Here is a 56918-nt window from a genome sequence, read left to right on the forward strand (position 1 = left end):
CGGCGGTGACCTTGGGAGGTCACCGCCGCGCGACGCGCCGTACCGGAGGATGCACCGTGCCGGAAGCGGGGTGTCAGGCCTCCGCGTTGGGAGGCAGGGTGCTGGCCGCCACCAGGGTGCGGATCGCGCGCAGCGCGACCGACAGGGTGGCCAGGTCGAAGGTGTCGCTCTCCCAGATCTCCGACAGCGTCTGCCGCGAGCGCCCGACGGCGGCCGCGTTGCCCTCGGTCCAGTGGGCCAGGCGATCCTCCGGTGACAGGCCGGGCGTGCTGTGGGTCAGCACGTCACGCGTGAGCGAGGCGTGCGCCGCGTAGAGGTCGTCACGCAGGGACGAGCGGGCCATCGCGTTCCACCGGTTGTCGCGGGGCAGCGCGATGACGCGTTCCCTGAGGCGGGCCAGTTGCAGGCGCTCAGCGAGGTCGAAGTAGACCTCCGCCACCTCGTTGACCGGACGGCTCGTCAGCGACGAGATCTCCACCAGGTCGAACGTGGAGTAGGCGGGCACCATGGCCGCCACCCGCTCGGCCAGCTCGACCGGCACTCCCCTGGCGACGAACGAGTCGCGGCGCTCCTCGTAGGCCGCCAGGTCGGGGCCGGCCAGCAGCTTGGGGATGTGCGCGAGCAGGCCGTCCACCCCCTTGACGAAGAAGCCGACCGAGCCCGCCAGGTCGAGCGGCGGACGCCGGTTGATGAGCAGCCAGCGGGTGCCGCGCTCGGCCAGCTTGCGGCCCTCCAGCAGCATGGCGATCTGGGTGTCGGTGTCGATCTGGTTGTCCAGGGCCTCGACCTGACGGTAGAAGCTGGGCAGGTCGAACACCTCGCGGGTGACCAGGTAGGCGCGGACGATGTCGGGCGCCGAGGCGCCGGTCTCCTCGGCGAAGCGGAACATGAACGTGGTGCCCATGGAGTTGACCAGCTCGTTGACCACGCCGGTGGTGATGATCTCGCGGCGCAGCGGGTGGGCGTCCATGTACGTCCTGAACCGGTCGCGCAGCGCCGACGGGAAGTACGACACCAGCCAGGAGGCCAGGTAGGGGTCGTCGGGCAGGTCGGACCCGAGCAGGTCGGCGTCGAGCACCAGCTTGGTGTAGGCCAGCAGCACGGCGAACTCGGGCTGGGTCAGGCCGAGCCTGGCCTGGCGCCGCTCGGCCAGCGCCTTGTCGGACGGCAGGAACTCCAGGTCGCGGTTGAGCAGTTCGTCGCGTTCCAGCTTGCGCAGGTAGCGGGCGTGGATGTGGAGCATGTCCACGGCCTGGGTACGGGTCGCGGCCAGCACCACGTTCTGCGCGTAGTTGTCACGCAGCACCAGGTCGGCGACCTCGCCGGTCATCGAGGTGAAGAGCTGGTTGCGCTGCTTGTCGGTCAGCTCGCCGTCGCGCAGGACCTGGTCGAGCAGGATCTTGATGTTCACCTCGTGGTCGGAGGTGTCGACGCCGGCCGAGTTGTCGATGAAGTCGGTGTTGTTCAGCCCGCCGTTCAGCGCGAACTCGATCCGGGCCAGCTGGGTGAAGCCCAGGTTGCCGCCCTCGCCGACGACCTTGCAGCGCAGCTCTCCGGCGTTGACCCGGACCCCGTCGTTGCCCTTGTCGCCCACGTCGGAGTTGGACTCGACGCCGGACTTGACGTAGGTGCCGATGCCGCCGTTCCACAGCAGGTCGACGGGGGCCCGCAGGATGGCGCTGATCAGGTCGCCCGGCGCCATCGAGGCGAGGCCCGCCGGCAGGTCGAGCACCTCGCGCATCTGCGGCGTGATGGCGACGGACTTGGCCGTGCGCGGGAAGACGCCGCCGCCCGCCGAGATGAGCTTGTCGGAGTAGTCGGCCCAGGAGCTGCGGGGCAGCTCGAACAGCCGCCGCCGCTCGGCGTAGGAGCGGGCCGCGTCGGGCGAGGGGTCGACGAAGATGTGGCGGTGGTCGAAGGCGGCCACCAGCCGGATGTGCTGCGACAGCAGCATGCCGTTGCCGAACACGTCGCCCGACATGTCGCCGATGCCGGCCACGGTGAAGTCGGTGTTCTGCACGTCGACGCCCATCGTGCGGAAGTGGTACTTGACCGACTCCCAGGCGCCGCGGGCGGTGATGCCCATGGCCTTGTGGTCGTAGCCGATCGAGCCGCCGGAGGCGAAGGCGTCGCCGAGCCAGAAGCCGTACTCCTTGGCCACGCCGTTGGCGATGTCGGAGAACGTCGCGGTGCCCTTGTCCGCGGCGACCACCAGATAGGGATCGTCGCCGTCGTGCCGTACGACGTCGGGCGGCGGCGAGACCTTGCCGTCGACCAGGTTGTCGGTGATGTCGAGCAGGCCGGAGATGAACATCCGGTAGCAGGCCACGCCCTCGGCCAGCAGGTCCTCCCGCGAACCAGACTTAGGCGGGCGCTTGACGACAAATCCACCCTTGGACCCAGTCGGCACGATAACGGTATTTTTCACCATCTGTGCCTTGACCAGGCCGAGGATCTCCGTCCGGAAGTCCTCCATCCGGTCCGACCACCGCAGCCCGCCCCGGGCCACCTTGCCGAAGCGCAGGTGCACGCCCTCGACCCGCGGCGAGTACACGAAGATCTCGTACGTCGGCCGCGGCAGCGGCAGCACGCTGATCGCCTGTGGATCGACCTTCAGGGATATGTACGGCTTGCGGCGAGAAGCCCCGCTCCGGGCGTCATCCGGCACGTCCCGCGAAGCGGATCCGAACCGCTGCCCCTGGGGAGCGCCCAGGGGGTGAGCCCCGTCGAGGGTCTGGAAGTAGTTGGTGCGCAGCGTCGCCTGGATCATCTCGAGGTACGCCCGCAGGATCCGGTCCTCGTCCAGCGAGGCGACCGCGTCGAGCGCGCCCAGGATCTCCTCGTTGAGCGCCTCGACCAGGTCGGTCCGGACGTCGTCGGAGCGCCTGGGGTCCAGCCTCGCCTCGAAGAGGCGCACGAGCAGCCGGGCCAGCCGCACGTTGCCGAGCAGCACGCGTTCCATGTAGCGCTGCGAGAACGCGGTGCCCGCCTGGCGCAGATACTTGGCGTAGACCCGCAGGATCTCGGCCTGCTCCCAGGTGAGCCCGGCGCGCAGGATCAGCGCGTTGAAGTTGTCGGCCTCGACCTCGCCCTTCCACAGCGCGATGAGCCCGTCCTGGAAGAGCCGCTTGAAGTCGTTTCTGTCGACCTCGTCCGACGGAGTGAACCGCAGCCCGAAGTCGTAGATCCAGGCGTTCCTGGTGCCGGGAGCCTGCTCATGGTCGCGCTCCCTCGGGCCTCCGCCGGCTTCGTTCCTCGCTGTCTCCGACCCGGCTCGCCGCTCATAGTCGGTGTCGATCTCGTAGGGCCGCTCGTCCACGACCTCCACGCCGAGCCGCTGGATCAGCGGCAGCGCCTTCGACAGCGAGATGGGCGAGCCGATCTTGTAGATCTTCAGCCGCCGCTCCCCCTCCGTGGCGTCGTACGGCTCGTACAGGTTGAGCTCGATCTCGTCGTCGGGGGCGCCGGACAGGCGCTCCAGGCGGCGCAGGTCGGCCACGGCCACCTTGGGCGGGAAGTCGGCCTTGTAGCCCTCGGGGAAGGCCGACTGGTAGCGCTTGGTGAGCACCGGGGCCTCCTCCTCGGAGACCATCTCGGTCAGCGCCGTGGCCAGGTCGTCGCCCCACGAGCGGGTGATCGCGGCCAGCCGCGCCTCCAGCTCCTCAACGTCGACCTTGGGCTGGGGCAGTTGCCTGCCCCGCTCGCCCCGGACGACCACGTGCAGCCGGGCCAGCGCGGACTCGCCGATCATCGCGCTGTAGTCGAGCGACGTGCCGCCCAGCGCCTTGAGCAGCACCTCCTGCATCCTCAGCCGGACCTGCGTGGTGTAGCGGTCGCGCGGCAGGTAGATCAGGCAGGAGATGGAGCGGCCGTAGTCGTCGCGGCGCAGGAACAGCTTGACCTGCTTGCGCTCGCGCAACCGGAGCACGCCGAGCGCGATCGGCAGCAGATGGTCGACCGAGGTCTGGAACAGCTCGTCACGCGGGAACGTCTCCAGGATCTCGATCAGGTCCTTGCCGTCGTGGCTCTCGGCCGTCAGCCCGGCCATCTCCAGCACATCGGCCAGCTTGCGCCGCAGCACCGGGATCCGGGAGATCGACTCGCTGTAGGCCACGTGCGTGAACAGGCCGAGGAAGCGGCGCTCGCCGATCACCTCCCCCTCGGGGGAGAACATCTTCACCCCGATGTAGTCGAGGTAGGCGGCGCGGTGCACGGTGGCCCGGGAGTTGGCCTTGGTGATGATCAGCAGCTGCTTCTCGCGGGCCTTGGCCCGCACCTCCGGAGGAAGCACGGAGAAGCTCGACGAGCCGATCCTGTCGTCGCGCAGGATGCCGAGCGCCGCGCCGGGCAGCGCCCGCAGCGCGTCGCCCTGGTCGGTGGACTCCAGGCGGTATTCGCGGTAGCCGAGGAAGGTGAAGTGCCCGTCGGCGAGCCAGCGCAGCAGGTCGAGGCTGTCCTCCACCTCGGCGGGCTCCAGCGGCGGCGGATTGATCGAAAGGTCCTCGGCCGTCTGCACGGCCAGGGTGCGCATCTTGGCGAAGTCCTCGACCGCGTGCCGCACGTCGGACAGGACCCGCTCCAGGTCGGCCTCGAGCGCCTTGAGCACCTCGGGGTCGGACTGCTTGTCGATCTCGATGTGTATCCACGACTCGACCTGCATCTGGCCGGTGACGTCCTCCTGACCGCGGCCGAGCATCCGGCCCGTCATGTCACGGCGGACCCGCATCTGGGGGTGCACCACGAGATAGGTGCCGATGCCCTGCCGGTCGAGCTCCATCGTCACCGAGTCGACGAGGAAGGACATGTCGTCGGTGACGACCTCCACCACCGAGTGCCCGGGATCCCAGCCGTTCTCCTCGAGGGTGGGAGTGAAGGCCCTGATCACCGCCCTGCCCTGTGGGCGCACCTCGGCCAGCTGTCTCTGCGACATCGCGGGGCCGTACACGTCGACCGGGTCGCGGTCGAACAGGTCGTCGGGGGCGACGTGCCGGTAGTAGATCCGCAAGAAGGACAGCGCTTCCTCGGGGCTCACATGGTCGCTGCCGGCCGCGCACTGCAGCGCGACCCGCTGGAGCAGCTCATCCTTGGCCTCGTCGAGCGGCATTTCGCTCTCACTCCTTTGTGAGGGTTTGCCAACATGTTCACAGGCAGGCTCTTAGTTCCCACAGCAGTGGGAAGTAGTGCAAAGTGGTCCTACCGCGCAGGTAGGGGGCGCCCGTCGAGCCGCCGGTGCCGGATTTGGTGCCGATCTGCCGTTCGACCATCTGGACGTGTCGCTTCCGCCACTGAGCCGCGGTCTCGTCGTGCGTCAGCAGGTCTTCGGCCAGTTGCCACAGGTCGTCGTATGACCTGCGGTCCCTCGCCACGGACAGCAGCGAGCCCATGATCTCGTCGTCGGAGACCGGCAGGCCACGCTGGGAGAGGGCGGTGAGATAAGCATCCCACAACGTGGGCTCGTCCAGCCGACGGCGCAACCTGGCGAGTTCGTCACCGGTGGCGTCCTTGAGCCGTCCGAGATAGCGGGGATCCTTCAGGCCGGACAGGAACTCCAGCTCCCGGAACTGCACCGACTGGAACCCGCTGGCCGGGGCCAGCTGCGCGCGGAACTCCAGGAAGTCCTGCGGGGTCATCGTCTCCAGGACGTCGACCTGCTCGATCAGCACCCTCTCCACCGCGTGCACCCGGCGGAACAGGTGCCTGGCCTGCCAGAGCTCCTCGCCGGACATGGCGTCGCGGGCGGCCTCCAGCTCGTGCAGGAGGAGTTTGAACCAGAGCTCGTAGACCTGGTGGATGGTGATGAAGAGCAGCTCGTCCGGCGCCTCCGACTGGGGCCGCTGCTGGGAGAGCAGGCCGGGGAGGCAGAGGTAGGCGCCATAGGAGAGGCGACCGCCTTCCTCACCGAACCGCCTGTCAGAGGGGATGGCCGCATCAGGGTTGGACCCCACCGAACACCTCCCCCAGATCGTCCGGTCATCGTTGACCGGACGAACGCGCCGCATTACCGATACCACCCGAAAAGGGCAGATACGTCAACGTGACATGGACATCGGGGGGTCGTCTTCGGAGGCGGAGGGGAGATGTTTGAGCTCGTCGAGCCGACCGGGAACATCGGCCAGCTCCTTGAGCTCGGCCTGGCATGACGGGCACGTGTCGAGGTGGCGCTCGAACGCCTCGTGTTCGTCCTCGTCGAGGACGCCGAGAACGTAGGCCGCCACCCCTTCGTGCATTACCCGGCTACCCCCTTGTCCCGCAGAAGCACACGGAGAGCCCGGATCCCGTAATACAACCTGGACTTTACCGTGCCGGGCGGGATCCCCAGAATCTCCGCCGCCTCACTTATCGTACGGTCCCGAAGGTAGGTCTGTTCAATGACTTCGCGGTGTTCTTCTGACAGATTGCGCAGTGCGTCGGCGACAACTATCGCCGATAACGCCCGTTCCGACCCGTCAGGGACCGCGAGCATGTCGACCTCCGGTGGCTCGACCTCGTGAGGCCGAACGCTCTTGCGTCGACGTCCGTCGATCACAATACGGCGGGCCACTGTCAGTAGCCACGCCCAGATGAGGCCCGGTTCCCATTGCAGTCTTGCCGAGTTACGCCAGGCTCTGACGATCGTCTCCTGCACGACGTCTTCGGCCCATTGAAGATCGTTTCCGGTCGACTTGCGTACGTGGCGCAGCAGGGGGCCGCCAAACTCCTGGTAGAGCGCCGCGATGCGATGCTCAGCCTCGGCATCCGCACTCTCGAACCTGCCGTCGAGGTGACTTAGCACGGGGCACATCTTTACACCTTCGTTATCAGTCCGGTAGCCACTCCGATAACTCCAGTCATTTCTGACTATTCCGGTTGATGAGTGAACCGGCCCGGAGAAGTCCGCGTACCTCCGATCATGCACAGGCTTTTGCGTGGTGAGGTCCTCATGTTCGGCGCCTTCGCCGTGGCCGCCGCCGTCGCGATCCTGCTGATCATGCCGCCCATGACCACGCCGGTATCCGCGCAGTGGACGGTGCCGCCCTCCGGCCCGCTCGGGCCGGCGGACCGTGACCTCCTGGTCAAGGTACGTCAGGCGGGCCTGTGGGAGATTCCCACCGGCCGGTGGACCGCGGAGCGCGCCGAGTCCCAGCGGATCAAAGAGGTGGGGGCGCATCTGGTGGAGGACCACACCAAACTGGACGCGGTCACCCGCCAGTACGCGGCCCGGCTCGGCGTCGCGCTCCCCAACGAGCCCAGTCCCGAGCAGCAGAGCTGGATGGCCCAGCTGGCCGCCGAGAGCGGCCCCGCCTTTGACCGGGACTTCGCGAACCTCCTGCGCGCCGCCCACGGCAAGGTCTTCTCCGTCGTCGCGGGCGTACGGGCAGGCACCCGCAACAGCGAGATCAGGAAGTTCAGCCAGCACGCGGTGAACGTCGTCATGAAACACATGACGCTGCTCGAGTCGACCGGGCTGGTCGACTACGACCAGCTTCCCGAGCCCCCGACTCCATCGGCCACTCCACCCGCCCCCGCGGCGGTCGATCCTAGGAGACAACCATGAGCAGTTCCAGACGCATGGCCGCGGCCGTGTCCGCCTTGGCCGTCGTGGCCGGCGGGCTGGTGTCCGCGGCCGTCATCAGCGTCGGTCCAGCGCTTGCGGATCACTGCGACCCGGCTGAGGCCACCGCCTCGCCCTCACAGTCCCAGCAGCAACAGCAGCAGCGGCGCGGACAGGAAACGCAGGCTCCGGACGGCCAGGACGACCCTGCCGGCCAAGCCCCCGACGGCCAGGACGGCGGCGACCAGCAGCAGCGGGACGAGCAACAGCAGGACACGGGCCAGCAGGGCACGGAGCAGCAGGGGTCGGGCGGCGGCGCCCTCGAACCCGCCCCGCAGCCCGAGCAGCAGCCCGACGATCAGGCCCTGGAGCAGGCGCCGGCCGAGTCCGCACAGCCGCTCTCCCGCCGGCGGAGCACGCGCACGCCCACCCCGACGGTCGGCCCGACCGACAGCGGGCAGCCGACCGGAGGGCCCAGCGGCCAGCCGTCGCGGACCGCCACCTCGTCGCCGTCTCCGACCGGCTCCGGCGAGGACGAGGACCACAACGAGTGCGCCGACCTCGGCCCGTTCGTGACCGACTTCATCGACATCCGCCAGGTCCCGCCGTCCAACCAGCTCGACTCGCGGCGCGGCGGGAACGGCTCGCGCGGCACGTTCGTCTCCGCCTGCGGCACCAACCGCAACGGGCACAACAACCCGGACAACTTCATCGTCGCCCCCGGCGTGAGCAACGGGGCGCACCACCTGCACGACTACGTGGGCAACCTGTCGACGGACGCGTTCTCGACCGACGAGAGCCTGGCCGCCGCCGGCACCACCTGCCGGCTCGGCGACAGGTCGACCTACTTCTGGCCGGTCATCCGCGACCGCAAGGTGGACGTCAACACCGAGGACCCGGACGGCAACGTCGGCCGGGTGCTCCGGCCCCGCTCCGTGACGCTCCAGTTCAGGGGCAACGCGACCAGCCGGGTGACCGCGATGCCGAGGTTCCTGCGGATCATCACCGGTGACGCCAAGGCCGCCACGAACGGCGGGGCCAACGCCCGCGCCGCGTGGACGTGCACCGGCTTCACCAACCGGATTACTACCAAATATCCACTCTGCCCGCGTGGTAGCCAGGTCACCCGTATTCTGGACTTCCCCAGTTGCTGGGACGGTCAGAACACCGACAGCGCCAACCACCGCACGCACATCGTCTTCCCAGGCGAGGGTGGGGCCTGCCCGCAGGGCACCCGAGCGGTTCCGCAACTCCGGATGACGCTCACCTACACGGTGCCCCAGGGTCCGTCGTACGCCCTGGACGCCTTCCCCGAACAACTCCACAACCCCGTCACCGACCACGCGGACTTCGCCAACGTCATGCCCGATCGGCTGATGTCCTTCGTGGTCAACTGCATCAACAGGGGCCGCCGCTGCTGATCTGGCCAGGCCCTTCCCCGAACCGCCCCGGTCCCGCCGGCCCACACCACCCTCCCGCCGCACCGGCGTCCAGAGCCCGCCTCCGCGGGCTCGGCCGAGACGGCCGGCCCCCGTCCCGAGGGGCCGGTCCGACGGCTCGCCGGAGGCGGCGGTCCGGGCCGGCGGGACCGGACGGGCGAAGCCGGTCGGGCGGCGGCGCGAGACAAGCCCGACCCTCCCGAGTCGCACCCTCAACCGACCTTGGAGGGAAACGAAACCGATGCTCCACAGACGACACCCCCTGCACGCCCCGACGAAGCTGGACTCGCGCAACGTCCGGCTCGGGGCGAGCGCCTCGATCGCGGCCTTGCTGCTGTCGGCGTTCGCGCTGACCTTGACCAACAGCGGCATGGCGCTGCTCGGTCGCGGGGTGGGTTTCCTTGAGTTCTACGCGGGCGTCTTCGCCCTCGTGCTGCTGACCGCGACCGTCGCGCTCGGCCTGCTCACCACCGAGAAAGTCTTCCTCTCCCCCGCCAACCGGGTCCGGGCGCAACTCGCGCACCGGGCCACCGCCGCGATCGGCCTGGCCTACCTCGCCACGCACGTGACACTCATGATCACGCTCGGGCACGTGCCGCCGGCCGCGGCGGTGATCCCGGTGGCGGGGATCTGGATCGGGTTCGGCGCGCTGGCCTCCGACATGATGATCCTCATCATCGTCACGGGGATCATCCGCGGGCGGTTCGCCGTGACGGGCAGGCCCTGGGTATGGCGGATCCTGCACGCCGGGTCGTATCTGGCCTGGCCGGTGGCGATCCTGCACGGCCTGACCGCCGGCCGGTCCGCCGAGCGCTGGGTGACCTGGTCGTACGTGGCCTGCCTGGTGGCGGTCGGCTCCGCCCTGCTGGTACGCGTGCTGGCCACGCTCCGCAGGCCGCCCGCCATGCCGGAGCCCGTGGGCCTGCTCGAGGTCGACGACTCGCCGATCGAGCGCCCCGAGGAGATCAACGCTCCAGTGAGCCTCGACGCCGCCCGGCGTAAGTACCGGGAGGCGGGATGACACCCCCCATCGACCGCCAGGAGCAGCCGTGATCCCGCACAAGGCACCGAACGTTTTACGCGTGGGCCCCGCCCGGCTGACCGCCGGGCTGGACCACACGAGGCGGCTGGACCTGCCGGCCCACCGCACCCTGCACGGCCAGCCCGTCGCCCAGGACGTGGGAACTCTCATCGCCCAGGTCAACGAGGTGGACATGCGCGGCAGGGGCGGGGCGGCGTTCCCGTTCGGCCGCAAGCTCCGGGCGGTCGCCGACGCGGCCGGCGCCAAGGAGAGCGTGGTGCTGGTCAACGGCGCCGAAGGCGAGCCGGCCAGCTCGAAGGACGCCATGCTGCTCGTCCGCACGCCGCACCAGGTGCTCGACGGCGCGATCCTCGCCGCCGAAGCGCTGAACGCCCGCGAGGTGGTCGTCGCCACGGTCGCGGGCGAGCTGGCCGAGGCGTCGATCTCCGCCGCCGTGGCCGAGCGGCGCGCCGCCAACGTGGCGGGCGCCAAGGAGAGCCACATCCGGATCCGGGTGGTCGGCCTGCAGGAGAGGTTCATCTCCGGCGAGGGCGGCGCGCTCGTCCGCGGCGTGAACGGCGAGGAGGCAGTGCCTCCCGGTCGCAAGCGCCGCGCCAGCACGAGTGGTGTGGACGGGCTGCCGACGCTCCTGTCCAACACCGAGACGTACGCGCAGCTCGCCCTGCTCGCCGAGCTGGGACCACAGAAGTACGCCGAGGTCGGCACGAGCAGAGAGCCCGGCACCGTGCTGCTCAGCGTGAGCGGCGGCGCCGCGACCAACGCGGTCGTGGAGGTCCCTGCCGGCACCATGCTGGCCGACGTGCTCGACCTGTGCGACGCGGAGCCCGGCGACGGGGTGCTGATCGGCGGCTACCACGGCGCGTTCCTGAGCCCCGAGATGGCCGTCTCCGCGGTGATCTCGCGCGAGGGCATGAAGAAGGCCGGAGGCGAGCTGGGCGCCGGCATCGTGGTGCCGCTCGGGGCGAACACCTGCCCGCTGGGCGAGGCGGCCAGGGTCACCGCCTACCTGGCCGCCCAGTCGTCCGGCCAGTGCGGCCCGTGCCGGCTCGGCCTGCCGGACATCGCCCGGCAGATGCTCGCGCTGACCGACGGCAGCGGCTCGCAGGACGCCATCAGGCGCTCCGTACGGGCGGTCGAACGTCGCGGCGCCTGCTTCCACCCGGACGGCACGGCCAGGTTCGTGCTGTCGGCGCTGGAGGCGTTCGAGGCCGACATCGCGCTGCACCGCGACTACGGGTCGTGCGGCCGGCCGGTGCGCGGCGTGCTGCCGCTGCCCGAGCCCGAGAACGAGCCGGAGTATCGCCTGGACGTGGACTGGACCCGGTGCCAGGGCCACGGCCTGTGCGCGCACCTCCTGCCGGAGTTCGTCAACCTGGACGACTACGGCTTCCCGTCGTTCAGGACCGTGCCCGGCTGGATGGCCAAGGAGGCGCGACGGGCGGTCGACATGTGCCCCGCGCTGGCCCTGCGCCTGGCCGAGACCGCGATGGTGAGGACGGGCTGACCGGGCCCGGCCCGCCCGGGCGGCCGGGCGATCTCGCGGCCACCGCGTACAGCCCGGTGCCGGCCGGGCGGCCGGTGGATCTCGTGGCCACCGCGGACAGCCCGGTGCCGGCCTGGGGCGCCCCCGGGAGGGCCGGGCCGTCTCACTCGGCCCGCTGAAGTTTCTCCAGGCCGAACAGCGGCAGGCATGCCTCCAGCCCGTGGATCCGGACGCCCTCCATGGGTGTCCAGTTCGTACGGGCGAGGCGGAAGCGCCGGGTGACCGCCACCTCGCCCCGGCGCACGTGGCGTGTGACGCCGTCGTCGCGGTAGCCGGACTTCTCGGTGACCGCGAGGGAGGCGGGGTTGTCCTCGAACGCCTCCGTCGTCGCGTACTCGGCGCCCAGCCCCGCGAAGGCAAGGTGCAGCATGGCCGCGCGCATCTCGGTGCCGAGGCCGCGCCCCTGGAAGCGCTGCCCCACCCAGGACCCCGACTTGACCTCGCGCAGGACGGGGAAGTCGGCCGCGCTGACCCCCTGAGTGCCCACGACCTGGCCCGCGAGGACGGCCACGAAGTCGACGGACCACCTCGCCGGGCCGAACTCGGCCCACTGCCGGAAGTGGTATTGGACGGTGCTCCTGGCCCGCTCCTCCGGCTCGGCGTCGGTCCAGGGGACCAGGAAGGGCATCGTCCCCGTCTCGTGCACGCCCTCGGCCGCCCGCTCTGCCAGCTCGTCGAGGTCGGCGAGCGAGGGGTAGCGCAGCTCCAGCCGCGGCGTGGTCACGGACAGGTCGAACAGTGGCCAGTGACGCATGCGCCACATCGTTTCACCACTGCTCAGCGGGGCGCCTCTCCTTTTCCCCTCGACGACGCGGACCGGCTTCCAGTCGATGACTGGCTTCCGGTAGACGACTGGCTTCCAGTAGACGACTGGCTTCCAGTAGACGACTGGCTTCCAGTCGATGACTGGCTTCCGGTGGACGACTGGCTTCCGGTGGACGACTGGCTTCCGGTGGACGACGCCGGCCGGCGATGCGGGTCGGCGATGCGGTTCAGCCACTCGGTGAGCAGGCCGCGCTCGGCGGCCGACAGCGGCAGGCCGGCGTCCGGCGGCGCGGACGGCCCGAGCCCGGACAGCCCCGGCGGCCCCGGCGGCCCCGGCGGCTCGAACGGCCCGGACGGCCCCGGCGGCCCCGGCGGCTCGAACGGCCCGGACGGCCCGGATGGCCCGGACGGGCCGTCCGGCCCGGACGGGCCGGGCGGGCCCGGCGGCGCGGACAGCGCGGCCAGCAGGGCGATCGCGCCGCGCGCCAGCGGATCGGCGGTCTCGGGCGGGCCCGGCTCGCCCGGAGCGGGGGTCGTCACGGCGGCCAGCACGGCTTCGCGGGTGAGCTCCGACAGCTCGGGATCGCGGTGCCGCGGCTCGGTGGCGATCAGGGTGAGCGTGACGCCGCAACCGGCCGAGTGGATCATCTGGGCCGCGCGTTCCACGGGAACCCGCAGGCGGCCCGCCTCGGCGACGCGGTGGACGAGCCCGCGCAGGATGGCGGCCGCCTCACGCGCCGCCGGCGGCTCGGCTCCGGGGCGCGACCTGCCGTACATCAGCGTGTAGTAGGCGGGGTTGGCGACGCCGAACTCGACGTGCAGGTCCCAGCCGTGGCGCAGGTCGCGCACGGGGTCGTCGCTCGGCCGCCGCGCGGTCTTGGCCGTCAGGTAGGTGGCGAAGCCGTGGCTCGCGACGGCGTCGAGCAGCCCCTGCTTGTCGCCGAAGAGCCGGTAGATGGTCGGCGCCTGGACGCCGGCGGCGGCGCACACCGAGCGGGTGGACACGGCGTCCATGCCGCCCTCGGTCAGCAGACCGGCGGCCGCCGCCACGATCCGCTCCCTGGCCGTCCGTTCACTCGCCGCCCGTTCATTCATGGTATCGACGATAACAGAGACTTGTTAGCGTCGTTTACGTTAGCGTTGCTAATGTGGAACTGTTAGCGGTCTGAGCACCATCGACCGGGGAGCGGGCACCATGAGCACTCAGAGCAGCGAGCAGGACCGCCGCGTGGCGATCGTCACCGGCGGATCGGGCGGCATCGGCCGGGCGGTCGCCGAGCGTCTGGCGGCCGACGGCCAGTCCGTGGTCATAGTCTACGCGGGCAACAAGGCAACGGCCGGTGACGTGGTCGACTCGATCTCCGCATCAGGCGGCTCGGCGATCGCCGTCCAGGCCGATGTGGCCGACGAGCAGGCGGTCGAGCAGGCCTTCGACGCGGCCGAGCGGGAGTTCGGCGGGGTCGACGTGGTCGTCAACGCGGCCGGCATCATGATCCTCGCCCTGGTGGCCGAGCTGGATCTCGCCGACCTCGACCGCATGCACCGCACCAACGTCCGCGGCACCTTCGTCGTCGCCCAGCAGGCCGCCCGCCGGATGCGCCGGGGCGGGGCGATCATCAACTTCTCCACCTCGGTGACGAAGCTCGCCCTGCCCACCTACTCCGCCTACGCGGCGAGCAAGGCGGCGGTCGACGCGATCAGCCTGGTGCTCGCCAAGGAGCTGCGCGGCCGTGACATCACGGTCAACGCCGTGGCGCCCGGGCCCACGGCGACGCCTCTCTTCCTGCGCGGCAAGGACGAGGGGACCATCGACCAGATGGCCCACATGACCCCGCTGGAGCGCCTCGGCAGGCCCGAGGACGCCGCCGAGATCGTCTCCTTCCTGGCCGGCCCGGCCCGCTGGATCAACGGCCAGACCGTCTACGCCAACGGCGGCCTGGCCTGACGCCGCCGGTTCAGCCCACCGCCACGACCTCTCCGCCGTCCACCGGCCCCGGAGGCCGCGGGCAGCCTTCGCGACGGTATCTGCCGGGAGCGACGCCGTAGTGACGTTTGAAGGCGTTGGCGAAGGCGAACTCCGAGCCGTAGCCGACGCGCGTCGCCACCTCGGCCTGCGGGGCGTCCGACTCACGCAGCAGGCGGCCGGCGGTCGCCAGCCGCCACCAGGTGAGGTAGGCCATCGGCGACTGCCCGACCAGGGTCGTGAAGCGGCGCGAGAAGGCCGCCCGGGACAGGCCCGCCAGGTCGGCCAGCGACGGCAGCGTCCACGGGTGCGCGGGGTCGTCGTGGACGGCGTCGAGGACGGCGCTGATCGCCGGGTCGGCCAGGGCCGCGGCCCATCCGCTGACCTGGCACCGGCCGGGGCCCGTGTCATACCAGGCCCGCAGGATGTAGAGCAGCAGCGTGTCGAGCAGTGACGCCACGACGGTGTCGGCGCCCAGGCGAGGGTTGGCGATCTCGCCGCCCAGCAGCTCGACTGCGGCGCGGAGCTCGGGGCGGTGGCCGAGGTGGGCCGGCAGGTGGATCAGCTCCGGCAGCTCACGCAGGATCGGGTGGCTCCGGCTGGGATCGAGCTGGTAGCCGCCGCAGAGCATGACCGTGGCCGCGCCGGGGCCCGGGAAGGACGCCGAGCCGAACAGGCACGCCTCGTCGCCGGGGTCGCAGGCCGACTCGGCGAGCGGCGTCGCCGGGCTGTCGGCCAGCGCGTAGCCGTGCCCGTGGGGGAAGAACATCACGTCGCCGACGCCGAGCGCTATCGGGTCGCCCGTGGGCGGGATCAGCCAAGGGGAGCCCTGGAGGATCACCTGGAAGCCCGCCGAACCGGGCGACGAGGGGAACCGCTGGCCCCAGGGGGCATGCCACTCGACCCGCGCGGAGCGGGGCCGTCCGGTGCGCACGATGGCCATCACGTCACTGAGCACGTCCACATCGAGAGTCTACCCGGCGAGACGAACACGTATAAAGAGCAGACTTCAGCGCATTGGTTATCTCACCTGAGCCTCCTACGGTTTACCAGCGAAGGAGGTTCCCATGAGCGTGGTCCTGGTGACAGGGGCGACAGGCAGGGTCGGTCGTCACGTGGTCGCTCGGTTGAGAGAGGCGGGAGTCGAGGTCGGAGCACTGACCCGCGATCCCGGGATATCTGGATTCACAGGTGATTTGAGAGATCCGAAATCCCTGGTGGACGCACTCGACGGCGTGGAGGCGGTGTTCCTGGTCTGGCCCTTCGGCACGGCGGAGGGCGCCGGAGCGGTGCTGGAGGTGGTCGCCCAACGGGCCCGGCGCGTCGTCTACCTCTCCTCCGCCGCCGTACGCAACCACGAGCGCGAGATCGAGCGGCTGGTCGGACGGTCGGGGCTGGAGTGGCCGATCCTGCGGCCGCACGCCTTCGCGGCCAACACCCTGCGGTGGGCCGACCAGGTGCGGGCGGGGGTCGTCCGCGAGTCGTACGGGAATGCCGCCATGTCGCCGGTGGACGAGCGGGACATCGCGGCCGTCGCGGTGCGCGCGCTCCTCGACGACGGTCACCACGGTGCCACCCACGTCCTCACCGGCCCCGAGTCACTCACCCAGGCCGGCCAGGCCGGGACTGGGCGCGGGACCACGCGCACGCCTTCCGCGAAGCGGACAACATGATGCGCGCGGCGCGGATCCACGAGTACGGCGAGGCGTCGGTGATCCGCTATGACGAGGTGCCGAGGCCCCGGCCGGGCCCCGGCGAGGTGCTCATCGAGGTGGCGGCCACCTCGTTCAACCCGTCGGAGGTCGGCCTGCGGGCCGGGCTGCTCCACGGCGTGCTGCCCGTCACCCTGCCGCACACGCTGGGCTGGGACGTCTCGGGCACGGTCGTCGAGACCGGCGCGGGCGTCACGGAGTTCGCCCCGGGTGACCGGGTGATCGGCCTGGTGAACGGCACCGCGGCGGAGTACACGGTGGCCCCGGCGAGCGAGCTGGCCAGGGCGCCCGAAACGATCTCCGCGCAGGACGCCGCGGCCATCCCCGTCGCCGGGCTCACCGCCTGGCAGGCCGTCTTCGAGCATGCCCGCGTCACTCCCGGCCAGCGGGTGCTGGTCAACGGCGCGGGTGGCGGGATCGGCCTCTTCGCCGTCCAGCTGGCGAAGCGGGCGGGCGCCACGGTGATCGCCACCGCCTCGCCCCGCAGCCGGGCCGCGGTGCGCGGGCTGGGCGCGGACGAGGTGGTCGACTACACCGCGAGCCCGTTACCCGGCGAGATGGACGTGGTCCTGAACCTCGCCGGCATCACCCCGGAGGCCGCCGGCCAGCTGGCCTCCCTGGTGCGGCCGGACGGGGTGATCGTCACCGTCGCCACCCCGATCGACTCTCCCCTGGCCACCCACTTCGTGAGCCGCAACGATCCTGGGCAGCTCGCCGAGCTCGTGGCCCTGATCGACGCGGGGCGGCTGGTCGTCGAGATCGCCGAGTCGCACCCGCTGACCAGCCTGCACGACATCCACCGCCGAGCGGAGTCCGGCCGGACCCGCGGCAAGATCATCATCATTCCGAAAGGCACGCGATGACCCGGATCGGCATCATCATCGGCAGCACCCGACCCGTCCGCAACGGCGAGAACGTCGCCGCCTGGGTGCACGATCTGGCCACCAAGCGAGGTGACGCGGAGTACGAGGTGGTCGACCTGAGGGACTTCAAGCTGCCTCACCTGGACGAGAGCTGGCCGGCCGCGATGGGCGTGTACGAGCACGCGCACACCAGGGCATGGGCGGAGCGGATCGACTCGTTCGACGGCTACGTGTTCGTCACGCCGGAGTACAACTCCTCGACCTCGGGCGCGCTGAAGGACGCGATCGACTACCTCTACTTCGAGTGGGCCGACAAGGCCGCCGGGTTCGTCGGCTACGGCGTGGACGGCGGGGTGCGGGCGGCCGAGCACCTCAGGCAGGTGCTCGGCCGGGTCAAGGTCGCCGACGTGCCCGCCCAGGTCGCGCTGTCGCTGTACACCGACTTCGAGCAGATGACCGTGTTCAAGCCGGCGGCCCGCCATGAGGACGCGGTCACCACGATGCTGGACCAGGTCGTGGCCTGGAGCGAGGCGCTGCGACCGCTCAGGGTCTGAAGTGCCGCAGCACCTCGGGATTGGCCATGGCGTCGGGGTTGGCCGCCTGCTCGACGGGGGTGCCGAGGAGGATCCTGCGGACCGGCACCTCGAGCTTCTTGCCCGACAGGGTGCGCGGGATGCCGGGCACCGCGTGGATCTCGTTGGGCACGTGCCGGGGTGACAGCTCCTGGCGCAGCGCCGCGCACAGGGCGCCGGTCAGCGTGTCGGTGAGCTCGGCGCCCTCGGCGAGCGTCACGTAGAGCAGCAGCCGCCCCTCCTGGCCGAGTTGCCCGGTGTCGATCACCAGGCTGTCGGCGATCTCCTCGAACCGCTCGACGACCCGGTAGAACTCGCTGGTGCCCATCCGGACGCCGCCCCGGTTGAGCGTGGAGTCGGAGCGGCCGTAGATCACGCAGCTGCCGTCTTCGTCGATCTTGATCCAGTCGCCGTGCCGCCACACCCCGGGGTAGACGTCGAAGTAGCTCTCGCGATAGCGCTCGCCGGACGCGTCGTTCCAGAACATCACCGGCATCGAGGGCATCGGCGAGGTGATCACCAGCTCGCCGACCTCCCCCACGACCGGCCTGCCGTCGGGGTCGTACGACTCCACCCTGGCCCCCAGCGAACGGCACGGGATGATCCCCGCCCGGATCGGGTGCAGCATGGTCGCGCCGACGAACCCGGTGCACACGTCGGTGCCGCCGGAGAACGACCCGAGCGGGATCCCGGGCAGCTCCGCGGCCACCCACGAGAACCCCTCCGGCGGCAGCGGCGACCCGGTGGAGCCGATGCCCCGGAGCCGCTCCAGGCCCTCGGGGTGGATGCCGGCCTTCTGCGAGGCCATGATGTACGGCGCCCCGACCCCGAAGTAGGTCACCTGCTCGGAGGCGGCGATCCGCCACAGCACGGCAGCCGAGGGGTAGGCGGCCGAGCCGTCGTAGAGCACGGGAGTGGCCCCCACCAGCAGGGCTCCGATGAGGTAGTTCCACATCATCCAGCCCGTGGTGGTGTACCAGAAGAACACGTCCCCCTCACCGAGATCCTGGTGGAAGGAGAGCGACTTGAGGTGCTCCAGCACGATGCCGCCGTGCCCGTGCACGATCGGCTTGGGCAGCCCGGTCGTCCCGCTGGAGTAGAGGATCCACAGGGGGTGGTCGAACGGCACCCGCTCGAACTCCAGCGGCCCCGGCTCGGCCCGCAGCCCCTCCCAGCCGATCACCTCGCCGTGCGGCACGGTGATGGTGTGGGCCGGGGCCGGCTCGGCCCGCTGCGGCGGCCGCCCCTCCCCGGCCGCGGCCAGGTAGGGGATCCACACGGTGGCGCGGAGCGAGGGCAGCTCCGCGGCGATCTCGTTGACCGCCGCCGAGCGGTCGTAGCCCTTGCCGTTGTAGTGGTAGCCGTCGACCGCGATCAGCACCTTGGGCTCGATCTGCCTGAACCGGTCCACGATGCTCGGCACGCCGAAGTCGGGCGATCCGGCCGACCAGATCGCGCCGAGGGACGCGGTGGCCAGGAAGGCGATCAGGGCCTGCGGGATGTTCGGCAGGTAGCCGGCCACCCGGTCGCCGCGCCGGACGCCGAGCCGCACCAGGCCGGCTCTGACGCGCGCCACCTCCTCGCGCAGCTCGGCGCGGGACATCTCCTGGCGGGCGCCGTCCTCGGAGACGAACACCAGCGCGGTGCCGTCCTCGTGGCGCAGCGCGTTCTCCGCGTAGTTGAGGCTGCTTCCGGTGAACCATCCGGCGCCGGGCATCGTCCCAGTGATGACGGGCCCGTCACCACGTTCGCCGATCACCCCGAAGTAGTCCCAGATCGACGCCCAGAACTCCGCAGGACTGTCGACGGACCACTGCCACAGTTCCTCATAGCTTGTCCCCGACCGTCCCAGCGACTCCATGTAATGGGTCAGCCTGGCGCGCGTGACGATGTCATCGGTCGGTTCCCAGAGGAGTGCACCTTCAACAACCATGTTTCCTATCCTGTCGCTGGTCCTGGCGAAATTCATAGCCGCTGCCCCACATAACGCGCTACCTGCGTAGGTGGTCCACCGCCATACGCGCGGCCGTGCCGATCACCGCGTCGGCGCGCGGCTGGTTGACCGCCGGGCTGAGCGATCGGGTGAAGACGGCGACGGCGTAACGGCCTCCGTCGGGATATTCGACCACGCCGGCCTCGTTGCGCAGCGTCGGCAGCGTGCCGGTCTTGCCGCTGACCTCGACGTCGTCGTACGGGAAGCCGGAGGCCAGCCGGTGCGGCCAGACCTGCAGGTTGAGCACGGTCCGCATCCAGGAGCACGACGCGGCGGAGGCGGCCTCGTCGCGCCAGATCAGCCCGAACAGCGCGGCTGTCTCGCGCGGCGTGCTGCGGTTGGTGTGTCGCGGGTCGAGCACGCGCAGCCGGGCGATCTCCTCCACGTCGAGGTACGGCCAGCCGTGCCCGGTGTCGTCGGCCATGCTCTGGTAGAGGTCCCTGACCGTGTGCGCCACGTGCGTGCCGCGCAGCCCGAAGCCGGTCAGCATCGCGTTGACCGCGTCGAGCCCGACCAGGGCGGACAGCACGTCGGCCGCGGTGTTGTCGCTCACCGCGATCATCAGGTAGGCCAGGTCGCGCAGCGACAGGGTGACGTCGTCGAGCATCGCCGAGACCCCGGTGGGCCCGAAGGTGCGCTCGGCGGCCCCCACGGTCACCGGCGAGGCGGGGTCGAGCAGCCCGGCGTCGGCCTGCCTGCAGAACTCGACCAGCAGCGGCACCTTGAACACCGACGCGGTCGGCACCGGATCGTCGGACCCGTGCCCCACTTCCCGGCCCGTGTCGAGGTCGGCGGCGTGCAGCCAGCCCGTCACGCCCGCCGCGCGGAACAGGCCGCCGAAGTCGCTCATGCCAGCGCCCCCGGCCGCCGGCTGACCCGCCGCACGGGCGCCGCGCCATCGTCCGCCATCCCGGCGCGCTCCTTCAGAGTTCGTACGGCCACCGCCGAGAAGCCGGTGACCGCGTCGGTCGCGACCTGCCAGGCCGTGGAGAACCGGCAGGCGATCGGCGAGCCTAGCAGCGGCCGCCAGGCCAGCCCCGGCAGCTCCTCCCGGGGACCGAAGGCGACCGCTGCCCCCGCGAGCACCAGCCCCAGGCCGGCGCCCTCGTGCACCCGGGCGGGCACGTACCCGTGGCGGCGGCATTCGACCAGCACCTCGGCGTGCAGGCCCGGCTCCCCTTCGCGAGGTGGCAGCAGCAGCTCCTGCCCTGTCAGGTCGGCCAGGTGCAGCTCGCTCGCGCGGCTGAGGGGGTGGTCGCCGGCCAGCAGCACTCCCTGCGACTGCACCAGCATCTGGCCGAAGTGCAGGCCGGGCGCGGTGATCGGGTGGCGGACGACGCCGACGTCGATCGTGCCGTCCGTGAGCGCGGTCACCTGGTCGGCCGTCCAGATCTCGGCGGGCGCGAGCCGCACCTGTGGCCTGGTCTCGCGGAAGCCGGCGACCAGCTCGGCGATCACGGCGGCGGCCAGGTCGGGCGGGACACCGATCTTCAGCACCGCGCCCTCGCCGTGGCGGGCGAGCTCGTGCAGCCGGTCGACGCGGGCCACGATCTCGCGGGACTCGCCGAGCAACCGCCGGCCCGCCTCGGTCAGCCGGACCTGGCGGGCGGAGCGGTCGAAGAGCCGCACGCCGAGCTCCTGCTCCAGCCGCTTGATCCGCTGGCTGAGCGGCGGCTGGGCGATGCCGAGCCGGATCGCCGCGTTGCCGAAGTGGAGCTCCTCCGCCACCACGACGAAGTAGCGGAGGTGCCGGACGAGATCCACGACCAGCAACTATAGCCAGATTTATATCGCCGAAGTGCCCATATCAATATTGGACACGCATAAGCGACCTCTGCTGTCCTCTCTCCCATGGCACCACAAACGGGGACAATGTACGCACACCTTAGAGAGGAGCGCCCTCCGCGGAGAAGGCGGCGCAGGGGGCTCTGGATCACGGCCGCGATTTTCGTGCCCGTGCTGGCGGCCGGGGGGACGTTCTGGGCGCTGCGCACGACGGGCACGCCCGAGGAGACCGCCGACCGGTACCTCACGGCCTGGTCCGCGGAGGACTACCTGGCGATGCGCGAGCTGGTGGCCGATCCGCCCGCCGACTTCGAACGATGGCACCGGCTCTTCCGCAAGGACCTCAAGCTCACCCAGGCCACCTTCCACCGGCCCAGGCCCAACGGGATCTTCCCGGCGAGCGCCGAGGACCGGGGCGGCGAGGTGAGCTTCCACGCCAAGCTGATCGGCCCCAAGGACTGGGAGTACGACGGGCGGCTCAAGCTCGTCGAACGCGACGGCGGCTGGAAGGTCGCCTGGACCCCGGCCGCCATCAACCCGTCGCTCAAGCAGGGCAGGTCACTGCGCCTGGTCACCCAGAAGGCCGTCGCGATGCCGGTGCTGGCCGCCGACGGCAGCCGCGTCGACACCCCCGACGCGCCCGGCTCCGTGCAGCAGCTCGTCGAGGGGCTCAGACAGACCTATCCCGACAGGTTCGCCATGAGAGACGAGCCACGGATCGACCTCTACCAGGGCGAGGAGCGGGTCAAGACCGTGGTCGAGGTGAGCGAGAAGAAGCCGCTGCCCACCACGATCGACCTCAAGGTGCACCGCGCCGGAGCCACCGCCCTGGAGGACTCCGGCAAACCCGCCTCGCTGGTCGCGCTGCGCCCGTCCACCGGCGAGATCCTGTCGGTGGTCAACAAGCCCGGCGGGTTCAACCGGGCGCTGCTCGGCAAGTACCCGCCCGGCTCGACGTTCAAGGTCGTCACGGCCTCCGCCCTGGTCGCCGGCGGGGTCGAGCCGGACCAGCGGGTCAACTGCCCCGCCGAGCAGAACATCGGCGGCTTCCCGTTCCACAACGCCGGCTTCAAGGACTACGGCACGCTGGCCTTCCGCGACGCGTTCGCGCACTCGTGCAACACCACATTCGGCGCGATGGCGGTGAAGGACCTGGGCGAGGGACGCCTCGCCGAGGTGGCCGGGAGCTTCGGCTTCGGCGCCGCGATCACACCGGGCGTGCCCGCCGTGCGGGCCGAGTTTCCGGCGCCGAAGGACGCCACCGACCTGGCCTCCGCCTCGATCGGGCAGGGCAGGGTGCTGGCCAGCCCGCTGAACATGGCCTCGGTCGCGGCCGCCATCGCCGACGGCGCCTGGCGCCCGCCCCGGCTGGTCGCCGAGGAGATGATGCCCGACCACACGCTGCGCCCGCGACCGCTGGAGGACGGCGTGGTGCGCGCGCTGCGCCGGCTCATGCCCGCCGTCGTCACCGACGGCACCGCCCACGCCGTGAGCTTCCCCGCCGGTACGGCGGGCAAGACCGGCACGGCGGAGTACGGCTCGGGCAAGGAGCCGCCCGCGCACTCGTGGTTCATCGGCTACCGGGGCGACCTGGCGTTCGCGGTCGTCGTGGAGGGCGGCGGCGCGGGGTCGGCCGTGGCGGCCCCGATCGCGGCCCGCTTCCTCAAGGCGCTGAGCTGACCTGCCCGCGGGCCACCACCTTCGAGGTGAGGCCCGCGACGGCGGCCACCACCTCCGAGGAGTTGGACAGGTCGGGCAGCACGATGTCGGCCCCCGCCGCGCGCAGCTCGGCCTCCATCGACCGGCCCGAGGCCACCCCGATCATCGCGGCGCCGCCGATCCTGGCGGCCTGCGCGTCACGCGCCGAGTCGCCGATGACGACGGTGTTGGCCGCGGTGAACGGGGTGCCGAGGCGCGCCTTGGCCCGGCCCTGGGCGACCTGCAGCAGCGTCGCCTTGGGGTAGACCTCCTCGCCGTAGCCGCCGAGCTCGAAGTCGATGTGCTTGTCGAGCCCGAACGCCTGGAGCTTGAGCACGGCGTTGCCCTTGATGGTGCCGGTGAGCACCGTCTGGACCACGCCGTCGAGCCGGGCCACGGCCTTGAGCGCGTCCTTGGCCCCTGGCATGACCCGGCCCTCCTTGGGCAGCCTCCTGCGCCGGTCGGCGAAGGCCGAGGTCAGCGCGGAGATGAACGCGGGCAGGTGACCGTCCTCGGCCACGATGCCGTTGACGGCGAGGGTCTCGAAGATGATCTCGGAATCCGGCCGGCCCAGCGCCGGAGCCAGCTTGACCAGCGGGCGCCCGGTCACGGCGCGGAACGCCTCGGCGTAGGCGTCTCTGGTGACGATGGCGACGTCGACCAGGGTCAGGTCGATGTTCCAGAGCACTAGACGGTTGATGGCTGCCTCCTGAGGGGTTGCGGCAAGAGTACGGCCAACCCGGGGCTAGAGCTCCCGGCCGAGCGATTCAGGCATGGTCGAGCGCTTGGGCCAGCGTGTCGACGACCGGCAGGCCGGTGCTTTCCAGCTCGGCCCGCGCGGTCATGCCGCCCGTGTAGAGGACGGCCTTGGCGCCCACGTGCCGGGCCGCCAGCCCGTCGTCCACGCTGTCGCCGATCACCAGGACCTCGTCCGGCTCGACCTCCAGCGCCTGGATGTGGACGGTCATGTGGGCGGCCTTCTCGCCGCCGGTCACCCCGATCAGCCCGTCGATCCTGGTGAAGTGACCGGTGATGCCGAAGGAGTCGACCATCGGGACCAGGTGGGCGTGGGGGGCCATGGAGCAGAGCGACTGGGTGCCTGTCCAGCTCGTGAGCGTGAGCTCGGCGTCGGCGGCCAGCCGGCAGGCGACGCTCAGCCGGAAGTAGTGGTCGTGGAACCCGGTGTCGAGCAGCTCCCACTCGCCCTCGTCCAGCGGGCGGCCCAGCAGCCGTTCGTAGGCGAGCCAGATGGGCCGCGTGTAGACCGCGCGGAACCCGTCGGCATCGAGCAGGGGCAGCTCGTAGGACCTGAAGACTTCGTTGGTGGCTCCCACCACGGCGTCGATGTCGTGGAAGAGGGTGCCGTTCCAATCCCAGATGATGTGCTTTGTCATATCCCATTCAGCCTAGCCGCCGGGCCCGGCATTCCGCGGGACGCGCGCTGAACGCCGCCCCACGCGCACATGGCGTTCGCCCGGTCCCGCTAAGAGCCGAGGAGGTCGGGGATCTCCTGCGTGGCGTACCACATGAGCTCGTGCGCCTCGGCGCCGTCGACCGTGAAGCGCGCGTCGTCGTCGCCCCGGTCGGCGGCGGGCAGCGCGGCGATCGCGGCCTCGACGTCAGCGGTCGCCTGGAGGTCGTCGATGTGCACCGAGGCGACCTTGGCCAGCGGCACGACCTCCGCGACGCGTACCCTGCCGCGTTCCTCCAGCTCGGCGCCGACCGACAGGGCGGCGTCGGGCACCTCGGCGACGACCACCACCCGGCGGGGAGCGGCGGCGAGGCCGTCGGCGCGGTCGGCGGCCAGCATGCGCAGCGAGGCGCGGGCGGCCTCGGTGAGGGCGACGTACTCGAGCTCCTCGGTGTCACCCGAGGCGTACCACTCGGTCAGCGCGGGCGTCACCGCGTAGCCGGTCAGCGGAGCCGGGCCCAGCTCCCCGGCCTCGACCGCTCGGGCCAGCGCGGGGAGCGTGCACGGCAGGTAGACGCGCATCAGGAGCCTTTCGCAGCGTGCGGAGGAACCATCATGCCCGTCGCAGGGAGAGTTGGAGGAGTGTCTCGAGTCGCGTGATGGTCGTGTCGGCGTCGAGGTGGTGGATCCCCTCGATGCCGAGCGCCTGGGCGGCCACGATGTTGGCCTCGATGTCGTCGATGAACACGCACGCGTCGCCGGGCAGCCCCACCAGGTCGAGCGCGTGCTGGAAGATGCGCGGCTCCGGCTTGCGCATGCCGACCTCGCCCGAGATCACCACGGCGTCGAAGATCTCGTCCCACCCCTCGCGGGGATAGGTGTTGGACCACGAGTTGGACAGCAGGCACGTCCTGACGCCGACCTCCTTGACGTCGCGCAGCATGTCGTACATCGCGTCGACCCGCTCGAACCCGGCGAACATCCGCTCCAGCAGCCCGTCGGCCACGGGCGGCCCGCCGTCGACGGTCCGCAGCCGGGCGGCCAGGTCGCGCTCGAACGTGGCGCCGTCGATCTCGCCGCGCTCGAGCGCGTGCACGAGGGTCTCGCCGTCACCGTTGTAGGCGTGGAAGACGAGCTCGCCCATCACGTCGCGGTAGTGGGCGTCGTCGATGCGATCTGCCACGATCCAGCGCCTGATGGAGTCGGACATGCTGGTCGTCAGCACCCCACCCCAGTCGATCAGAACACCTGTGACCACGCTGCCTCCTCGATCGGACACCCGCTCTAGATTAGAGCGTCGCACGGCCCTCGCCGACCGCTGAAAACCGGGATAAAGGATCACCGATTCACCCGGTTAGGGTGATGATCCGTTCTCGTCCGACAGAGAGGACCGCCGTGCGAACGACGATCCTGATCACCTCCCCAGACGAGTTCAAGGCCCCCGGCCTTGAGCTGTTCGACCTCCCGCCGATCTTCGCCGGCGGACCGGAATGGTTCACCAAACCCGTCCTGATCGCCCTGCTCAGCTCCGTGGTCGTCATCGCGCTGTGCTGGGCCGCCTTCGCCAGGCCGAAGCTCGTGCCGCGCGGCTGGCAGAACCTCGGCGAGTACGCCTACGTGTTCGTCCGCGACCAGGTCGCCCGGCCCAGCCTCGGCAAGGACGCCGACCGGTGGATGGGCCTGCTGTTCACGATCTTCCTGACCGTGCTGATCTGGAACCTGATGGGCGTCATCCCCCTCATCCAGTTCCCCGTCGCCGCGCACATCGCCTTCCCGCTGGTGGTGGCCGTCAGCGTGTACGTGCTCAAGCTCTACCTGGGCGTGAGGCACCACGGGGTGCTCGGCTACCTGAAGGGCATCGTGTACCTGCCCGGCCTGCCGTGGTGGGCGTATTCGATCTACGCGCCGCTGATCCTCGCCGAGGTGCTGGTCACCTCGCTGTTCACGCACTTCATCCGGCTCTTCGCGAACATGTTCGCCGGGCACATCCTGCTGGCGTTCTTCAGCGCGGTCGGCTTCTGGTTCGTGTTCGAACGGCTCACGCCGCTCGGCGCCGGGCTCGGGCTGCTCGGCGTGGCGATGACCATCCTGCTGACCGCGTTCGAGATGTTCATCCAGTTTCTGCAGGCGTATCTGTTCGCCATGCTGGCCGCGATGTACGTGGCCAGCGGGTTACACGGCGAGCACTAACGCGCCGCGTGGGCGGCGCGGGTGACGCGGGCGGCCAGCTTGCGGTGCTCGGCCGAGCGCAGCACCTTGGCCGCCCGCTCCGCCGACGCGACGGGCGCCTCGTGCAGGATGCCGCGGGCCTTCTTGAGCGTGAGCAGCCGGGTGACCGACTCGTCGAGCCGCCGCTCGCTGATCTTGCCCGACCTCACCGCGGCCAGCACCGCGTTGTACGCCTTCGGGAAGTCGTACGGCATGAGCAGCAGGTCGGCCCCGGCCTGGACGGCCCGCACGGCCACCTCGCCGTCGCCGTACTTCTTGCGCACTCCGTCCATGTTGAGGGCGTCGGTCGAGATCACGCCCTTGAAGCCGAGCTTGCCGCGGAGCAGCCCGGTCAGGATGGGCTTGGACAGGGTCGCGGGGTCGCCCGACGGGTCGAGCTTGGGGAAGACGATGTGGGCGCTCATCACGGCGTCGACACCCGCGGCGATCGCGGCCTTGAACGGCGGCGCGTCGATCTTCTCCCACTCGGCCCGGGTGTGCTTGATCACGGGCAGCCCGGTGTGGCTGTCGACGCTGGTGTCGCCGTGGCCCGGGAAGTGCTTGGCGGTGGCCGCGATCCCGGCGTCGCCGAAGCCCTTGACCGCGGCGGAGACCATGGTGGCGACCTGGACCGGGTCGTCGCCGAAGGCCCGCTTGCCGATGACCGGGTTGCGCGGGTTGACGTTCACGTCGGCGACCGGCGCGAAGTCGAGGTTGACGCCGACGGCGCGCAGCTCCTTGCCGGTGGCCCTGGCGACGGCCCGCGACATGGCGGCGTCGCGGGTGGCCCCGACCTGCGAGGCGCCGGGGAAGGGCGTCATCACCGCGGACATCCTGGACACCAGGCCGTTCTCCTGGTCGGTGCCGATGAGCAGCGGCACCTTCGGCGAGGCCCGCTGCATCCCGTTGGTCAGCCTGACCACCTGGCCGACGCTCTGGACGTTGGCGGGGAAGAGGATGACGCCGCCGAGGTGGTATCGGGCGATCACCTTGGCCGGGGTCTGGGCGCCGTATCTGGCTTGGTTCTCGCCCGAGACGGTGTCGGCCGACGTGCCGTACAGGACCGGCATGAACAGCTGGCCGACCTTCTCCTCGACGCTCATCCGGGACAGCACCCGGCGCACCTCGTCGCCCTGCGCGGGAGCCCGGCCGGCCGGGGGCGTGGAGGGGGCGGCGGTCGTGGGCGCTGCCGGTTTCGCCGTCGGCGCCGCATCGGCCGAACCACCGCCTCCGGCGCACGCCGAGAGAGCGATCACCAGCAGGCCCGCCGCGCCGATCCGTCCAACCATGTTCCCAACCGTATCGACGCGACGCCGTGCGCGGGCCGCGCACGGCGTCGAAATCGCCCTTGGTGAAATCCCGCCGGTGAAATCTCCCCAGTGGAATCCCGCCGGTGGAATCCCGCCGGCGAAATCTCCCCAGTGGAATCCCGCCGGTGGAATCCCGCCGGTGGAATCCCCCCAGTGGAATCCCCCCAGTGGAATCCCCCCGGTGGAATCCCCCCAGTGGAATCCCCCCGGTGGAATCCCCCCGGTGGAATCCCCCCGGTGGAATCCCCCCGGTGGAATTCCTACAGTCCCAGCCGGGCGAGCCCCGGCAGCTGGGAGCGGGCCGCGGCGCGGGCGTGCGCGGGCGTCTCCATCCCCCGGGCGCCCTGCGCGGCGAGCTGACACTGGTCGAGCGTGTGCTCCGCCAGCGCGGCCCGTACGGCGGGCAGCGCGGTGGCCGTCATCGACAGCGAGGTCGCCCCGAGCCCGACGAGCACGCAGGCCAGCAGCGGATCGGCGGCCGACTCGCCGCAGATCCCGCACGGCTTGCCGTTGTCGGAGGCCGCGGTCGCGGTGCGGTGGATGAGGTCGAGCAGCGCGGGCTGCCACGGATCCTGCAGCGCGCCCAGCGTGCCGAGCTGCCGGTCGGCGGCGAAGGTGTACTGGGCGAGGTCGTTGGTGCCGATCGAGACGAAGTCGACCACGGTGACCAGGCTCTCCGCGCGCAGCGCCGCCGCCGGGATCTCGATCATCACACCCGCGGGCGCGTCGCCTCTGATGTGGCACATGCCCGCGAACCAGGAGGCCTCCTCGGCGGTGGTGACCATCGGGGCCATGATCATGAGCTTGGCCGAGGTGCCCTCGGCGGCGGCGGTGAGCGCGTCGAGCTGCGCCTCCATCACCTCCGGATGGCCGCGCAACAGCCGTAGTCCCCGCTCGCCCAGCGCGGGGTTCGGCTCCTCGTCGGGAGGCGGCAGGAAGGCGAGCGGCTTGTCGGCCCCGGCGTCCAGGACCCGCACCACGACCGCCCGGCCGGGGAACGCCTCCAGGGCGGCCCGGTAGGCCCGCTTCTGCTCGTCGGCCGACGGCTCCTGGTCCCTGCCGAGGAAGAGGAACTCGGTCCGGTACAGCCCGATGCCCTCGGCGCCGTGGGCGAGCGCCGCGTCGAGGTCGGCCGGGCCGCCGATGTTGGCCAGCAGCGGCACCGCGTGCCCGTCGCTGGTCCGGCCGGGGCCGCCGCTCTGCTGGACGGCCGCCCGGCCGGACCGCGCGGCCCGCTCGGTCACCTCGGACTCCGGCGGCTCGACGCGTACCTCGCCGGAGGTCCCGTCGACCAGCACGCGCGTGCCGGGCCGGATGCCGGTCGCCCCCCGGCAGCCGACGACGGCGGGCACGCCCATCGCCCGGGCCAGGATCGCGGTGTGGCTGGTGGGCCCGCCCTTCTCCGTGACGAACGCGGCGACCAGGTCCTTCGTCAGCAGCGCCGTGTCGGCCGGGGCCAGGTCATGCGCGATCAGCACGTACGGCTGGGGCGCGCCGCCCGGCTCGTCGGGCGGCGCGGGCTGCGACGGTATGCCCGGCATGGGTATGCCGGTGAGCAGCCCGATCACCCGATCTCTGACGTCGTCGAGGTCCGCGGCCCGCTCGCCGAGGTAGCCGCCGGCTCCCGCCAGCGTGTCCCGGAATCGGGCGAAGGCCTGGTAGACGGCGCGGGGTGCGGCGATGCCGTGGTCGATGAACCCTCTGACGGCCACGGCCAGCCCGGGATCCTCGGCCATCATGGCCTGCGCCTTGAGGATCTCCCCGGCCTGGCCGCCGACCCGGTCGCCGCGCAGCTCCAGCACTCCGGCCACCTGCTGGAGCGCGTTGGCCGCGCGCTGTTTCTCCTGATCCGCCTCGCCGGTGTAGGTGGCGCCCTCGGGGGGTTCGGGCACGGAGACGGTCACAGTGAACGCGGGGCCGTGCCCGATGCCCGGACTGGCCCCCACCCCCGTCAAGTTCATGGCGATCCGGCGATCTTCGCTAGTTCGTCCAGCACCTCGTCCGCTCCCTTGCCCTCGGCCTTGATCACGATCGTCTCCTCCTGCCTGACGTCGAGCGCCAGGATCTGCAGAATGCTCTTGCCGTTGACCGGCTCCCCACCCGGCACCTTGGCGACGGTGACGTCCATCGGCGCCTGGGCCGCGGCCCGGACGAACGTGGCCGCCGGACGGGCGTGCAGCCCCACCTCCGCCACCACGGTCACCTTGCGTTCAGGCATGTAGTCCTCCTCCAGTGCCGGTCCGGACCAGCCGGTGTCATCGCTAAATCCATCGGAACAACTCATCCCCCACGTGTACGGCTCCTGCCGCCACACTTCGTACGGATCCCGCCACCGCGTCGAGCGCCACGACCGGGCAGACGGGCGAGCGGCCCCCCGCCTCGACGATCGACGGATCCCAGGCCACGACGGGCTGGCCCGCGCTCACCCGGTCGCCCTCGGAGGCCAGCAACTGGAACCCCTCCCCCTTGAGCTGGACCGTGTCGATGCCAAGGTGTACCAGCACCCCCCTGCCGTCGTCTCCCACGATGACGTACGCATGTGGATGCAGTTTCATGATTTTTCCGGCGATCGGGGCCACGGCCTTACCGGGCTCCCTCAGTGGGTCGATCGCCGTCCCGGGCCCCACCATGCCCGCGGAGAACACCGGATCCGGCACGGCCGCCAACCCCACAGCCGCCCCCTCCACCGGAGCGAGAACAATCGTCATGGTCTCGCCCTCTAGCCGATGATGTCCTCGATGTCGCCGGCGATCGTGTCGGCCTCGGGACCCACGACGACCTGCACCACGTTGCCCGCGGCCATCACCCCGTGAGCCCCGGCCCTCCTGAGGGCGCCCTGGTCGACCTTGGACGCGTCACGCACCTCGGTGCGCAATCGGGTGATGCAGGGCTCGATGTCGATGATGTTGTCGGCACCTCCGAGCCCGGCGATGATCGCGTTGACATCCGCCGCCATCCGATCCTCCTCGTCCTCGCGCTTCGACCAGGCTAAACGACGGTCCGTGATCAGTCGGTCTGCGTGACCTTGTTCAGCCCGCGCGGCGAGTCCGGGTCGATGCCGAGCCTCCTGGCCAGCGCCTCGGTGAGCAGTTGCCCGGGCACGATCAGGCCCATCGGCGCGACCCACTCGGGCAGGTCGGGGCCGTTGAGCGCGGCCGTGCCCGCCCGGGCCAGCTCGGCTCCCCCGCCGATCGTGTAGGCCGCCGCGCCGGCCGCGACGACCCGCTCGGCCAGGGCCACCGTGCCGGGCAGGGTCGGGCTGTGCTCCGCGGCGACCAGCAGCGCCGGGGTCTCGGCGTCGACCACCGCGATCGGGCCGTGCAGCAGGTCGGCGTAGGACAGGCCCATGGCGTGCAGGTAGCAGGCCTCCTTGAGCTTGAGCGCGGTCTCGAGGGCCGTGGAGAAGGCCAGCCCGCGGGCGGAGACGACGGCGCCGTGCTTGTCGGCCAGCCCTTCGATGACCGCGTCGAGGTCGCCGGGGTCGTCGACGAGCTTCTCGACCGCCTCGGGGACCCGCTGGAGGTCCGTCTCGTCCACGTCGGCGCCCAGCCCGAGCGCGAGCACGGCGAGCGCGGCGAGTTGCGTCGTGTAGGTCTTGGTGGCGGGGACCGCCTTCTCCTCGCCGGCGACCGTGCACAGCGCCACGTCGGCGGCCTGCGCGAGCGGGCTGTCGGGGCCGCCGTTGGTGATGCCGACGGTCTTGGCGCCGCAGTCTCTCGCCCAGATCAGCGTCTCCACGATCTCCTCGGTCCGGCCCGACTGGGAGATCGCCACGGCCAGCACGCCGTCGAGGTCGAGCTTGCGCCGGTAGGTCGTCGCGATGGACGGCGCGGCGAGCCCGGCCAGCCGCCCGGCTCGCGACTCGGCCAGATAACGTCCGTAGACTGCGGCGTTGTCGGAGGTGCCACGCGCGATGAACAACAGTTGGCGGGTCCGCTCGGCCAGCTCCCTCACCTCACCGACCCGGGGAAGCAGGGAGTCGAGGGTGGCGCGCAGCGCCGCGGGCTGCTCGGCGATCTCGCTGCGCATCTTGGTGGTCATGTGGCGCTCATCCTTCAATCGTTACCGTTCGGACTTGACCCTGTTTTCCCAGTTATGGTGGTCTAGTCCGGACTAGACCAGTACGAACGATAGCCCATTGCCCAGGTCAGATCGAGGGGAGGATCTGTGGCGCACATCGATCCGGACAGCCCGGTGCCCAAGTACTTCCAGCTCCGCGAGATCCTGTTGGATCTCATCGACAGCGACGAGCTCAGCATCGGCGCGGCGATCCCGTCCGAGCGCGAGCTCTGCCAGCGGTTCGGCCTGTCCCGGATGACCGTACGTCAGGCGGTCGACCATCTGGTGTCCGAGGGCCGCCTGCACCGGGTGCCCGGCAAGGGCACCTTCGTCGCCCGCCCCAAGATCGAGCTCTCGCTCCAGCTGACCTCGTTCACCGACGACATGCGGGCCCGCGGCATGGAGCCCGGCTCGCGCGACCTCGACCGCAGGATCGTGCGCGCCAGCGCCCACCTGGCCAAGGAGCTGGGCATCCAGCCCGGCGAGGAAGTGCACTTCATCGAGCGGCTGCGCACCGCCGACGGCGAGCCGTTGTCGATCGAGCGGGCGCACATCCCGGTCAAGCTGGCCCCCGACCTGGCCGAGCACGACCTGTCCGGCAGATCGCTCTACTCACTGCTGGAGACCCGCTACGGCCTGGTCATGGACGCGGGAGAGCTCACCATCGACGGGGGCATCGCCGACCCGAGCGACGCCGACCTGCTGAAGCTGCCGCGCGGCGGAGCCGTGCTCCTGCTCCAGCGCAGGTCCTTCTCCGGCGGCGCCTGCGCGGAGCTCGGCGTGTCCACCTACCGCGCCGACCGCTACCAACTGCGCACCATCCTGGAAATGCCCGCTCGACGGGGCTGAGGGCCCGACCCCATCCCCCGGAGGAACGCCCGGTGAACGAGACCACCGCCAGGCCTTCGCCGTTCGCACGCGTGATGAACGTGCTCCAGCGGCTGGGCCGCTCCCTCATGCTGCCCATCGCCGCCCTGCCCGCCGCGGCGCTGCTGCTCCGCTTCGGCCAGCCGGACATGCTCGGCTCCAACGGCGCCGAGCCCGGCGGCCTGGCCGACGTGGCCGGATTCGGCTGGATGAACCAGGTGGCCGAGGTGCTGGCCGCCGCGGGCGCCGCGCTGTTCGAAAACCTGCCCCTGCTGTTCGCCGTGGGCGTGGCGATCGGGTTCGCGCGCAAGTCCGACGGCACGACGGCGCTCGCCGCGGTGGTCGGCTACCTGGTCTTCGACCGGGTGACCAAGGTGATGTTCTTCGGCTCCGCCATCAGGGAGACGGTCCTGCTCAAGCAGGTCCAGGACCAGGGCATCGTGGAGATCGTCAACTACGGCATGCAGAACCCCACCAAGGTGCTCGGCGGCATCCTGATGGGCCTGGTGACCGCCCTGCTCTGGCAGCGGTTCCACCGGATCAAGCTGCCGTCCTGGCTGGCGTTCTTCGGCGGGCGGCGCTTCGTCCCCATCGTCACCGCGATCGTGGCGCTGCTCCTCGGCGTGCTCATCGGCTGGGTCTGGCCGATCCTCGGCGAGTGGATCGGTCACGCGGGCGAGGCTCTGACCACCCTCGGCCCCCTCGGCACCGGCATCTACGGCCTGATCAACCGGCTGCTGATCCCGCTCGGGCTGCACCACTTCGTCAACTCGATCGTCTGGCACGTCGTGCCGCAGTGCGAGGTCGGCGGGCGCATCCTCGGCGGCGACTGGAACTGCTATTTCGGCGGCGCCGAGCACGCCGGGCAGTTCATGGCCGGCTTCTTCCCGGTCATGATGTTCGCGCTGCCGGCCGCCGCGCTCGCGATGTGGCGGGCGGCTCCCCGGCACCGGCGGCCGGCCGTGGGCGGCATCATGCTCTCGGCCGCCCTGGCCTCGCTCGTCACCGGCATCACCGAGCCGATCGAGTTCGCCTTCATCTTCGTGGCGCCCCTGCTGCTGGTCGTGCACGCCGTGCTGACCGGCCTCGCGATGGCGCTCACCACGCTGATCGGCGGCCAGCTCGGCTTCGGCTTCTCCGCGGGCCTGCTCGACATGCTGCTCAACGCCAGCAAGTCCAACACCCAGAACCTCCCCGGCATCCTCCTGCTCGGCGTGGTCTACGGAGTCGTCTACTACGTGGTGTTCAGCTTCCTGATCCGCAGGCTGAACATCATGACCCCGGGCCGCGAACCGGAACCCGACGTCGACTCGGGCGAGGCCCGCACCCGCGAGACCTAAGTCGTTGTCTCCACGCTCGCCCGTGGCAGGAACCCACAGGCCACAAGGTCCGTGAACGGACCGGCCGGCCCGGTTGGGGACAGGCCGGATCGGCGGCGTGGCGGACCGAAACGGAGCGGGCGGCGTGGGTGACCCGATCCAGGTCGAGGTGATCTTCTTCGCCTATACGGCCAGTACGGCGGCGAAACGGGGAAAGTTGGCGGCCGAGGTATCTGACGGCCGGGCCGGAAACTCCTTGTATCGCTTTCCCATCCCCCCGGATGCCCTTGGAGGGTCCATGTCAGCGTTGCCCCGCGTCAGCCCCGTCCCCGAGCCTCCCGGCCGGCACCCCGAGCACGTCCCCCAGGTGCGGGGAGCCCTCGCCCTGGAGCCGCGCCCCCTGGTGTGGGGCCCGCCCGGGTCGATCCCCGACGAGCGGCGGCTGCGGCTGCTCGGACAGGCGCTGGCCGAGGTGCTCACCGGCAGGCGCCCACCCGAGACCATCGCCGAACGGCTCACCGACCAGGCCTACCGGGAGCTCGTCAGGGCGGGCCGGATGATCGAGGCCCGGCGGCCTCCGTTCGCCGGGGTCCCGCACGTGAAGGAACCCAGGGACGGGGCCGTGGAAATGTGCCTGCTGGTGCACTGCGGCGTCCGCAGCCATGTCCTCGCCGTCCGTCTCGAACGGCGTGGTGTCCAGTGGCTGGTGACCGACTTCGAAACCGCCTGAGCTCCCCACGGCCTTCGGACAGGCGCCGGAGGGCGCCAGGTGGACCGGTCGTGGACGCGGAACGGCCCCGCCCACGGGGGGGGGCGGGGCCGTCTCGTGCTCAGGGCTGGACGTGCTTGGGGTCGCCGTGGCAGCGCTTGTACTTCTTGCCCGACCCGCACGGGCACGGGGCGTTGCGCTCGACGTTGCCGTAGGCGGCCCGCTCGGCCTGGGTGGTGCGGACCCGGGTGTGCTCCACGTCGCCCTGCTCACCGGGCGCGGAGTATTCGAGCTCGGCGGGCCGCTCGGGACCACGTAGCCCGCGCGCGATGATCGAGCGGGTCTCGGCCACCATCGCGTCCTCTTCCTCGACGATCGGGTTCTCCTGGACCTCGACCTCGATGTTGAACAGGAACCCGACCGAGTCCTCCTTGATGCCCTCGAGCATCGCGGTGAACATCTCGTAGCCCTCGCGCTGGTATTCGATCTGCGGGTCCTTCTGCGCGTAGGCCCGCATGCCGATGCCCTCGCGCAGGTAGTCCATCTCGTAGAGGTGCTCGCGCCACTTGCGGTCGAGGACCGAGAGGATCACCCGGCGCTCGAACTCGCGCATCGCCTCCGGACCGAGCTGCTCCTCGCGCTTGGCGTAGGCCTCGAACGCGTCCTTCTTGATCTTCTCGGAGATGAAGTCGGCGGTGAGCTCCTCGCGGCTGCCCGCCTCCTCGACGAGGTTGTCGACCGTGATCTTGATCGGATAGAGCTCGCCGAACGCCTTCCACAGCTTGTCGAGGTCCCACTCCTCGGCGAAGCCCTCGCCGGTGGCGCCCGCGACGTAGCCGTCGATCACGTCGCCGACGAAGCCCTGTACCTGCTCGTGCAGGTCGGCGCCCTCCAGGACGCGGTGGCGCTCGGCGTAGATGACCTTGCGCTGCCGGTTCATCACCTCGTCGTACTTCAGAACGTCCTTGCGGATCTCGAAGTTCTGGGTCTCGACCTGGTGCTGGGCGGAGGCGATGGCCTTGGAGACGATGCCCGACTCGATCGGCTGCTCGTCGGGGATGTTGAGCCTGGTCATGATCATCTCGACCCTGGCCGAGTTGAACAGGCGCATCAGGTCGTCGCCGAGCGAGAGGTAGAAGCGCGACTCGCCGGGGTCGCCCTGACGACCGGAACGACCGCGCAGCTGGTTGTCGATGCGGCGCGACTCGTGGCGTTCGGTGCCGAGGACGTAGAGGCCGCCGAGGTCGGTGACCTCGTCGTGCTCGGCCTGCACGGCGGCCTTGGCCTTTTCGAGCGCCTCGGGATAGGCCTTCTCGTACTCGTCGGGCGTCTCGATCGGGTCGAGGCCGCGCTGGCGCAGCTCGAGGTCGGCGCGGAACTCGGGGTTGCCGCCGAGCATGATGTCGGTGCCGCGGCCGGCCATGTTGGTGGCGACGGTGACGGCGCCCTTGCGGCCCGCCTCGGCGACGATCGCGGCCTCACGCGCGTGGTTCTTGGCGTTGAGCACCTCGTGCGGCACGCCGCGGCGCTTGAGCGCCTTGGACAGCCGCTCGGACTTCGCCACCGAGGTGGTGCCGACGAGGACGGGCTGGCCGTTCTCGTAGCGCTCCTTGATGTCCTCGACGACCGCGTTGAACTTGGCGTCTTCGGTCTTGTAGACGACGTCGGCCTGGTCTTTGCGGATCATCGGCCGGTTGGTCGGGACCGGCACCACGCCGAGCTTGTAGGTCTGGTGGAACTCGTTGGCCTCGGTGGTGGCGGTGCCGGTCATGCCGGACAGCTTGGTGTAGAGGCGGAAGTAGTTCTGCAGGGTGATCGTGGCGAGAGTTTGGTTCTCGTCCTTGATCTTGACGCTTTCCTTGGCCTCGATGGCCTGGTGCATGCCCTCGTTGTAGCGGCGGCCGTGGAGCACGCGACCGGTGAACTCGTCGACGATCAGCACCTCGCCGTCGGAGACGATGTAGTCCTTGTCCTTCTTGAACAGCTCCTTGGCCTTGAGCGCGTTGTTCAGGAAGCCGACCAGGTGGGTGTGCTCGGGCTTGTAGAGGTTGTCGATGCCGAGCCAGTCCTCGACCTTGGCGACGCCCGACTCGAGGATGCCGACCGTGCGCTTCTTCTCGTCGACGACGTAGTCGCCGGTGCTCTCCTCGCCGGGGTTCTTGGCCTCGACGCCCTTGCGCAGGCGCGGCACGATCTTGGCGAACTCGGCGTACCACTTGCCGGACTGCTCGCCGGGACCGGAGATGATCAGCGGGGTGCGGGCCTCGTCGATGAGGATGGAGTCGACCTCGTCGACGATCGCGAAGTTGTGGCCGCGCTGCACGCACTCGTCGAGCGACCAGGCCATGTTGTCGCGGAGGTAGTCGAAGCCGAACTCGTTGTTGGTGCCGTAGGTGATGTCGGCTTCGTACTGCCTGCGGCGCTCGTCGGACGGCTGCCCGGAAAGGATCATGCCGACTTCGAGGCCGAGGAAGCGGTAGATGCGCCCCATGTTCTCGGCGCCGACCTTGACCAGGTAGTCGTTGACCGTGACCACGTGGACGCCTTTGCCGGACAGGGCGTTGAGGTAGGCGGGCAAGGTGCAGGTGAGGGTCTTGCCCTCACCGGTCTTCATCTCGGAGATGTTGCCCATGTGAAGGTTGGCCCCGCCCATGATCTGCACGTCGAAGGGCCGCTGGCCGAGCACGCGGCGGGCCGCCTCGCGCACGGTCGCGAACGCCTCGGGAAGCAGGTCGTCGAGCGATTCGCCATCGGTGTAGCGCTGTTTGTATTCGTCCGTCAGCGCGCGCAACTCCGCGTCGGACAGGCTCGTGAAGTCGTCCTCAATGGAGTTGACCTGGTCTGCGATCCTCTTGAGCTTGCGCAGGATCTTGCCTTCGCCGGCACGCAGGATCTTGTCGAGAATGGCTGCCACTTTATGTAAAGCTCCTCGCAGGTCTACCCCGGCGGCGCCGCCAGGAGGAGAGGCCGAGACAAACTTCCCCGTTGCCATGGTAGGCGGTTCCGCCAGCAGACACAGCCACCGCGACAGCGTGGGCGCCGATGGTGTCTGGGAGAATGGGGCTAGGCAGAGGGTATGCCGGTTGATAGCCGGCTCGCACCAAATAGCGGGATATCCGGCAAGGGAAGGATTTTGTCATGGTTGAGGGCACGAGGGCGGAGCAGACCGAGAATCTCGGCAGTCACGGTGGGCGCGCGTCTTCGTGGCTCGCCGTCACCGTCATGCTGATCGCCTTCATCGTCGGCGGGTTCGGGCTGACCATGGCGAGCTGGACGCTCATCTGGATCGGCGTCGGCCTGCTGGTCGTCGGAGGGATCATGGCGCTCGTCTTCGACATCTTCACCGATGTCGTGGTCGACGCGCCCCGCGTGGGCATGTCGGTCGAAGACCACCGCTGATTCCGGGCCGGCGGCGGGCGCCCCGTTCTGTCGGTGCCCGCCGCTAGCATTCGCGGCATGCTTTGCCGTACGGAATCAGCGACATGACCGATCTGACGGCCGACGAGGCCCGGCGGATCATCCTGCGGGCGCAGGGGCTGCTCGGCGCGGAGACGCGCCGGGGCGGGGTCCACAGCATGCTCCGCAGGCTCGGCGCGGTCCAGCTCGACACGATCTCGACCGTCGCCCGCTCCCACGAGCTGGTCGCCTACGCGCGGCTGGGCCCGGTCGGCAGACCCAAGGTCGAGCGGGCCTACTGGCACAATCCCGCCCAGAGCTTCGAATACTGGTGCCACGCCGCGTGCATCCTGCCCATCGAGCACTGGCCGCTCTACGCCTTCCGGCGGCGCGCCTACCGCGAGCGCCGATACCGCTGGCACGAGGTCCCCGACCACGTCGACAAGCTGCTGGAGCAGGTCCGCGACTCCGGCCCGGTGACGACCGCCGACGTGGGCGGCGCGCGCCCCGTCAGGGCCGACGGCTCGGGCCAGGCCGGTGAGTGGTGGGACTGGTCCGACTCCAAGATCGGCCTGGAGTGGCTGCTCGACATCGGCGAGCTGGTCTGCAGCCGCCGCGTCGGCTGGCGCCGCGTCTACGACCTGGCCGAGCGCGTGGTGCCCGCCGCCCTCATGGCCGAAGACCTCTCCGACGAGGAGTGCGTCCTGCGGCTCGCGCGCATCGCGGGCCGCTCCCTCGGCGTCGCGACCAGAGGCGACCTGATCGACTTCCTGCGGCTCAAGGGCCGCTTCGCGGCGATGCTCGACGAGAGCCTGCTCAGCGGCGCGGCCGGGCTGGTGCCCGTGAGCGTCGCCGGCTGGCCCGCCCAGAGCGGCCGGGCGGGCGCCTGGGCCGATCCCGCGGCCCTGGAGTCGGAGCCCCGCGGCCGCCACCGCACCACGCTGGTGTCACCGTTCGACTCGCTCATCTGGCACCGCGGCCGCACCGAGCGGGTCTTCGGCTTCGCCTACCGGCTCGAGCTCTACGTGCCCAGGCACAAGCGCGTCCACGGCTACTTCACCATGCCGGTGCTGGCCGGCGGCCGCCTGATCGGGCGGGTCGACCCGGCCCGCGAGGGCACCACGCTGGTGGCCCGGCAGCTCAGCCTCGAGCCCGGGCTCAGCGCCGCCAGGTGGGCCGGCGCGATGGGCGACGCCCTGTGGTCGGCGGCCGAGTGGGTGGGCTGCGACGCCGTACGAGTCGAGCGCGCCGACCCGGGCCTCGCCGCCCACCTGGAGGCGGCCGTCAGGTGATCTCCAGCATGCGCTCGCGCACCGCGTAGACCACGGCCTCCATGCGCGAGTGCAGCTGGAGTTTGTCCAGGATGTTGCGGACATGGTTTTTCACGGTGTTTTCGCTGATGAACAACTGCTTGGCGATCTCGCGGTTGTTCATCCCCTTGGCGACCAGACGGAGCACTTCCATCTCGCGCTCGGTCAGCCTGGGCACCGGCAGCTGGGGCGGCCGCTCGCTCTCCTTGCGGCTCATGTTCGCGAACTCACTGATGAGCTTCGCGGCCATGGCCGGGTTGATGAGCGACTGCCCCTCGTGCACCCCCCGCACCGCGGCGGGCACATCGTTGATCTGCACGTCCTTGAGGAGGTAGCCCGTCGCACCGGCCTTGATGGCCTCGAACAGGTCTTCCTCCTCGTCGCTGACGGTCAGCATGATGATCCGGGTGCTCGGCACCGAGGCCTTGATGCCCTTGGTCGCCTCGATGCCGTCCTGCCTGGGCATCCGCACGTCCATCAGCGCCACGTCGGGCATGAGGCGATCGGCGGCCTCGACCGCCTCCTGCCCGTCGCTCGCCTCGCCGACCACCTCGATATCCGGCTCGGCGGCCAGCGCCAGCGCCAGGCTCCGCCTGATCAGTTCGTGATCGTCGACGATCAGCACACGGATCGGCTCGCCGCCAGACGCGCCGATCTCGCTGGACTCTGTCACGAGGCCTCCTTGATCCGCCTCGCGACCTCGCTTCGCTCGCTCATCACCTGACTGAGCTCGCTCACGTCTCCTCCTCGTCGGGGGGCCAGAGCCGTCGAACCGACATGATGGCACGGGCGCCATGGTTCTCGGGTGGTCGAGAAGATCTTTTAAAACCGTATCAGGGCTCTACGAGCCGCAACACGCCGTAGTTGTAGCCACGCCGGTTGTACACGACACACGGCTGACCGCTCTCCTTGTCACGGAACAGGTAAAAGTCGTGGCCGACCAGCTCCATCTCGAGGAGGGCCTGGTCGATGGTCATGGGCTCCGCTTTGTGGTACTTCTCCCTCACGATGAGCGGCCCTTCGCCGTCCATCTCGATCGGGACGATGTCGTCATACTGCTTGTCGTCGGGGAGTTGCTCGTCTTCGGGCTCGACCGGCTCGGCCGGGCGGGGCGGCGCCAGGTCGGCGACGTCGGGCAGCGTCGCGGTGATCTCCGCCACCGAGGGCGGGCAGTGGTTGCCGTGGTGCACCTTGCGTCGGTCGGCCAGTCTGCGCAGGCGGCCTTCCAGTTTGTCGAGGGCCATGTCGAGGGCGGTGAATCGGTCGTCGGCGGAGGCCTCGGCACGGATCGCCGGCCCCCGGGAGTGGATGGTGAGCTCCACGCGCTCGCGCTGCTGGGCGAGACGCGGATTGCGCTCCTTGGACACCTCCACATCGACTCGGATGAGCTTGCTGTCCAGGCGCTCGATCCTGGCCAGCTTGGTGGTCACTTGGTCTCGGAACCGATCGCTCACTCCTGTGTGCCGGCCCTTGACGATGATGTCCATACAACAGCCCCCCTTCGTCTAACGACTGAGAACGAGCGCCCGACGATGCGCCTGCCGGACGGGGCCTTTTGCTTGCCTTTCTGTCACCGGTACCCTCTTCCGACGTCGCGTCACCGGGATCTCGGGTGGCACCCGCCCGGCCGACCTGGTCTTCGACCCCACATCCGCCTGCTGAGGGGTTCGCAGCTCTGTTGCCACTACTGCCCTTCTCTCCTGACGAGGGACATCTGGACCCTCGGGAAGGCAGGACTTACCCCTAAGCCGCACCGTGCTCGGTCGACAAAGAGTCGCCTTACGTGGACCGTTTCGCCTGCGGCTGGCATCGGCTAGCAGAGCCGGGGACTCCGGCCCTGCGCAACCACGGACCCGAACGGGTGCCATGTCTGAACGCTATCTCTCATCAGGGACGAATGTCAGCCGAAGGATTACCCAAATGATCACTTTCCGTGATTTTCGTACTCTGTGACAGGGGGGAATGATGCACCAGTTGATGAGTTGATACCCCTTATGGGCATGCGGCCGATGCGTGCTGAGCTGGTCTGCTGTCGCCCGGAGGTAAGCGACATATCACCTTCTGGCGAGGGGCACTCATTCGAGCTTCCTTCACGGAGGGTCACCGTAATGGTTTGCAAGATCTTCGGCGTGTCGCCGCCACGGTCGCGGCGAAGAGCACCTCCGCGCCGCCCGCGCGAACGGCCCTGGCGGCCTCGGCCAGGGTGGACCCGGTGGTCACGAGGTCGTCCACCAGCACCACGGGGCCTTCGACGGGCGTGACCGCGCGTAGCGAGCCCGCCAGGTTGGCGGCCCGGCACCCGGCGCTCAGGCCCGCCTGGTCGGCCACGCGCCGGCCCGGAGTCAGCACGTCGCGCACCTCGGCCCCGTGGCCGAGCCGCCTCAGATGGCGGGCGGCCAGCGCGGCCAGCCGCCCCACGGGATCATGGCCCCTCGCGCGCAGGGCACGGCGCGCGCTCGGGACCGGCACCAGCGCGAACCCGTCCGCTCCAGGACGGGCGGAGGCGACGGTGAACGCCAGCGCCTCGGCCAGCGGGCCGGCGAGCGTCATCCGGGCTCGCTCCTTGTAGGCGACGATGGCCTGCCGTACGGGGCCCGAATAGTCGGCCGCCGACCAGCAGTCGGGCAGGCCGGGCGGGCGCGGGCTGGGCGGACGGCGCGCCGGGGCGGCGAAGAGCCCGGCCAGGCAGCGGTCGCAGAGCGAGGCGCCCGTCGCGCCGCAGCCCACGCACGGCTGGGGAAGGACCAGATCGAGCAGGGCACTCAGCACGCCGGCCAGCATGCCCGCCGGGACCGACAGTTCGGGGGCGTCAGCCCAGGGGGAAGATCGGGCTGTCGGCGTCGGACTTCACCTTGGAGACCCAGGCCTGCGAGTCGCGGTTGAACTCGAGGATCTCGTCGCTCTCCTTCGTGGCCGCGAGGATGCGGTCGCTGAGGGCGGTGATGGTCTCCAGCTCCTTGTTGCCCGTGGGGAGCTGCATGATCTCGCCGTCGCCGATGTTGATCTCCCTGACGCTCTGCACGGCCTTGCTCTGCACGAGCACCAGCAGGCGCTCGCCGTCGCGCCAGGCGATGTCCCTGATCTCCTCGTCCTCGACCGTGGTCAGCGTCTGGAAGTTGCCCAGCATCGTGGCCCCGGACCCCCCGGTGATCGCACCGATCTTGACCTGGTTCTTTCCGATGGTCACGGCGACCCGGACGCCGTCCCTGGCGATCCGGAGCCCGGTGACGTCCAGGTTGGCCAGGCCGGGCGCGGCGATGCGCTCGGGGCCGCGACCGGCGGCCATGTCGCACCGGATCACGGCGCCGGCGGCCCTGTCGTAGGTCCACAGGGTGCCGTCGCGGTGCCAGGACGGGGCCGTGAGGTCGGTGCCGGGGATCCACTGCTCCCACCGGCCGTCCGGGGCGACCCGGGTGACCCAGATGCCGCCCCCTCTGCCCTTGCCCGCGACGAGGTCTCCGCTGCCGGCGATGGCCAGGTCCGAGTAGATGTCGCCCGGCTGACCGGCGGGCCCCTGGACGGCGTTGCCCGCGCCGTCGACGTTGAGCGAGTGGACCGCCCCCTTGCTCGTGTAGTAGGCGGGACGGACGTCGTTGTCCAGCCACTCCTCGCGCAGGATGGCGGGGATCGTCAGCGACTCGGACGAGAAGAACGGCTCGCCGTCGAGCTGCACCTCGATGATCCGGCCGTTGGCCACGTTGTTGCCGTTGAGGCTCCACTTCAGCTGGGCCTTGAGCCCGTCGGCGAAGACGCCGCCGGCGTCGATCGGGCCGCTCAGATCGACCACCACACGGTCGTCGGCCGAGCGGACCGACCTGACGCTCATGCCCTGCGGGAAGACACTGCCGACCGCGCCCGACAGCGCCTTGCTCGGGCCCTGGAGCAACCGCCTGACGATGGTCTCGGCGAAGTTCTCCGTGGGCTTGACGCGCAGCCGTACCCGGTCGGCGACCAGCCGGCGGTCGCCTCCCGGATCGCCCACGCCGGGCGGTCCGGCCAGGTAGTAGAGGTTCGTCGGCCGGTAGGCGCGGCTCACGTCGTCCTGCGTGAGCAGCAGGCCGACGCCGCCCTCCATCGAGCTGACGTGGTAGGCGCCCGCTTCGTTCCGCACGAGCAGGAAGTCGATCCGCTGGGGCTGCGCGCCGGAGATGGGCACGTAGGTGTCGTCGTCCTCGATGCGGGCGACCGGGGTGCCGGTCAGCCTGATGCGGACCTCCTTGCCGTCGCCCTTGCCCACGTACTCGTACTCGGGCGAGTTGCCGAGCACGGTGATCGGGCCGTCGGGGCGCCAGCTCTTCGCGGCCTCGCCCGTCAGGTAGCCCGGCAGCACCTTGGGGTCGTCGGCGTAGGCGGCCATCGCGGCCTGCAGCCCCGCGACCACCTGCTGGGGGCTCCAGTCGGCCCGGGGCGGGACGGCGATCATGCGCTGGAACGGCTTGCTCAGGTCGCCCCCGCCGGCCTCCTCCACGGGGAACGGCCCGCCCACGGGGATCACCGCGCAGCCCGATCCCCCGCACGCCACGACCGCCGCGAGCACCAGGGCGGCGCCGAGCCGGTTAGCCCTCGTCATGGCCGGCCCCGTCTCCCGTCGCCGGCAGCAGCACCGGCGTCATGTGCCCGCGCCAGGTGCGGCGCATCTCGATCTCGGGCGGCACCAGCGACAGCGGCGAGCCCTTGAGATCGGCCCCCGCCTCCCGGGGCAGCGTCAGCCTGAACTGCGTGCCCTCCCCCGGCTGGCCCCACGCCTGCAGCCAGCCGCCGTGCAGCGTGGCGTCCTCGCGGGAGATCGCCAGGCCGAGCCCGGTGCCGCCGATGGTCCTGGCCCGCGACGGGTCGGCGCGCCAGAACCGGTCGAACACCAGCGTCTCCTCGCCCTGCTTCAGCCCGATCCCGTGGTCGCGCACGGCGATGGCCACGGCGTCGCGGTCGGCGCCCACGGTCACCACGACGTCCTTGCCCTCGCCGTGCTCTATGGCGTTGAAGAGCAGGTTGCGAAGTATGCGCTCGACACGGCGGTTGTCGACCTCGGCCATGCACGGCTCGTTGGGCAGCCGGAGCTCGAAGCGGGTGTTGTGGCGCTCGGCCAGCGCCTCGGAGTCGGCGATCGCGCGCAGCACCACGTCGCGCACGTCGACGGAGTCGAGGTCGAGCGTGGCGGCGCCGGCGTCGTAGCGGCTGATCTCCAGCAGGTCGGCGAGCATCGACTCGAAGCGTTCGAGCTGGGCCTGCATGAGCTCGGCCGAGCGGGCGGCCATCGGCTCGAAGTCCTCGCGGGCGTCGTACAGCAGGTCGGCGGCCATCCGCACGGTGGTCAGCGGGGTGCGCAGCTCGTGGGAGACGTCGGAGACGAACTGCCGCTGGACCTGTGACAGCTCCTCCAGCTGGTGGATCTTGAGCGCCAGGTTGCCGGCCATCTCGTTGAACGAGGCCGCCAGGCGGGCCAGGTCGTCCTCGCCGCGCACCTTGAGCCGCTCGTCGAGCTTGCCCGAGGCCAGCCGCTCGGCGGCCTGCCGCGCCAGCCGCACCGGGCTCACGACCTGGCGCGTGACCAGGGAGGCGATCGCGGCGAGCAGCAGCACGAGCCCGAAGCCCACGACGACGATGGCCAGCCGGACGTTGGACAGCATCTGCTCTTCCTCGCTGAACGGGAAGAAGTGGTAGACCTCGTAGGTGTCGCCGCCGTCGAGGCTGACCAGGCCGCCGATCACCAGCGTGAGCTTGGGCTGGGCCTCGCCGGTGAACTTGATGTACGCCTTGTGCAGGTAGGGCTTGTCGCCCGGGATCTTCTCCCTCTGACGGCTCAGCCACTGCCGGAGCGGTTCGGGCACGTTCTCCGGCATGACGGCGCCCGAGGCACGCGACCTGCCGGGGTGGGCCGGGTTGAGGACCAGCACCTCGTAGCGCTTCTTCGAGCCGTCGTCGCCGGAGCCGGTGATGGCGTCCATCACGCCGTCGAGCGGGTCGGCGGGCGCGTTCTTGCCCGAGACGGCGGGTTTGGCCTGTTCGTCGAGCTCCTGGTTGAGGGCGTCGGCGATCTGCACGCGGTCGGCGAAGGCCTCGCCGGCGGCCGCGTCCTGGCGCCCCGTGATGACGGACTTGTTGATCTGGTCGGACAGGAACACGCCCAGCACGACCACCACGGTCACGGAGATCACCAGCGTGCTGGTGACGACCTGGAGCTGGAGGGAACGTCGCCAGACGCGCCGCACCGTGCCCGCGGCACGACGCGCCCGCCGGCGGACGCCGCCCAGGATCTGGCGGAAGGTCCGACGGCGAAACCGCTTCGTCTTCGTCGGGGGCATGGCGGGGAGGGGGCGGAGGTTAGGCCGGCCCGGCCTTGTAGCCGACGCCGCGGACCGTCACCACGATCTCGGGATGCTCCGGATCCTTCTCGATCTTGGCCCTGAGCCGCTGCACGTGCACGTTGACCAGCCGCGTGTCGGCCGCGTGACGGTAGCCCCAGACCTGCTCCAGCAGCACCTCGCGGGTGAACACCTGGCGCGGCTTGCGGGCCAGCGCGACGAGCAGGTCGAACTCGAGCGGCGTCAGGTTGATGGTCTCGTCGCCGCGCTTGACCGAGTGACCGGCGACGTCGATCGTGATGTCACCGATCTGCAGGATCTCGGGGGTGGGCTCGTCGGTGCGGCGCAGCCGCGCCCGCACCCGCGCCACCAGCTCCTTCGGCTTGAACGGCTTGACGATGTAGTCGTCGGCCCCCGACTCGAGGCCGAGCACGACGTCGATCGTGTCGCTCTTGGCGGTGAGCATGACGATGGGGACCCCCGACTCCGCCCTGATCCTGCGCGCGACGTCGATGCCGTCGGCCCCCGGCAGCATCAGGTCGAGCAGGACGAGGTCCGGGCGTGTATCCCGGAACGCGTCGAGGGCCTTGTCGCCGTCGGAGACAAAGGATGGTTCGAAGCCTTCTCCGCGCAACACGATGCCAAGCATCTCGGCGAGAGCGGCATCGTCGTCGACGACCAGCACGCGACCTTTCATGGCCCCTCATTCGTTCTACGCATTGTGGGACATACCCGCACGATCGCTGAAGGTTACCCTTGGTGGGCTCATGTGTGGGACATGAGACCTACAAAAGGCGAATTTTAGGCTCCCAGCCAGGACCGCAACCACAGTCTGCGGTAACAGACCAACTTTCTGCCATCCCCTGGATGCGCCTCTTGACCAGATTCGCCATGGAATGTGGGCAAGGTGAGTCGGCGAATGCCCCGCCCGACACCAAGGGTCCGTCTCGCATGCCAGGATTGAGATATGTCAGACGGTCACGGTTCCATGCCCGAGACGCCACCCGGCTGGGCAGTCGAGCAGCCCCCGCCCTACGGCGCTCCGCAGACCTCGCCGTGGACCGCCCCCGGCCCACAGCAGCACACCCCCGACGGGCCGGGCCGGCACGAGCCCTACTCTCACCAGCCCCACCCCCAGCAGCCCTACCCCCAGCCCTATCCCCAGCCGTCGCCCGGCCACGGCCCCATGCCGCACCCGCCCGCGCTGCGCCCGGGCATCATCCCGCTGCGCCCCCTCGGCCTCGGCGACATCCTCGACGGCACCATCAAGCTGGTCCGCTCCAACCCCAAGGCGGTGCTGGGGCTGTCGGCGATCGCGGCGCTGCTGGCCGTCATCCCGGTGGCCGTGGGGCAGATGTTCGCGTTCGACACGATGCGGTCGGCCCTCACCAACCCGCCCGCCTCGGCCCCGTTCAGCACCACCGACCTGTACGGCGGCATGGTCGCCCAGTACGGCGGCCTGTTCGTGTCGATGGCGGTCAGCTTCGTCGTGGTGACGCTGCTGACCGGCGTGCTGACGCGGATCCTCGGCCGCGCCGTCTTCGGCGGCACCATGACCGCGGGCGAGGCGTGGCAGCTCACCCGGAGCCGGATACCCGCGCTCTTCGGCGTGGTGGGGCTGATGGCCGTCATCATGCTCGTGCCGCTCCTCGTCATCGCCGCGCTCATCGCGGCCATGATCATGTCCGGCGCGACCGACTCCTCCGGCGGCCGGGCCGGGCTGGTGGCCGTCGTCCTGGTGTCGCTCGTCCTCTACCTCGGCTACGCGCTGGTCTTCAAGGCCCGGTTCGCGTTCGCGGCGCCGGCCGTGGTGCTCGAGGGCAAGGGGCCGATCGACGCGATGCGCCGCTCCTGGCACCTGGTGACCGGCGACTTCTGGCGCGTCCTGGGCATCCTGCTGCTCACGTCGCTGATCGTCGGCTTCGTCGCGGGCATCCTGGAGATCCCGTTCAGCATCTTCGGCACGCTGTTCGGCCTGCTCGGCGACGGGGCCGTGGCCACGGTCGGGGCCGCGGTCCTGATCGTCGTCGGCGGCACGCTGGGCGCCATGATCACCTACCCGTTCGAGGCCGGCGTGGCGGGCCTGCTCTACGCCGACCGGCGGATGCGCAGTGAGGCCTTCGACCTGGTGCTGCAGACGGCGGCGATCGAGCAGCAGCGCCAGGGCTGGGTGCACGCCTCGGCCGACGAGCTCTGGCACCCGTCCAACTCCGCGACCTCCGCGACCTCGCCGGGGTCCACGAGCTCCACGAGCTCCTTCGGATCGTGAACCCGATCGGCAGGGAGGACGCCGCGAGCCGGGCCGCGGAAGAGCTCCTCAGAGCTGAATACGCGAAGGAGTCGCTGCCCGACCGGCTCTACCGCCACTTCAGCCAGTTCCTCGGCGACCTGATGGACGCCGCCGCCGGTGGCGGCACCACCGGAGGCATCATCGCCGCCGTGATCATCACACTGATCATCGTGGCCGTGGTCGTGCTGGTCTCCTGGCAGCTCCGCAAGACCTCCCGCCGCAACTCTGCGGCGCAGGCCGCCCTCTTCGGCGAGCGGAGGATGACCGCCGCCGAGCACCGCCTGGCGGCCGAGGGCCACGCCGCCGAGGGCCGCTACACCGAGGCCATCCAGGAGCGCCTGCGCGCCATCGCCCGCGACCTCGAAGAACGCGCGCTGGTCGACGGGATGCCCGGGCGCACCGCCGACGAGCTGGCCGCCGAGGCGGGCCTGGCGCTGCCGGAGTTCGCCCACGGGCTCGCCGCCGCCGCGCGGTCGTTCGACGACGTCACCTACGGCGGCGTGCCCGGCACCATGGCCGCCTACGACACCATGACCGGGCTCGACGAACGGCTCCGCCTGGCCAGGCCGGTGCCGCTGGGAGGCCCGGCGTGAGCCTCGACCTGCGACCCGACGAGACCCGCGGCTCCTACTCCACCTCCCCCACCGTGCGCTCCACCTGGCGGGCCGGCCGGGCGGCGGTGCTGCTCGGCCTGGTCATGCTGGCGGTCGGCCTCCTCATCGTGCTGATCACTCCCGGCGGGCGCGAGTCGCGCCACCTCGATCCCGCCGACACCTCGCTGGCCGGCTCCAAGGCGCTCGCCCAGCTGCTGCGCGCCCGTGGCGTCACCGTCGACCGGGTCGACTCCGTCGAGGCGGCCGTCGCCAAGGCCGCGGAGGGCGACCGGCTGCTGCTGATCACCGCCACCTGGACCGCCGGCGATTCCCGGCTGGCCGGGCTCCGCGGCGACCGGCTGATCGTCGGCAACCCCTACCTGACCGAGCTGGCGCCCGGCGTGCGCACCCTGCCCGGCGGCTCCCGCGAGCGCTCGCGCGAGCCGGAGTGCCCACTGCCCGCCGCCACGGCCGCCGGCAGCGTGTTCATCGGCGGGTCGGTGTTCAGCGGCCCACCCGGCTCGACCGGCTGCTATCCCGCCGGCAAGGGCTGGACGCTGGTCAGCTACCCCAACGCCGGCGGCACGACCACGCTCGTCGGCAGCGGCGAGTTCATGACCAACATGCGGCTGTCCGAGGACGGCAACGCCGCGCTCGCCCTCAACCTGCTGGGCACCGCCAAGGCCATCACCTGGCTGGTCGAGCCCGAACAACCGGCCGTGGGCGACCTGGCCGGGCCGCAGGGCAGGAGCGCCTACGACCTGATGCCCCCGGGCATCCCGTGGGCGGTCGGGATGACGGCCATCACCGTGCTGCTCGTCGCCCTGTGGCGGGGCCGGCGGCTGGGCCCGGTCGTGATGGAGCGGCTGCCGGTCGTGGTCCGGGCCGCCGAGACGGTCGAGGGACGCGGACGCCTCTACCGGGCCCGGCGGGCCAGGGCCAGGGCGGCCGACTCGCTGCGGGCCGGCACGATCGACCGGATCACACCCCGGCTCGGGCTGGGCTCGGGCGCGGGCCGGCACGAGGTCGTGGCGGCGCTCGCCGTACGGACCGGGCAGGACCCGCAGCAGGTCGGCGCCGCCCTGTACGGCCCCGCGCCGGCCGACGACGCCGGGCTCGTCGCCCTGGCCGGATACTTGGACGCGATCGAAAGGACGGTCAGTGAACATTGACGAGACCACCCGCTTGACGGGCCAGGGCGAGTCGGCCAGGGCGGCGCTGGCGGCGCTCCGGACCGAGGTGTCCAAGGCCGTGGTCGGCCAGGACGCGGTGGTTACCGGGCTGGTCATCGCGCTGTTGTGCAGGGGGCACGTGCTGCTCGAAGGCGTGCCCGGCGTGGCCAAGACCCTGATGGTCCGCACTTTGTCCGCGGCGCTCGCGCTCGACTTCAAGCGGGTCCAGTTCACGCCCGACCTGATGCCGGGCGACGTGACGGGGTCGCTGATCTACGACGCGAAGACGGCCCGGTTCGAGTTCCGCGAGGGGCCGGTGTTCACCAACCTGCTGCTCGCCGACGAGATCAACCGCACCCCGCCGAAGACGCAGGCCGCGCTGCTGGAGGCGATGGAGGAGCGGCAGGTCAGCGTCGAGGGCGACGCGCGCATGCTGCCCGACCCGTTCGTGGTGTGCGCGACGCAGAACCCCGTGGAGTACGAGGGCACCTACCAACTGCCCGAGGCCCAGCTCGACCGGTTCCTGCTCAAGCTGACCGTGCCACTGCCGCCGCGCGAGCAGGAGATCGCCGTCCTCGACCGGCACGCGCGCGGCTTCGACCCGCGCGACCTTTCGGACGTCAAGGCCGTCGCCACCGCGAGTGACCTGGCGGCCGGGCGGATGGCGGTGGCGCAGGTGCACGTGGCCCCCGAAGTGCTCGGCTACATCGTGGACGTGGCACGGGCCACCCGCAACTCCCCGTCGCTGCAGCTGGGCGTCTCGCCGCGTGGCGCGACCGCGCTGCTGGCCGCCTCCCGGGCCTGGGCGTGGCTGTCCGGGCGCGCCTACGTCACGCCCGACGACGTGAAGGCGCTGGCCAGGCCCGCGCTGCGGCACCGGGTGCAGCTGCGGCCCGAGGCGGAGCTTGAGGGCGCGACCGCCGACGGCCTGCTCGACGGCATCCTGGCCTCGGTCCCGGTCCCGCGCTGATGGCTCTGACGGGACGCGCCGCGCTGGTCGCCGCGCTCGGCATCGTGGTGGTGCTGCTCGCGCCGCAGCCGGGGCCCGCGCTGGCCGGGGTCTGCCTGCTGCTGGCCGCCGCGGTCATCGTGGACCTGGTGTTCGCGGGCGCGGTGCGGCCGCTGCGCTTCCACCGCTCGGGTGACCGGCTGATCCGGCTCGGCCAGCGGGCCGAGGTCGAGCTGGTCGTGGCGAACCCGGGCGGCAGACGGGTGCGCGGCGTGCTCAGGGACGCCTGGCCCCCCTCGGCCGGCGCCTCGCCCCGCGAGCTGCGGCTCGACGTGCCCGCCGGTGAGCGGCGCAGGCTGGTCCTGACGCTCGCGCCCACCCGGCGCGGCGACCGCGCCTCCGTGGCCGTCACCGTGCGCTCGCTCGGCCCGCTCGGCCTGGCCGCCCGCCAGGGCAGCCACCGGGCGCCGTGGTCGGTGCGGGTGCTGCCGCCGTTCCTGTCGCGCAAGCACCTGCCCTCCCGCCTGGCCCGGCTGCGCGAGCTCGACGGGCGGCACCCGGCTCTCGTACGCGGCCAGGGCACCGAGTTCGACTCGCTGCGCGAGTACGTGGTGGGCGACGACGTCCGCTCGATCGACTGGCGGGCCACGGCGAGACGCCACGACGTGGTCGTCCGCACCTGGCGGCCCGAGCGTGACCGGCGGGTGCTCATCGTGCTCGACACCGGCCGCACCTCGGCCGGGCGGGTGGGCGACGCCCCCATCCCGCTGGCCGGGGCCCAGGCGAGCGGCGGCGGGCTGCTGGTCAGGCCGGATCCACGCCCGGTGCCGGGCTGGCCGCGGCTCGACTGGTCGATGGACGCCGCCCTGCTGCTCGCCGCGCTCGCCGCCAGGGCCGGCGACCAGGTCGACTTCCTGGCCCATGACCGGACCGTACGGGCCTGGGTGAGCGGGGCCTCACGCACCGAGCTCCTGGCGTCGCTGGTCAACGCGATGGCGCCGATCGAGGCGGAGCTGATCGAGGCCGATTCGCAGGCGATGGTCGCCGCGATCCTGTCGCGGGCCAAGCGGCGCTGCCTGGTCGTGCTCCTCACCGACCTCAACTCGGCGTCGCTGGACGAGGGCCTGATGCCGGTGCTGGCCCAGCTCTCCTCGCGCCACCTGCTGCTGGTCGCGGCCGTCTCCGACCCGCGTGTGGCCGCCATGGCCGCCCGGCGGGGCTCGGCGGAGCAGGTCTACGACGCGGCGGCAGCCGAGCGCGCCCTGCTGGATCGCCGGCGCATCACCGCGCGGCTTCGACGCCACGGCGTCGAGGTGGTCGACGCGCCGCCCGACGACATCGCCCCCGCGCTGGCCGACGCCTACCTCGCGTTGAAGGCCGCCGGCCGCCTCTAGAGCCGGCTCGGCGGCGGACCTCGGACGGGCTCAGGCGGGCGTCAGGCGGTGGGCGCCAGGTCGGGGGCGCGTTCCAGGTCTCCGGTCTCGTTCTGGCGCATCGCCCGGCGCCCGAACACCACCACGTACGCCAGGAAGGCCACCTCGGCGAGCACCCCGATGGCGATCCGCGCCCAGGTGGGCAGGCCCGACGGGGTGACGAACGCCTCGATCAGCCCCGACAGGAACAACACCACGACGAGCCCGAGCGCCACGCTCATCACCGCCCGGCCCTGCTCGGCCAGCACGTCGACGCGCCTGCGCGGCCCCGGATCGACGACGGTCCAGCCCAGCCGCATGCCGACGGCCGCCGCGAGGAAGACCGCGGTGAGCTCCAGCAGCCCGTGCGGCGTGATCAGCCCGAAGAAGATGTCCAGCTTGCCGCGCGAGGCCATCAGGCCGGCGGCGACGGCCACGTTCTCGGCGTTGACCCAGAGCACGTAGGGGATCGGCAACCCCATGAAGATCGCGTAGATGATGACCTGCGCCGAGATCCAGGCGTTGTTCACCCACACCTGGCTGGCGAAGGAGGCGGCGGGGTGCTCGGAGTAGTAGTCGGCGAAGTCGTGGTCGACCAGCTGGGTGATCTCCTCGGGCGAGGCTATGGCCGCCTGCACCTCGGGGTTGCCCGCCACCCAGGCGCCCGTCACCCAGGCCACCGCCATGAACGCCACCCCCGAGGCCAGCCACCACCACCTGGCCCGGTAGGCCACCACGGGGAACGACACCGTGAAGAACCTGACCAGCTCCCTCCAGGCCGGGGTGCGCGCCCCGGTCACCGCCGACCTGGCCCGGGCGACCAGCGCGGAAAGGCGGCCGACCAGCATGGCGTCGGTCGAGGCCGAGCGGACGATGGACAGATGGGTGGAGACCCGCTGGTAGAGGTCGACCAGTTCGTCGACCTCGGCCCCGGTCAGCGACGAGCGGCGCTTGATCAGGTGCTCCAGCCTGTCCCATGCGGGGCGGTGTGCGGCGACGAACGCATCGATGTCCACCCGACCATTGTGGCCGCTCGATCAGGGGGCCATTGCCGTTAGGCTCCACGTATGTCAGAGGTTGTGACCGGAGACGCCGTCGTCGTCGAGGTGCGGGTGGCGCAGATGCCGACGCGGGCCGTAGCGCTCGCCATCGACATGGCGCTCCAGCTCACCGTGCTGATCGGCGCGTTCACGGTGCTCGAGGCGTTCTCCGTGATCAGCGACCCGGCGATGTTCGCGGCGGTGGCGATCGTGGCGGTCGTGCTCGTGACGGTCGGCTATCCGGTGATCTTCGAGTCGCTCAGCGGAGGGCGCAGCCTGGGCAAGCTCGCGCTGGGGCTGCGGGTGGTCAGCGACGACGGCAGTCCCGAACGGTTCAGGCAGGCGTTGTTCCGGGGGCTGGCCGGGCTGGTGGAGTTCTGGATGTTCTCCGGGGCGCCGGCGCTCATCTCCTCGCTCTTCTCACAGCGGGGCAAGCGGCTGGGTGACATCTTCGCCGGCACGATCGTGATCTCCGATCGGGGGCCGCGGGAGGCAGGGCAGGTCATCTGGATGCCGCCGCCGCTGGCCGCCTGGGCCGCGACGCTGGAGCTGTCGCAGCTGCCCGACGAGGTGGCGGCGGCCGCCCGCCAGTACATCATCCGCTGGCACCAGCTGTCGCCGCAGATCCAGCACGATATGGGCGTGCGCATCGCGACGCAGGTCGCCGCGTTCGTCTCGCCCGCCGCGCCGCCCGGGGTGCCGCCGCACGCCTACCTGAGCGCCGTCCTGGCCGAGCGCCGCCGGCGTGACCAGGTACGTCTCGCGCAGCGCGCCGGCCACGGCCTGCCGGCCGCCTCCCGGCCGGGGCCGCCGCCGGGCGGGCCGCAGCCCTGGTCCTCGACCGGCCGGCCACCGCCCGCGCCTTCAACCAGCTGGCCGCCGGCCGCGCCTTCGACCGGCCGGCCGCCGGGCGGGCAGGCGCAGGGGGTGCCTGCCGCCCCCTATGCGCCACCTGGGCAGAGCCGACCGCTCCCGGAGCCGCCTCGGGCGACTCCGGACGGCTTCGCACCCCCTCAGTAAGCGACCCGGGCCGCCGGTCCGGGGGTCAGGGGGCGTACTGCGTCTGGGCGTTGAGGACCTTCAGCCGCACCTTGCCCGCGGAGCCGAGGCGCTTGTCCGAGACGCGCAGCACGTCCAGGCCCTTCTGGATGTCGCTGCTGTAGACGTGACCGTTGTAGTAGTACGCCGACCACGAGCCGCCGAGGTTGGCGGGCTTGAGCGGGGCGGGGTCGAAGTAGCCGATCTCCACGGGGTTGGCCGAGTCGGTGAAGTCCCAGATCGACACCCCGCCCTGGTACCACGCCTGGACCATGACGTCCCTGCCCTTGACCGGGATCAGCGAGCCGTTGTGGGCCACGCAGTTCTCCATGCTGGTCTGGGCCCGCGGGATCTTGTAGTAGGACTTGTGGACCAGTTCGCCGCCCTCGATGTCGTAGACGGCGTCCGCGCCGCGCTCGGGGGCGAAGCCCTTGGTGCAGGTCGCGCCGATGCCGCCGCCGAGCTCGTCGGTGAAGACGACCTTGTCACCGGCGTTGTTGAACGTCGCCGAGTGCCAGAACGCGAAGTTCGCGTCGGTGACCCGGTTGGTGACCTTGGGCCGTTCGCGGTCGGAGATGTTCATCAGGATGCCGTCGCCCATGCAGGCGCCCGCGGCGAGGTCCTTCTTGGGGAACACCGTGATGTCGTGGCAGCCGCTGGTCGGTGCCAGCAGGCCGGGCTGGGTCTCGTTGCCGCCGGCGGGGAAGAGCACCGGCCTGGAGACGATCTTCGCCGCCGTCGGCTTCTTCAGCGGCACCTTGATGATCGAGATCCGGTCGTGCGGGGGCCGGCAGCCGGGGTATCTGGCTCCCGGATCGTACGAGGACACGTACAGGTAGACCGCCTTGCCCTTCTTGTCCGGCACGAGGGTGTGCGTGTGCGAGCCGCAGGCGGTCTTGATTGACTTGATGTACTTCGGGCGGGACTTGTCGGAGATGTCGAAGATCCGGATGCCCTCCCATGCCGCCTTGGACGTCTCGGAGCCGTGGCCGGCCCTACAGGAGTCGTCGCGCAGCGGCTCGTCCACCGACAGGAAGAGCAGGTCGCCCTGGACCGAGACGTCGTTCTGCGCGCCCGGGCAGGTGACGCGGCTCACGACCCTGGGCTTGGCCGGGTTCTTGATGTCGTAGACGGTGAAGCCGTGGTAGTTGCCCTGGTAGGCGTAGTCGCCCTGGAAGGCCAGGTCGGTGCCGTATGCCTCGGGGCCGTCGAACGGCGCCTGCTTGGGGACGTTGGCCACGCGCTTGACGTTGGCACTCGTCTTGACGCCGTCCGAGGCGTGGACCGGCGACGCCGCGAGGGCCAGCACCGCTCCGATCACCGCCAGAGCGCGGCCGAATCTGGACGCCACCGGGGACCTCCTGCGGGGGTTGGAAGAATCAGCGGCACCCACTATGACAGGAAAAGTCACTGTAAAAACCGGCATCCCGTACGGCAGAGCCGCGCAGACTCCGCCGTACGGGATGGCAGGATCGATCAGTCGCGGTGGCCCCAGCCTCCGTCGCGGTAGGACTCCTGGGTCTGGGTGTTCAGCCGGTCACTGTGGACACGGTTCGCGCCGTTGGTGAGCGGGTCGTTGACCTTGATCACGTCGAGCCCCTCGTGGAAGTCGGACGCGTAGATGTGGCCGTTGTAGTAGTAGGCCGACCAGACGCCGCCCCCGCTGTTGTCGGCCCGGGGACCGCGCTCGAAGTAGCCGATCTCCCTGGGGTTCGCCGAGTCGGTGAAGTCCCAGATGGAGACGCCGCCCATGTACCAGGCCTGGACCATGATGTCCCTGCCCTTGACCGGGATCAGCGAGCCGTTGTGCGCCACGCAGTTCTCGCTGGCGGCCTGGTGGCGCGAGATCTTGAAGTAGCTCTTGAACACGAGCTCGCCGCGGGCGATGTCGTAGATCGCGTTCGCGCCGCGGTTGGGCCCGATCGCCTCGTTGCAGGTGGCCACGCCGCCGCCACCGAGCTCGTCGGTGAAGACCACCTTGCGGGCGTCGTTGCTGAACGTCGCCGAGTGCCAGAACGCGAAGTTCGCGTCGGTCACCCTGGCCGTGATCCTCGGGTTCAGCCGGTCACGGATGTCGAACAGCACACCGTCACCCATGCACGCGCCGGCCGCGATGTCCTTCTCCGCGTAGACGGTGATGTCGTGGCAGCCGCTGGTCGGCAGCAGCAGGCCGGGCTGGGTCTCGTTGCCGCCGTCGGGGAAGACGACCGGGGTGGCCGCGACCGCGGCGGCCGTCGGGTTCTTCAGCGGCACCTTGATGACGGAGATCAGGTCGTGCGGCGGCCGGCAGTCGGGGAAGCTCGCGTTCGGCGAGTAGGAGGAGACGTAGACGTAGACGTTCTTCTCGCGGTCGTGGCCCCTGCCCGGCACCAGCGTCAGGGTGTGCGAGCCGCAGTTGGTCTCGACGGACTTGATGTACCTGGGCGCGGCCTTGTCGCTGATGTCGAAGATCCGGACGCCTTCCCAGGCCTCCTTGTTGTTCGCCGGCAGTCCCGTGCTGTTGCAGGAGTCGTCGCTGCGCGAGCTGTCCACGGCGGCGAAGAGCAGGTCTCCGTAGACGCTCACGTCCATCTGGCCGCCGGGGCAGACGACCGAGCTGACCGGCTTGGCCTTCTTCGGGTTCCTGA

Annotated in this window: 51 protein-coding genes (1 of these 51 running past the window's edge); 21 read left to right on the top strand and 30 right to left on the bottom strand. The window is 70.8% G+C overall.

Going from position 1 to position 56918, the window contains the following annotated elements; translation table 11 throughout:
* Positions 1-73: 73 nt before the first annotated feature.
* The 4 genes from AB0C16_RS18050 to AB0C16_RS18065 all read right to left on the bottom strand — a co-directional run bounded on the left by AB0C16_RS18050 (position 74) and on the right by AB0C16_RS18065 (position 6772).
* Positions 74-5104, bottom strand: coding sequence for an NAD-glutamate dehydrogenase (locus tag AB0C16_RS18050; RefSeq protein WP_357684173.1), 5031 nt, complete (start codon positions 5102-5104; stop codon positions 74-76).
* A gap of 37 nt (positions 5105-5141) precedes the next feature.
* A complete protein-coding gene (locus AB0C16_RS18055; protein ID WP_357684175.1) occupies positions 5142-5945 on the bottom strand; it encodes a tryptophan 2,3-dioxygenase family protein in 804 nt (267 codons plus the stop codon).
* A gap of 84 nt (positions 5946-6029) precedes the next feature.
* The gene (locus AB0C16_RS18060) at positions 6030-6227 is read right to left on the bottom strand and encodes a zf-HC2 domain-containing protein (RefSeq protein ID WP_357684177.1); all 198 of its coding nucleotides are present in this window, start codon (positions 6225-6227) and stop codon (positions 6030-6032) included.
* The gene (locus AB0C16_RS18065; RefSeq protein ID WP_357684179.1) at positions 6227-6772 is read right to left on the bottom strand and encodes a sigma-70 family RNA polymerase sigma factor; all 546 of its coding nucleotides are present in this window, start codon (positions 6770-6772) and stop codon (positions 6227-6229) included. Before AB0C16_RS18065 ends, AB0C16_RS18060 begins: the two co-directional genes overlap by 1 nt.
* Positions 6773-6889: 117 nt before the next feature.
* On the opposite strand from AB0C16_RS18065, the gene AB0C16_RS18070 reads away from it, so the two are divergent.
* The 4 genes from AB0C16_RS18070 to AB0C16_RS18085 all read left to right on the top strand — a co-directional run bounded on the left by AB0C16_RS18070 (position 6890) and on the right by AB0C16_RS18085 (position 11516).
* Positions 6890-7534, top strand: coding sequence for a DUF4142 domain-containing protein (locus AB0C16_RS18070; RefSeq protein ID WP_357684181.1), 645 nt, complete (start codon positions 6890-6892; stop codon positions 7532-7534).
* Positions 7531-8952, top strand: a complete 1422-nt coding sequence (locus AB0C16_RS18075; protein WP_357684183.1) for a DUF1996 domain-containing protein — start codon at positions 7531-7533, stop codon at positions 8950-8952. Before AB0C16_RS18070 ends, AB0C16_RS18075 begins: the two co-directional genes overlap by 4 nt.
* 259 nt (positions 8953-9211) lie before the next feature.
* Positions 9212-9991, top strand: a complete 780-nt coding sequence (locus AB0C16_RS18080) for a hypothetical protein (RefSeq protein WP_357684185.1) — start codon at positions 9212-9214, stop codon at positions 9989-9991.
* A gap of 28 nt (positions 9992-10019) precedes the next feature.
* Positions 10020-11516 (top strand): NADH-ubiquinone oxidoreductase-F iron-sulfur binding region domain-containing protein, encoded by a 1497-nt coding sequence (locus AB0C16_RS18085; protein WP_357684187.1) that lies wholly within the window; start codon positions 10020-10022, stop codon positions 11514-11516.
* A gap of 142 nt (positions 11517-11658) precedes the next feature.
* Here AB0C16_RS18085 and AB0C16_RS18090 read toward each other — a convergent pair whose 3' ends face one another.
* Both AB0C16_RS18090 and AB0C16_RS18095 read right to left on the bottom strand, forming a co-directional pair.
* Positions 11659-12309, bottom strand: a complete 651-nt coding sequence (locus AB0C16_RS18090; protein ID WP_357684189.1) for a GNAT family protein — start codon at positions 12307-12309, stop codon at positions 11659-11661.
* Between the two features lie 23 nt (positions 12310-12332).
* Entirely contained in the window at positions 12333-13415 is a 1083-nt protein-coding gene (locus AB0C16_RS18095; RefSeq protein WP_357684190.1) for a TetR/AcrR family transcriptional regulator, read from the bottom strand.
* A 100-nt stretch (positions 13416-13515) separates the two neighbouring features.
* Between AB0C16_RS18095 and AB0C16_RS18100 the strand changes: the two genes are divergently transcribed.
* A complete protein-coding gene (locus tag AB0C16_RS18100) occupies positions 13516-14265 on the top strand; it encodes an SDR family oxidoreductase (protein ID WP_357684192.1) in 750 nt (249 codons plus the stop codon).
* Between the two features lie 10 nt (positions 14266-14275).
* Here the strand turns inward: AB0C16_RS18100 and AB0C16_RS18105 are convergent, their stop codons facing one another.
* Positions 14276-15247 (bottom strand): AraC family transcriptional regulator, encoded by a 972-nt coding sequence (locus AB0C16_RS18105; RefSeq protein ID WP_357684194.1) that lies wholly within the window; start codon positions 15245-15247, stop codon positions 14276-14278.
* Between the two features lie 103 nt (positions 15248-15350).
* On the opposite strand from AB0C16_RS18105, the gene AB0C16_RS18110 reads away from it, so the two are divergent.
* The 3 genes from AB0C16_RS18110 to AB0C16_RS18120 are packed head-to-tail and all read left to right on the top strand — an operon-like array spanning position 15351 to position 17412.
* Complete coding sequence (locus AB0C16_RS18110) at positions 15351-15956, top strand: NAD(P)H-binding protein (protein ID WP_357684196.1); 606 nt, start codon at positions 15351-15353, stop codon at positions 15954-15956.
* Positions 15953-16858 (top strand): NADP-dependent oxidoreductase, encoded by a 906-nt coding sequence (locus tag AB0C16_RS18115; protein WP_357684198.1) that lies wholly within the window; start codon positions 15953-15955, stop codon positions 16856-16858. The genes AB0C16_RS18110 and AB0C16_RS18115 overlap by 4 nt, the downstream gene beginning before the upstream one ends.
* Positions 16855-17412 carry an NAD(P)H-dependent oxidoreductase gene (locus AB0C16_RS18120; protein ID WP_357684200.1) on the top strand — a complete coding sequence of 186 codons (558 nt, stop codon included), beginning with the start codon at positions 16855-16857 and terminating at the stop codon, positions 17410-17412. The genes AB0C16_RS18115 and AB0C16_RS18120 overlap by 4 nt, the downstream gene beginning before the upstream one ends.
* Here AB0C16_RS18120 and AB0C16_RS18125 read toward each other — a convergent pair.
* From AB0C16_RS18125 to AB0C16_RS18135, 3 genes are read right to left on the bottom strand one after another with little or no spacing between them, the layout of a single operon-like run.
* Positions 17402-19363 (bottom strand): acetoacetate--CoA ligase, encoded by a 1962-nt coding sequence (locus tag AB0C16_RS18125; protein ID WP_357684202.1) that lies wholly within the window; start codon positions 19361-19363, stop codon positions 17402-17404. The two genes, AB0C16_RS18120 and AB0C16_RS18125, sit on opposite strands and share 11 nt — an antisense overlap.
* Before the next feature lie 58 nt (positions 19364-19421).
* A complete protein-coding gene (locus AB0C16_RS18130) occupies positions 19422-20273 on the bottom strand; it encodes a serine hydrolase (RefSeq protein WP_357684204.1) in 852 nt (283 codons plus the stop codon).
* The gene (locus AB0C16_RS18135; protein WP_357684206.1) at positions 20270-21187 is read right to left on the bottom strand and encodes a LysR family transcriptional regulator; all 918 of its coding nucleotides are present in this window, start codon (positions 21185-21187) and stop codon (positions 20270-20272) included. Before AB0C16_RS18135 ends, AB0C16_RS18130 begins: the two co-directional genes overlap by 4 nt.
* Positions 21188-21379: 192 nt before the next feature.
* On the opposite strand from AB0C16_RS18135, the gene AB0C16_RS18140 reads away from it, so the two are divergent.
* Complete coding sequence (locus AB0C16_RS18140; RefSeq protein ID WP_357684208.1) at positions 21380-22888, top strand: penicillin-binding transpeptidase domain-containing protein; 1509 nt, start codon at positions 21380-21382, stop codon at positions 22886-22888.
* Here the strand turns inward: AB0C16_RS18140 and AB0C16_RS18145 are convergent.
* The 4 genes from AB0C16_RS18145 to AB0C16_RS18160 all read right to left on the bottom strand — a co-directional run bounded on the left by AB0C16_RS18145 (position 22872) and on the right by AB0C16_RS18160 (position 25575).
* Positions 22872-23594, bottom strand: coding sequence for a haloacid dehalogenase-like hydrolase (locus AB0C16_RS18145; RefSeq protein WP_357684210.1), 723 nt, complete (start codon positions 23592-23594; stop codon positions 22872-22874). The genes AB0C16_RS18140 and AB0C16_RS18145 overlap by 17 nt on opposite strands.
* A 79-nt stretch (positions 23595-23673) precedes the next feature.
* Positions 23674-24300 (bottom strand): HAD family hydrolase, encoded by a 627-nt coding sequence (locus AB0C16_RS18150; RefSeq protein ID WP_357684212.1) that lies wholly within the window; start codon positions 24298-24300, stop codon positions 23674-23676.
* An 89-nt stretch (positions 24301-24389) separates the two neighbouring features.
* Entirely contained in the window at positions 24390-24899 is a 510-nt protein-coding gene (locus AB0C16_RS18155) for a hypothetical protein (protein WP_357684214.1), read from the bottom strand.
* Between the two features lie 31 nt (positions 24900-24930).
* A complete protein-coding gene (locus AB0C16_RS18160; RefSeq protein ID WP_357684216.1) occupies positions 24931-25575 on the bottom strand; it encodes an HAD family phosphatase in 645 nt (214 codons plus the stop codon).
* Between the two features lie 137 nt (positions 25576-25712).
* Between AB0C16_RS18160 and atpB the strand changes: the two genes are divergently transcribed.
* A complete protein-coding gene (gene atpB, locus AB0C16_RS18165) occupies positions 25713-26507 on the top strand; it encodes a F0F1 ATP synthase subunit A (protein ID WP_357684218.1) in 795 nt (264 codons plus the stop codon).
* On the opposite strand, the gene nagZ is transcribed toward atpB, so the two are convergent.
* The 6 genes from nagZ to AB0C16_RS18195 form a co-directional block, all read right to left on the bottom strand.
* On the bottom strand, positions 26504-27814 hold the full coding sequence (gene nagZ / locus AB0C16_RS18170) for a beta-N-acetylhexosaminidase (RefSeq protein WP_357684220.1): 1311 nt from the start codon (positions 27812-27814) through the stop codon (positions 26504-26506). The two genes, atpB and nagZ, sit on opposite strands and share 4 nt — an antisense overlap.
* A 281-nt stretch (positions 27815-28095) precedes the next feature.
* A complete protein-coding gene (ptsP, locus tag AB0C16_RS18175) occupies positions 28096-29796 on the bottom strand; it encodes a phosphoenolpyruvate--protein phosphotransferase (protein WP_357684222.1) in 1701 nt (566 codons plus the stop codon).
* On the bottom strand, positions 29793-30053 hold the full coding sequence (locus AB0C16_RS18180) for an HPr family phosphocarrier protein (protein ID WP_357684224.1): 261 nt from the start codon (positions 30051-30053) through the stop codon (positions 29793-29795). Before AB0C16_RS18180 ends, ptsP begins: the two co-directional genes overlap by 4 nt.
* Positions 30054-30096: 43 nt before the next feature.
* Complete coding sequence (locus AB0C16_RS18185; RefSeq protein WP_357684226.1) at positions 30097-30543, bottom strand: PTS glucose transporter subunit IIA; 447 nt, start codon at positions 30541-30543, stop codon at positions 30097-30099.
* 11 nt (positions 30544-30554) lie between these two features.
* A complete protein-coding gene (locus AB0C16_RS18190; protein WP_357684228.1) occupies positions 30555-30791 on the bottom strand; it encodes a PTS glucose/sucrose transporter subunit IIB in 237 nt (78 codons plus the stop codon).
* Between the two features lie 50 nt (positions 30792-30841).
* Entirely contained in the window at positions 30842-31876 is a 1035-nt protein-coding gene (locus tag AB0C16_RS18195; RefSeq protein WP_357684230.1) for an SIS domain-containing protein, read from the bottom strand.
* A gap of 126 nt (positions 31877-32002) precedes the next feature.
* Between AB0C16_RS18195 and AB0C16_RS18200 the strand changes: the two genes are divergently transcribed.
* The 3 genes from AB0C16_RS18200 to AB0C16_RS18210 all read left to right on the top strand — a co-directional run bounded on the left by AB0C16_RS18200 (position 32003) and on the right by AB0C16_RS18210 (position 34810).
* Positions 32003-32743 carry a GntR family transcriptional regulator gene (locus AB0C16_RS18200; protein WP_357684232.1) on the top strand — a complete coding sequence of 247 codons (741 nt, stop codon included), beginning with the start codon at positions 32003-32005 and terminating at the stop codon, positions 32741-32743.
* A 32-nt stretch (positions 32744-32775) separates the two neighbouring features.
* Positions 32776-34101, top strand: coding sequence for a PTS transporter subunit EIIC (locus AB0C16_RS18205; RefSeq protein ID WP_357684234.1), 1326 nt, complete (start codon positions 32776-32778; stop codon positions 34099-34101).
* A 277-nt stretch (positions 34102-34378) separates the two neighbouring features.
* Positions 34379-34810 (top strand): Rv3235 family protein, encoded by a 432-nt coding sequence (locus AB0C16_RS18210; RefSeq protein ID WP_357684236.1) that lies wholly within the window; start codon positions 34379-34381, stop codon positions 34808-34810.
* A gap of 100 nt (positions 34811-34910) precedes the next feature.
* On the opposite strand, the gene secA is transcribed toward AB0C16_RS18210, so the two are convergent.
* The gene (gene secA, locus AB0C16_RS18215; protein WP_357684237.1) at positions 34911-37703 is read right to left on the bottom strand and encodes a preprotein translocase subunit SecA; all 2793 of its coding nucleotides are present in this window, start codon (positions 37701-37703) and stop codon (positions 34911-34913) included.
* 224 nt (positions 37704-37927) lie between these two features.
* On the opposite strand from secA, the gene AB0C16_RS18220 reads away from it, so the two are divergent.
* Both AB0C16_RS18220 and AB0C16_RS18225 read left to right on the top strand, forming a co-directional pair.
* Complete coding sequence (locus AB0C16_RS18220; protein WP_357684239.1) at positions 37928-38188, top strand: HGxxPAAW family protein; 261 nt, start codon at positions 37928-37930, stop codon at positions 38186-38188.
* Between the two features lie 83 nt (positions 38189-38271).
* A complete protein-coding gene (locus tag AB0C16_RS18225; protein WP_357684241.1) occupies positions 38272-39477 on the top strand; it encodes a crosslink repair DNA glycosylase YcaQ family protein in 1206 nt (401 codons plus the stop codon).
* Here AB0C16_RS18225 and AB0C16_RS18230 read toward each other — a convergent pair.
* From AB0C16_RS18230 to mtrA, 6 genes are all read right to left on the bottom strand, one after another.
* Complete coding sequence (locus AB0C16_RS18230) at positions 39470-40168, bottom strand: response regulator transcription factor (RefSeq protein ID WP_357684243.1); 699 nt, start codon at positions 40166-40168, stop codon at positions 39470-39472. The two genes, AB0C16_RS18225 and AB0C16_RS18230, sit on opposite strands and share 8 nt — an antisense overlap.
* Before the next feature lie 160 nt (positions 40169-40328).
* The gene (gene raiA / locus AB0C16_RS18235) at positions 40329-40982 is read right to left on the bottom strand and encodes a ribosome-associated translation inhibitor RaiA (RefSeq protein WP_357684245.1); all 654 of its coding nucleotides are present in this window, start codon (positions 40980-40982) and stop codon (positions 40329-40331) included.
* A 613-nt stretch (positions 40983-41595) separates the two neighbouring features.
* Entirely contained in the window at positions 41596-42264 is a 669-nt protein-coding gene (locus tag AB0C16_RS18240; protein ID WP_357684247.1) for a phosphoribosyltransferase family protein, read from the bottom strand.
* A 40-nt stretch (positions 42265-42304) separates the two neighbouring features.
* Positions 42305-44065, bottom strand: coding sequence for an LpqB family beta-propeller domain-containing protein (locus tag AB0C16_RS18245; RefSeq protein ID WP_357684249.1), 1761 nt, complete (start codon positions 44063-44065; stop codon positions 42305-42307).
* Complete coding sequence (gene mtrB, locus AB0C16_RS18250) at positions 44052-45797, bottom strand: MtrAB system histidine kinase MtrB (RefSeq protein ID WP_357684251.1); 1746 nt, start codon at positions 45795-45797, stop codon at positions 44052-44054. The genes AB0C16_RS18245 and mtrB overlap by 14 nt, the downstream gene beginning before the upstream one ends.
* A 19-nt stretch (positions 45798-45816) precedes the next feature.
* Positions 45817-46494, bottom strand: a complete 678-nt coding sequence (gene mtrA / locus AB0C16_RS18255) for an MtrAB system response regulator MtrA (protein WP_090763607.1) — start codon at positions 46492-46494, stop codon at positions 45817-45819.
* Positions 46495-46764: 270 nt separating this feature from the next.
* On the opposite strand from mtrA, the gene AB0C16_RS18260 reads away from it, so the two are divergent.
* The 5 genes from AB0C16_RS18260 to AB0C16_RS18280 are packed head-to-tail and all read left to right on the top strand — an operon-like array spanning position 46765 to position 52195.
* On the top strand, positions 46765-48066 hold the full coding sequence (locus AB0C16_RS18260; RefSeq protein WP_357684253.1) for a glycerophosphoryl diester phosphodiesterase membrane domain-containing protein: 1302 nt from the start codon (positions 46765-46767) through the stop codon (positions 48064-48066).
* Positions 48063-48680 carry a DUF4129 domain-containing protein gene (locus tag AB0C16_RS18265; protein ID WP_357684255.1) on the top strand — a complete coding sequence of 206 codons (618 nt, stop codon included), beginning with the start codon at positions 48063-48065 and terminating at the stop codon, positions 48678-48680. The genes AB0C16_RS18260 and AB0C16_RS18265 overlap by 4 nt, the downstream gene beginning before the upstream one ends.
* Complete coding sequence (locus AB0C16_RS18270) at positions 48677-49852, top strand: DUF4350 domain-containing protein (protein ID WP_357684257.1); 1176 nt, start codon at positions 48677-48679, stop codon at positions 49850-49852. Before AB0C16_RS18265 ends, AB0C16_RS18270 begins: the two co-directional genes overlap by 4 nt.
* Complete coding sequence (locus AB0C16_RS18275; protein ID WP_357684443.1) at positions 49848-50822, top strand: MoxR family ATPase; 975 nt, start codon at positions 49848-49850, stop codon at positions 50820-50822. The genes AB0C16_RS18270 and AB0C16_RS18275 overlap by 5 nt, the downstream gene beginning before the upstream one ends.
* Positions 50822-52195 (top strand): DUF58 domain-containing protein, encoded by a 1374-nt coding sequence (locus AB0C16_RS18280; protein ID WP_357684259.1) that lies wholly within the window; start codon positions 50822-50824, stop codon positions 52193-52195. Before AB0C16_RS18275 ends, AB0C16_RS18280 begins: the two co-directional genes overlap by 1 nt.
* Before the next feature lie 41 nt (positions 52196-52236).
* Here the strand turns inward: AB0C16_RS18280 and AB0C16_RS18285 are convergent, their stop codons facing one another.
* Positions 52237-53229, bottom strand: coding sequence for a stage II sporulation protein M (locus AB0C16_RS18285; RefSeq protein ID WP_357684261.1), 993 nt, complete (start codon positions 53227-53229; stop codon positions 52237-52239).
* A 51-nt stretch (positions 53230-53280) separates the two neighbouring features.
* Between AB0C16_RS18285 and AB0C16_RS18290 the strand changes: the two genes are divergently transcribed.
* Positions 53281-54273 carry an RDD family protein gene (locus AB0C16_RS18290; RefSeq protein WP_357684262.1) on the top strand — a complete coding sequence of 331 codons (993 nt, stop codon included), beginning with the start codon at positions 53281-53283 and terminating at the stop codon, positions 54271-54273.
* A 25-nt stretch (positions 54274-54298) separates the two neighbouring features.
* Here the strand turns inward: AB0C16_RS18290 and AB0C16_RS18295 are convergent, their stop codons facing one another.
* A complete protein-coding gene (locus AB0C16_RS18295; protein ID WP_357684263.1) occupies positions 54299-55642 on the bottom strand; it encodes a hypothetical protein in 1344 nt (447 codons plus the stop codon).
* A 125-nt stretch (positions 55643-55767) separates the two neighbouring features.
* Positions 55768-56918, bottom strand: the 3' portion of a protein-coding gene (locus tag AB0C16_RS18300; RefSeq protein ID WP_357684264.1) for a hypothetical protein. Its footprint extends 241 nt past the window's final position; only the last 1151 of its 1392 coding nucleotides appear in the window; the start codon falls outside the window, past its right edge; its stop codon occupies positions 55768-55770.

Origin of the sequence: Nonomuraea sp. NPDC048916, from assembly GCF_040649575.1 — a bacterium.
Lineage (GTDB): Bacteria > Actinomycetota > Actinomycetes > Streptosporangiales > Streptosporangiaceae > Nonomuraea.

Coding starts and splice junctions, on each gene's coding strand:
- AB0C16_RS18050 (WP_357684173.1), bottom strand. CDS start 5,104: ATGCCGCTCGACGAGGCCAAGGATGAGCTGCTCCAGCGGGTCGCGCTG.
- AB0C16_RS18095 (WP_357684190.1), bottom strand. CDS start 13,415: ATGAATGAACGGGCGGCGAGTGAACGGACGGCCAGGGAGCGGATCGTG.
- AB0C16_RS18290 (WP_357684262.1), top strand. CDS start 53,281: ATGTCAGAGGTTGTGACCGGAGACGCCGTCGTCGTCGAGGTGCGGGTG.
- mtrB (WP_357684251.1), bottom strand. CDS start 45,797: ATGCCCCCGACGAAGACGAAGCGGTTTCGCCGTCGGACCTTCCGCCAG.
- AB0C16_RS18090 (WP_357684189.1), bottom strand. CDS start 12,309: ATGCGTCACTGGCCACTGTTCGACCTGTCCGTGACCACGCCGCGGCTG.
- AB0C16_RS18100 (WP_357684192.1), top strand. CDS start 13,516: ATGAGCACTCAGAGCAGCGAGCAGGACCGCCGCGTGGCGATCGTCACC.
- nagZ (WP_357684220.1), bottom strand. CDS start 27,814: ATGGTTGGACGGATCGGCGCGGCGGGCCTGCTGGTGATCGCTCTCTCG.
- raiA (WP_357684245.1), bottom strand. CDS start 40,982: ATGGACATCATCGTCAAGGGCCGGCACACAGGAGTGAGCGATCGGTTC.
- AB0C16_RS18155 (WP_357684214.1), bottom strand. CDS start 24,899: ATGCGCGTCTACCTGCCGTGCACGCTCCCCGCGCTGGCCCGAGCGGTC.
- AB0C16_RS18060 (WP_357684177.1), bottom strand. CDS start 6,227: ATGCACGAAGGGGTGGCGGCCTACGTTCTCGGCGTCCTCGACGAGGAC.
- AB0C16_RS18210 (WP_357684236.1), top strand. CDS start 34,379: ATGTCAGCGTTGCCCCGCGTCAGCCCCGTCCCCGAGCCTCCCGGCCGG.
- AB0C16_RS18185 (WP_357684226.1), bottom strand. CDS start 30,543: ATGACGATTGTTCTCGCTCCGGTGGAGGGGGCGGCTGTGGGGTTGGCG.
- AB0C16_RS18260 (WP_357684253.1), top strand. CDS start 46,765: ATGTCAGACGGTCACGGTTCCATGCCCGAGACGCCACCCGGCTGGGCA.
- ptsP (WP_357684222.1), bottom strand. CDS start 29,796: ATGAACTTGACGGGGGTGGGGGCCAGTCCGGGCATCGGGCACGGCCCC.
- mtrA (WP_090763607.1), bottom strand. CDS start 46,494: ATGAAAGGTCGCGTGCTGGTCGTCGACGACGATGCCGCTCTCGCCGAG.
- AB0C16_RS18225 (WP_357684241.1), top strand. CDS start 38,272: ATGACCGATCTGACGGCCGACGAGGCCCGGCGGATCATCCTGCGGGCG.
- AB0C16_RS18150 (WP_357684212.1), bottom strand. CDS start 24,300: ATGACAAAGCACATCATCTGGGATTGGAACGGCACCCTCTTCCACGAC.
- AB0C16_RS18115 (WP_357684198.1), top strand. CDS start 15,953: ATGATGCGCGCGGCGCGGATCCACGAGTACGGCGAGGCGTCGGTGATC.
- AB0C16_RS18190 (WP_357684228.1), bottom strand. CDS start 30,791: ATGGCGGCGGATGTCAACGCGATCATCGCCGGGCTCGGAGGTGCCGAC.
- AB0C16_RS18080 (WP_357684185.1), top strand. CDS start 9,212: ATGCTCCACAGACGACACCCCCTGCACGCCCCGACGAAGCTGGACTCG.
- AB0C16_RS18280 (WP_357684259.1), top strand. CDS start 50,822: ATGGCTCTGACGGGACGCGCCGCGCTGGTCGCCGCGCTCGGCATCGTG.
- AB0C16_RS18110 (WP_357684196.1), top strand. CDS start 15,351: ATGAGCGTGGTCCTGGTGACAGGGGCGACAGGCAGGGTCGGTCGTCAC.
- AB0C16_RS18195 (WP_357684230.1), bottom strand. CDS start 31,876: ATGACCACCAAGATGCGCAGCGAGATCGCCGAGCAGCCCGCGGCGCTG.
- AB0C16_RS18220 (WP_357684239.1), top strand. CDS start 37,928: ATGGTTGAGGGCACGAGGGCGGAGCAGACCGAGAATCTCGGCAGTCAC.
- AB0C16_RS18120 (WP_357684200.1), top strand. CDS start 16,855: ATGACCCGGATCGGCATCATCATCGGCAGCACCCGACCCGTCCGCAAC.
- AB0C16_RS18180 (WP_357684224.1), bottom strand. CDS start 30,053: ATGCCTGAACGCAAGGTGACCGTGGTGGCGGAGGTGGGGCTGCACGCC.
- AB0C16_RS18130 (WP_357684204.1), bottom strand. CDS start 20,273: ATGAGCGACTTCGGCGGCCTGTTCCGCGCGGCGGGCGTGACGGGCTGG.
- AB0C16_RS18070 (WP_357684181.1), top strand. CDS start 6,890: ATGCACAGGCTTTTGCGTGGTGAGGTCCTCATGTTCGGCGCCTTCGCC.
- AB0C16_RS18245 (WP_357684249.1), bottom strand. CDS start 44,065: ATGACGAGGGCTAACCGGCTCGGCGCCGCCCTGGTGCTCGCGGCGGTC.
- AB0C16_RS18075 (WP_357684183.1), top strand. CDS start 7,531: ATGAGCAGTTCCAGACGCATGGCCGCGGCCGTGTCCGCCTTGGCCGTC.
- AB0C16_RS18125 (WP_357684202.1), bottom strand. CDS start 19,363: ATGGTTGTTGAAGGTGCACTCCTCTGGGAACCGACCGATGACATCGTC.